A 56359-nucleotide genomic window follows, 5' to 3' on the forward strand; every position below is an offset into this window, starting at 1 on the left:
CGGCGCTCTACGGCGCATCCCTCTGTCATCAATCCGCGGTTCCGGGGAAGCCGGGGGCGGCAGTGTCATACAGGCCCTCGAAGGGCGACCACCACAGGCCGTCACCCCGGCTTCCGCCTAGTTCCTACCACAAGCCCCATCCAAGGGCTCGCACGGAAGAGGGTGCACTAGTGACCACCATCCTCGAGAAACCCCAGCAGGCCCAAGCAAAAACCGGGCCGCGGAAGATGCCCGCGGGCGCGTTCAGCCCGCGCCAGCTGTGGGCGTCGTTACCGGAAGCGCTGCGCAAGCTCAACCCCAAGCACCAGCTGGCCAACCCGGTCATGTTCGTGGTGTGGGCGGGCTCGGTGCTGACCACCGTGCTGGCCGTGACCGATCCGAACGTGTTCAGCATCGCGGTGGCCGCCTGGCTGTGGTTCACCGCACTGTTCGCCAACCTCGCCGAAGCGGTCGCCGAAGGCCGGGGGCGGGCGCAGGCGGAATCGTTGCGCCGCACCAAGACCGAAGCTGTCGCGCGGCGGCTGGTCGACGGCGTCGAGGAGCAGGTGCCGGGCACGGCGCTGCGTATCGGCGACTGTGTCTTGGTCGAGGCCGGCGAGGTCATCCCCGGCGACGGTGACGTGGTGGAAGGAATCGCAACCGTCGACGAGTCGGCGATCACCGGCGAATCCGCCCCGGTGATCCGGGAATCCGGCGGCGATCGCTCGGCGGTCACGGCCGGCACCACGGTGCTGTCCGACCGGATCGTCGTGCAAATCACCACAAGACCCGGCGAAACCTTCGTGGACCGGATGATCGCGCTGGTCGAGGGCGCGCAGCGGCAGAAGACACCGAACGAGATCGCGCTGACGATCCTGCTGTCCACGCTGACGATCATCTTCCTGCTCGCGGTGATCGCGCTGCAGCCGATGGCCGGCTACTCCGGCTCGCTTCTGTCGGTGATCACGTTGACCGCGCTGCTGGTCTGCTTGATCCCGACCACGATCGGCGCGTTGCTGTCGGCGATCGGCATCGCGGGCATGGACCGGTTGGTGCAGCGCAACGTGCTCGCCAAGTCCGGTCGTGCCGTGGAAGCCGCCGGGGACGTGGACACGCTGCTGCTGGACAAGACGGGCACCATCACCTTCGGCAACCGGCGCTGCACCGAACTGCTGCCCGTCGGCGAGGTGACGCTCGGCGAGCTGGCCGAGGTGGCGCGGCTGTCCAGCCTCGCCGACCAGACCCCCGAAGGCACCAGCATCGTGGCGTACTGCGCCGAGCAGTACGGGCTTGCGACGAAGCCGCAGGGCCCGGAACTGCACGCCGAAGAGGTCGCCTTCACCGCGCAGACCCGGATGAGTGGCATCGACATCGACGGCCGCGAGATCCGCAAGGGCGCCACCAGCGCGGTGCGCGGATGGGCTGGCGGCATCTCATCCGAGGTGGCGGAGCTGACCGACAACATCGCCTCGCAGGGCGGCACGCCGCTGGTTGTCGCCGAGCGCAGCGGCGGGACCACCCGCGTGGTCGGCGTGATCCGACTCTCCGATGTGGTCAAACCGGGCATGAAGGAGCGGTTCGCCGAGCTGCGCGCGATGGGCATCCGCACCGTGATGGTCACCGGTGACAACGAACTCACCGCCAAGGCCATCGCCACCGAGGCGGGCGTCGACGACTACCTCGCCGAGGCCAAGCCGGAAGACAAGATGGCGCTGATCAAGGCCGAGCAGGAAGGCGGCCGACTGGTCGCGATGACAGGTGACGGCACCAACGACGCGCCCGCGCTCGCGCAGGCCGACGTCGGCGTCGCGATGAACACCGGCACCGCGGCGGCCAAAGAGGCCGGCAACATGGTCGACCTCGACTCCGACCCGACGAAGCTGATCGAGATCGTCGAGATCGGCAAGCAGCTGCTGATCACCCGCGGCGCGCTGACCACCTTCAGCATCGCCAACGACCTGGCGAAGTACTTCGCCATCCTGCCCGCGATGTTCGTGACGATCTACCCGCAGCTAGACGCGCTGAACATCATGCGGCTGGCCACCCCGACCTCGGCGATCCTGGCGGCGGTGGTCTTCAACGCGCTGATCATCATCGCGCTGATCCCGCTGGCGCTGCGCGGGGTCCGCTACCGGCCGACCACGGCGATCGCGCTGCTGCGCCGCAATCTGCTGGTCTACGGCCTCGGCGGCATCGTCACTCCGTTCCTCGGCATCTGGCTGATCGACCTGGTCATCCGCTTCATCCCAGGTATCGGCTGAGGAGATCCCAGACGTGCCGAGATCCCATTGGTTCGCAAATTCAATGGAAGTTGCGGATCTCCTGACCGACTGAACCGGAGAGGCACTGATGAACAACACCCTGCTGCGCCAGACACTTGCGGGGCTGCGGCTGCTACTGGTGGCGACGGCAGTGCTCGGCATTGCCTATCCGCTGGCGATCTGGGGCATCAGCAGGATCCCCGGCCTGCAGGCCAACGCCGAGGGCTCGCAGATCGTGGTGGACGGCCGCGCCGTCGGCTCGTCGCTGATCGGCATCGACCCGGTCCCGGCCGACCCGGCCAACGATCCGTACTTCCACACCCGCCCGGCGGCTTCCGCCGAAGGCAACCTCGGCCCCGGCGACCCGGCCAGCACCGGCGGCTCCAACTACGGCGGAGACAGCGAGGACCTGCTGGCGGCCGTGCAGGAGCGGCGCGGTGCGATCGCCGCTCGCGAGGACGTCCGGCCGGAGCAGGTGCCCACCGACGCGGTCACGGCGTCGGCCAGCGGCGTCGACCCGGACATCAGCCCGGCCTACGCGGAGCTGCAGGCGCCCCGGGTCGCGCGCGTCACCGGCCTCTCGTTGGACGAGATCCGGAGACTGGTCGCCGAGCACACCAGCGGTGGGGTGGTTGCCGAGCGCGTGGTGAACGTGACAACCCTCAACGTCGCCGTCAACCGGGGCAGGGTGCGGCCGGCGGGGTAAATTTCCTGGCCAGGGCCCGTGAGCACGTTCGGGTGCGATAACGCCCGAAAGTGCTCACGGGTCGACGGCTGCCACTGGGCGGGGACAACCGCTAATAACAGCGGGTCGTAGGAGACTGGAAGCGTGGTGGAGAAGGGACGACGGCGCGGCGAGCTGCGGATCTACCTCGGTGCGGCACCGGGGGTCGGCAAGACCTACGCGATGCTCAACGAGGCGCACCGACGCCTGGAGCGCGGCACGGACGTCGTGGTCGGCTTCGTGGAGGACCACGGCCGTGCCAAGACCGCGGCGCTGCTCGACGGTTTGGAGGTCGTGCTGCGGCGGCGCGTCAGCCACCGCGGGGTCGAACTGACCGAGATGGACCTCGACGCGCTGCTGGTCCGGAAACCGGAGGTGGCCGTCGTCGACGAGCTCGCGCACACCAACGTCCCCGGTTCCCGCAACGAGAAGCGCTGGCAGGACATCGACGAGCTGCTCGACGCCGGGATCAACGTGCTGTCCACCGTGAACGTGCAGCACCTCGAGAGCCTCAACGACGTGGTGGAGACGATCACCGGTGTGCGGCAGCAGGAAACCGTGCCGGACGAGGTGGTGCGCCGCGCCGGGCAGATCGAACTCGCCGACATCACTCCGGAAGCACTGCGCCGCCGCATGGCGCACGGCAACGTCTACGCGGCGGACAAGGTCGACGCCGCGCTGGGCAACTATTTCCGCACCGGCAACCTGACGGCGCTGCGCGAGCTCGCGCTCCTGTGGTTGGCGGACCAGGTCGATGTGGCGTTGCGCCGCTACCGCGCGGAGAAGAAGATCACAGCCACCTGGGAAGCCCGTGAACGGGTCGTGGTCGCCGTCACCGGGGGCAGCGAGAGCGAGACGCTGATCCGCCGGGCCCGCCGGATCGCGGCCCGTGCGGGCGCGGAACTGCAGGTCGTGCACGTGTTGCGCGGCGATGGGCTCGTGGGGGCGTCGCCGAGCGGCATCGCCCGCGCCCGGAAGCTGGCCGACGCCGTCGGCGCCAGTTTCCACACCGTCGTCGGCGACGACGTGTCCGAGGCGCTGCTGGAGTTCGCGCGCGCCGCGGACGCCACGCAGCTGGTGATCGGCACCTCGCGGCGCTCCCGCTGGGCCCGGCTGTTCGCCGAGGGCATCGGGGCCGTCACGGTGCAGAAGTCCGACGCGATCGACGTGCACATGGTCACCCACCCCGAGGCCGGTGGGCGGCGTTTCCTCAAGACGATCCCGCGGAATCCGCTGTCGTCGGCGCGTCAGCTGTGGGGCTGGGTGCTGTCGGTGCTGCTGCCGAGCGCGGTCACTGCGGTGGCCTACTACTTCGGCGACGTCGCGCTGTCCACGGATGTCGTTGGCTATTTCCTGGTCACCGTCGTCGTCGCACTCGTCGGCGGGATGGCACCGGCGATCGTCGCCGCGCTGCTCTCCGGCGGGCTGCTGAACTTCTTCCTGACCCCGCCGTTTTACACGTTGACCGTGGCCGAGCCGCAGAACCTCGTGACGGTGATCACGATGATGATCGTCGGCATGCTGGTCGCGTTCATGGTCGACCGGGCGGCGAGGTTGGCAGAGCAGGCCACCAATGCGCGCACCGAAGCAGCGCTGCTGACCTCCTATGCCCGCACCGTGCTAACCCACCCCGATCCGCTGGCGCGGCTGCTGGAGAAGGTGGTGGAGAACTTCGGCCTGACCTCGGCGGCGCTGCTGGAGCGCACCATGGACGGCTGGCAGGTGGCGGCCTCCACGGGCACGCAACCCTGCACGAAACCCGAGCAGTCCGACGTGGATATCGAGGTCAACCCCGACGTGCACCTGGTGCTCAAACGGCCCGGCCGCAGACCTCTGCCGGCGGCCGATCGCACGGTCCTGGAAGGCGCGGCCGGGCAGGCGCTGGTCGCGCTGCGCCAGCAGCGGATGGCCGCGGACGCGCAGGATGCCCAGCGCCGCGCGGACGCGACCCAGCTGCGCACGGCTCTGCTGTCGGCGGTCGGCCACGACCTGCGCACCCCGCTGGCATCCATCAAGGCCTCGGTGAGCAGCCTGCGCGCCCCCGACCTACAGCTGTCCGAAGAGGACACCGCGGAGCTCCTCGGCGGGGTGGAGGAATCCGCGGACCGGCTGACCGAGCTGGTGGACAACCTGTTGGACTCCTCCCGGCTGGCGACCGGCGCGATCGCGCCGAGGCTGCGCCCGGTGAGCTATTACGAAGTGGTGGCGCGTGCGCTGGCCGGGCTGGACGGGCGAGCGCACATCGACGTCGACATCGACGAGAGCCTGCCGCCGGTACTCGCCGACACCGGGCTGCTGGAACGCGTGGTGGCCAACGTCGTGCAGAACGCGCTGAAGTACGGGCGGCCCGACGGGGCAAGGATCAGTGTGCGGGCCAGCGAGCATGCGGCGCGGGTCGAGCTGCGCGTGGTCGACCACGGACCGGGGCTGCCGAAGGACGCCGCCGACGCTGTGTTCGCGCCGTTCGAGCGGCTCGGCGAGCGCGGCGAGCGCGGTGACACCGGGGTCGCCGGCGTCGGGCTCGGGTTGAGCGTGGCACAAGGTTTCATGACGGCAATGCACGGCACGATACGCGCCGAGGACACCCCCGGTGGCGGGCTGACGATCGTGCTCTCACTATCGGCGGTCACCGCGAATGGGCAGGGGAAACGATGACGAGGGTGCTGGTTGTCGACGACGAGCCGCAGCTGCTGCGCGCATTGCGGATCAACCTGACGGCGCGCGGTAACGAGGTGCTGACGGCCGTGGATGGCTCGTCCGCACTGCGCGTGGCCATCGACGGCAAACCCGACGTGGTGGTGCTCGACCTCGGGCTGCCGGACATGGACGGCAGCGAGGTGATCGCGGGCCTGCGCGGCTGGACGACGGTGCCGATCATCGTGCTGTCGGCGCGCACTGACTCCGCCGACAAGGTGCAGGCCCTCGACGCGGGTGCGGACGACTACGTCACGAAACCGTTCGGCATGGACGAGCTGCTGGCCCGCCTGCGCGCGGCGGTCCGGCGCGCGAACACCAGCGAAGCCGCCGACCAACCGGTGGTTGAGACGGCGACGTTCACTGTGGACCTGTCGGCGAAGAAGGTCCTGCGCGAGGGGGTGGAGGTCCACCTGACGCCGACGGAGTGGGGAATGCTGGAGGTCCTGGCCCGCAACCAGGGCCGCCTGGTGGCGCAGAAGCAGCTCCTCAAGGAGGTCTGGGGCCCCCAGTACGCGAACGAAACCCACTACCTGCGCGTCTACCTGGCCCAACTCCGCCGCAAGCTGGAACTGGATCCCAGCCACCCCCGCCACCTGATCACGGAAGCAGGCATGGGCTACCGCTTCGAACCGTGAGCTTCGCGCTTGCACTTACTGCGTGGTCTGCGCCTGTGGCGTACGCGAGGTCGCTGTCCTTGCCGGATAAGCGCGGAATCGAGCCCCGAAGGGCTCGATCACCCGCTGTTCACCACTGGTTCAACGTCGGCCGATGGCGCTAGTGGCTGACGGCCTGGCTGTGGTGCCTCATCTGCTCGTCGGAGCGGACGACCTTGTAGGTGTCGTCCATCGCAGGCGCGAGAAGGTCCACGGTTTCGACGACGCCCCGCCCCGGAAGTTCGACCACTCCTCGATCTCCGGGGAAGTACCGGGGATCGAGGGCATTCGGGGACCAGACGTCGTAGCGGCATCCCTGGATGAGAAGCATGATCCAGTTCGGTTCCAGGTGGTTGAGCCGCACCATGAACAGCGCGTAGAAGAGGTTCGCGCTCGTTTCGGTGTAGGTGTTGGCACCTACGGTGACCCAGACCTGCACGTCATCGCCGATCACCTGCCAGGTCACCCGCGCCTCCAGCGCACCTGCCTCACCGGTCTCGGGATGCTTGGTCCACACCCGGACCATTCGTGATACCGGAGCTCCCCCCTGCGGTGTCGGTTGCATGCCTTCTCCTCTTGGACGTTCGATCGGTCAGAGCTTGCTGCGGAGCAGTTTTTCGCGTTCAACGAGCCCGGATATCTCGCTGCGGATCTCAGCGGCCCTCGCCGGCGGAGGACCCTGCTCCAGGGCTTGGGAGAGCTTCTCCTTGACGTCTTCGATGGATCGCAGTTCTTGCAGGAGGTCTGCCTCGGTGCGAGGTATCGGATCGTAGGGCGGTTCCGGATGTTGCGGAGCCTCCGGCTCGTGGGGATGGAGATCCGGGGCATCGCGCGGATCGGGCCGGTGCCCGTCGTCCATCCAGCTGTCGGGTGTGTCGTAGTCGTCCCAGTCGGGACTCGGGCGGCCTGGCGTGTCCGTGCCAGGGCGGTAGGACGGTTCCGGCGGGGGTTCGGGTTGGCTGCCCTGCGGGCCGAAGGGCTTGTCGGCGTCGGGGTCGAGCCTCGGGTCGTAGTTGTCGTACGGGTTCGACGGGGCGTCGTGGAAGGGCCGTTCCGGGGGCAGCGAGTCGTAGTCGCCCCACGGCGGGGTGTTGCTCGGAGATTCCGGGGCGTGGCGGCCGGCGTCGCCGAGGCGGTCCGCCGTCTTGGCCACGTCGTTGGCTTTGCCCAGGTCACCGAGGCCATCGGCGATCTTGCTGCCGATCTTGGTCGCCCTGGTGGCCACGCCCGCGCCGCCGAAGGCCGAGGCGACCGCGTCCGGGGCCATCGAGCCGAGGGCCTTCGCCGGGTTCTGCTTCCAGCCGTCCACGTCGACGACGGTCTTGACCGCTTGGTAGGGGTTTTCGGTGATGGACATGATCGTGGTCGAGGCTGCCTCGTCGAACGCCGCCTTGCCTTCGGGGTCTATGCCCCACATGCCGGGCTGGCTGTAGAGGGCGGCTTCTCCGAGTCCCCACAGGCCAGCTCCCACGCCTACGACGCCCTCGACGGCACCCGCGCCGAAGTCGTAGATGGCACCGCCGAACAGTTGGCCCACATCGGCGATGTTGGCGCCGAGCTGCGCGAGCTTGCTCGGCTTTGCGGGCGCGGATTGGGCCGCTTCCAGGACGATCTTCGTGGCCTGCTCGTCCGCCGCCTGCACGGCCGCTTTGGCCGCGGCGATCTGTGCCTCGGCGCGGGCCCGAACCTCGGCGTTGGGGTCTACGAACGCCCTCGGTGCGACGTCCGAACTCCCGGATTCGTACGCCTTGACCGCCGCGTTGTGCTGCTTCGCGGCCGCCAGGGACGCCTCGTTCGCGCGGTCGAGCTCTTCCTTGGCCCGCGCGGCCTTCTCCTTCTCCCCGGCGAGGACCCTCTGGTAGTCGAGTACGGCCTTGCCCGCGTCTGCGAACGCGTCGGCCGCCGCCAACCACTCGGCTGGGGCCTTGTCGAGGTAGTTCGCCCGGAAAGCGTCGCCGGCCTGGCCGGTCCAGCCGCCGGAGTCGATCGACTTTATGCCCTGACCAGCGCGTTCGAAGGCGCCGCCGAGCTTGGTCAGGTGCTCGCCGATCTCGCCGACGGTGACCGGATCGCCTGGGATGACCTCCTGCGGACCGATTCCGGTCAGCTGCCCGAGCTTGTGCAGTTCGTGCCGGGCCTCGGCGACGTCCTGCTCGAAGGTGGTGCTGTTGCTGACCATCAGCCCTCTCGCAAGGTTTCGACGAGCTTCTGCTGAGCCTCGGCATCCATCTGCTGGTAGGCGGCGCGTGCCTCGCCGAGCGCATCCACGGCGGCGTTTCCGTCCTCGACCAGGTATCGGATGCCGAACTCCCAGGCGTCGCCGAAGCTCATCAGTGCGGCACCGAGCGTGCCGGGCCCCACGTGCGGGAGCGAATCCAACATCTTCTGCTTCAGGCCCATGCCCTGTTCGCCTGCACCGGCGCCGCCGCAGCCGGCCATCTCGCCGAGTTCGTTCACGGCGTCCCGGATGCCCGATTCGGCGCTCTCAAGGGCACCCACGTCTACGGTGAAACCGTTGCGCGCCATCACTTTCCGCCTTCGCTGAGTGCGATTTCATCGGACACGAGTCCGCGGACCGGCGCGAGCGCCGTGCCGTGTTCGCTGCCCGGATCGAGGACCAGGCCAGTACCGCTGGGCAGGGCCGGAAGGCACTCGTCGATGAGTTCGGCACCGGTCAACTCGCCGTAGCGCACGGTGTCGGCGCCGCGACCGGCGGCGCGGTAGAACGTGGCCATCCGGCCAAGCGAGGTGAACACCCCGAGCCAGGACAGCTCGCCGTGGCGCCCGGTCGGCAGCGCGAAACCACCGTCCTCAACGGACACCGCGACGTGCACTGCGGTGCCGCGCAAGGCGGCGGCGAGCTGTTTGATGGTCGCCTGGTCGGCGCGGAACAGGCGCAGGGCATCGAGCAGTTCGGCGGCCGATTCCGGCTCGTCGAAGATCGAGCCGGTGAGCCGAATTACGCCCTGGCGCGGAAAACCCGCACCAGGACGACTTTGAACAAGCGTCATGGAGCCACGCCTCCCCAACGTGGATCATGGAATCAACGGGGCGGAACGGTACCAAGCGGACACGTCACCGTGGGACACATGATTATCACGTACTGTGTCGAGAAGGTCACACTCCGGGTTGCTTCCTTCGGCGGTAAGTGGTCGTGAGTGCCTGGTCGGCGGGCCGCGAGGTCGGCTTCGACCTGGGCGATGGCCTCGTCGAAGGCGCGCCGCAACGCAGCTACCTCCCACGGGTGCAGGCGGAAGGGCTCCAAGTCGTCCGGCCCGCACACCTCCAACTCGCCGCCCCGACGCCGATCGAGCACACCGCGAGATCGCCGTCGAATCCCGGCACCGCAACAACCACTCACGCTTCGGATGCGACTCCTGGACCGGAGACTCCCCAGCGCCAGCTGCCATCTCCACCTCGCGATGTCGGTGGCCTATGTGGACGGTTCTCGCAAACGCAGCATCGCTTTTTTGGGACAGTTACACGTTTTTGGATCGGCATTGCAATGAATCCGTGGCAATCTTCCAGCAAGATGACGAAAGGATTCTCTTGATGGCTCGATATGCTGGACCCTCCGCTCGCTCTCGGCGGTTGGCGCATACCTTGCGGAGGCTCAGAATCGACGGCGGCTTCGGCTCGATCGAGGTGGCCAAGGCCGTTGGCATGTCCGGGAGCAAGATCTGCCGGTTGGAAGCGGCGGGATCGGCGTCTACCAGGATGACCTGGAGAAGCTGCTTAACTTCTACCGGGTGCCGAAGAGGCGGCGTGGAGCTTCTCGGCATCGCCCGGAACGCGGAGCAGCGAAGCTGGTTGCGGACCAGGAACCCGCACTTCCCCGGAGACTGGCAGACCTGGCGCGACTTCGCAGATGAAGCCAGCGTACTGATGCAGTACCTATGACGCTGCCAGGGCTTTTGCACCGCATAGGCGCGTTGGGTTGGTGTGAAGTTTTCAAGAGTTGGTGCGTGGCGGGAAGGCGCGCTGCTAGGGTCGGCTTTCGACCGGGTGATCAGACGCCGCGACCTGGGGGTTTCCCGCGATGACGACGCCAGCACCACCTCCGCCTCCGGTTCCCGGCGGCGTCGGTCAAACCATCACTGTCAACAAGGACAACGTCCTTGGGGTGCGCAAAATCATCCTCTCGGCGGCTGAGGACGCGCAGTTCAAGCTGTTCAGCCTCGCACACAACTTGGCTGTAGGCGCTCCCGCCGACGATGAGATCAGCGCGACCGCTGCCGCTGTCTGGACGGCGAACCTGCTGGGAAACCCAGACTCTCACTACACGCGTCTCATGCAGTACGTGGACAACGTCTTTGAACTGGGAAGACAACTCGAAGAGGCAGCCAAGCAGTACGGCTTCACAGAAGATGAGATCGTTGCATCGTTCCAGCTGCAGCAGAACCAGGTGTGAGGGGAGTCTCGTGCGGTTGCGCTTCGCGCATGGCTTGATCGGGTTGGCTGCCGTCTTCACCCTTGCTGGTTGCACGGTGAACGGCCCGGACCCGGAACCGCCGAGTCCAGCTCCCGCTTCGGCGGCAGCGCCGTCTTCTTCGCTGGACCTTCCGCAGCGCCCCAAAGACCTAGCGATTGCGGGTAAGCAGGATGCGGAGATCTGCACTTGGCTGTCCCCTGAGCAGAAGGCGCCGCTCCAGGTGGGTGGTGGCCGCCCGGTGGTCAAAAACGGGAACAACTACAATGGATGTTCTTTCGCCGGTGCCGCAGGAAAGGCTCAGTTCGGGATCTCGTTTCGGGTTGTGCCCGAAGGCTTGGACGATTTCGCGAAGAAAATTGCGGCGGTGAAGGCGAAGACCGCGACGACCTATGAGGTCAACGGCTTCGGCGCCGTGCAAGGGCAGGTTCCGGGTGCCGAGAGCCTCGGCTGTGCGGTGTTCGTCGACGCCGCCGAAGGGCAGACGCTCTACGTGGACCTGAGCCTAACCACCCCCGGCGGCATGAACGGCGAGCAGATGTGCGAGCGGGCGAAGCAGGCCGCGGAGGCGGCCGTGACGACCTTGCAGGGTAGCTAGGGGGAAGTCGTGACCAGCATCGATCCGATCCGCGATATCCGGTTCGAGGGGATGGACATCCCCCAGCTCCAGGAATGGATCATGCAGATCAAGCAGGGGCGCGGCGCGGAGTCGATGCAGGGCGCGGTGCGGGCGCTGGACGAGTGCGTGCAGGTGGTCGTCGATCTCGACGAGACGCTGCGCCGCGAGCTCGGCAAGCTGCAGATCGCTTGGGAGGGCAACGCCGGGAGCCTCGCGGCGGCCGCGACGCAGCAGCAATCCGTCTTCATGGCCGACGCCCCGGATCCCCTGAAGGCTTCGGCGGAAAGCGTCGACGCGCAGGGGCGGGGTTACGAATCGGCGCGCAACGGGCTGCCGAACAACGACGAGCTCAAGCACAAGCAGTCGGAGAACGCGATCGAATGGGCCGGGGGCGCCTTCGGCTACGAGAGCGACTACGACAAAGAGGCCAAGCAGATCGAGGCCCAGAAGCAGGCCGCGCAGGCGGCTCTCAATTCCTACCGCAACACCTCCGTCAGCCAGGCCGATTCCTACCAGCCGTTGCCCGAGATGCCGCCGGCCACGGTGTCGGCGCAGTCGGCGTCCGGGACGGGCATGTCGGGCATTGGCGCGGGCGTGGGTTCGGTCAGCGGCTACTACGGCGGTGGCGCGAGCGATGCCGGCGTGCTGGGCGGGGTCGTGGGCGGTGGAAACGTCGGTGGTGGCAATGTCGGCGGCGGAACCCCGCGCGGCGACCGCATGGCTCCGCCGGTGCCCGGCGACCGCAGCGGCAGCGGACGGCACTCGGACGAGCGCGAACCCGGTGGTGAGGCGGACCAGACGCCGGAGGCCGCCGGGACGAGCGACGGCATCAACCCCGCCACGGTGCTGGGCATCGCTGGTGGTGGCGCGGTGGTCGCCGGTATCGGCGCCTACGCGGCGAGCCGGATGCTCGGTGGCCGTGCCCCGGCGGCGGCGGGCGCCGGCGGCGCAACCGTGCGCGGCGGCGCGGTCGAAGGGATGGGTCGAGGAGGTTCGTCCGGCATCGGCGGCGGTCCTGGTGACACGGTGGCCGGGCGGGCCGCGGGCAACACCCCGGGCAGCCGTCCGGCGGCCGGTTCGATGATGGGTCCGGCGGCGACCCGCGGCGAGAAGCGCAGCGAGGACGAGGAGCACGAGAACAAGTACGTCGCCGAGGAAACCCCGTTCGACGACGAGAGGCTGGTCGCCCCTCCGGTGCTGGGGCACTTCGAGTCCGACGCCGAAGCCGACGAGGAACCCGACGACGAATCGAAGAAGCGGGACTGACGTTGCGCCCTGGAGCTGAAGCCGATCCGATAGTGCTGTCCGCATTGGAATTCGATGTGGTCTGCGAGGCGGAGAAACTCACGGAGCGCCGGCACATCATCCTCAACGTGCCGAGCCCGGGAGCGACGTACGCGGAGCGCGCCCAGCTCGTCGCGGACGTGTGGGCCGGGCTTCGCCATCGCCGCCTCGCCGAGGGCAAGCGCGACCGCGTCGACGTCGACCTCGGCGACCTGCTCGGCCTGTTGGACCGGCCGCAGCGCAGCATCGACGTGCGGATCTGGGCCGACCGGCCCATCCGCGCCCTGGCCTCGGCTAACGGCGCGGCGGGCCTGCTGACCATTGTGGACGGTGACATCGTCGAGCTCACCCCGATCCGCGGGGGTTCGCTGCCGGAGGCGGCGGTGTCGGTGGCGGGCGACATGCCGCCCGGTCCGGGCCGCGCGGTGAGCCTGCCCAACGACATCCTCCGCGAGGCAAGCGACTACGCGGGCCCGAACAACCCGCTGCTGTTCACCGACGAGCTCCGAGCCCTGGGCATCGCCCCGGATGACGCCGCCGACGTCGCGAACATGGCGGACGGCATGGGGATCCGGGGCCAGTTCGGCGTTGAGGCCTGCCCCGACCGAGGCGGCAAACCCGAGCGGGCCAGCAGGGTCGTGGCGTTCCACGACACGGACAAGGGCCGCTACAGCCACGTGGTCCGCGCGAGCGGGGACGGTCGATGCTGGAGCACGATAGCCCCGGCGGACAACGCGAGGATCGCGGCGTACGCCAGGGAACTGCTCGCCGAACTGTGGTCGGACTGAACCTCTTTCCGCTGGTCAGCTGCGATGAGTACGGTTAGGGGCAGAGCGTCCTAAAGCACTCGCGGGCGTTTCGCGCGGAGGTGTGGGTTGGTCGGGTACGTGGAGTTGGTCAAGCGGGCTCGGGAGTTGACCCGTAGCGGGCAGCGGCGGATCTTGGGAATCTCCGGTGCTCCCGGGGCTGGCAAGGGGACCGTTGCTGAGCGGGTTCTGCAGGAGCTCGGCAGCTCGGCCGTCCTGGTGCCGATGGACGGGTTCCACCTGGCCGACGCCCAGTTGCGGCGGCTCCGGCGGGCAGATCGGAAAGGCGCTCCCGACACCTTCGACGCCGCCGGGTACGTCGCTTTGCTGCGGCGGATTCGGGAATGCGGGCCGGATACCGTTTACGCGCCCGAATTCCACCGGGAGATCGAGGAATCCTATGCCGGCGCCATTGCCGTCGAGCCCGATGTTCCACTGGTGATCACCGAAGGGAACTACCTGCTGCTGGACGCGCCGCCGTGGTCGGCGGTTCGGGAATTGCTCGACGAAGCCTGGTTCCTCGCGCCCGATGACGATGTTCGGGTGCAACGGCTCATTGCGCGGCACATCAGTTACGGGCGCACTCCCGACGAAGCCGCGAAATGGGTTTACCGCAGCGACGAGCGGAATGCCGCTGTTGTCGCGGCGAGTCGGGATCGTGCCGATCTCGTCGTCGTCGGCGACCCGCGTTGATTTCCCCACGCGAAACTGAATAGCCATTTCAAGAATGGGGTCCCCGTCGTAGGACGGATCGCCCGCGGCTACCTTCAGCTCGCACAACCGGACCGCGAACTCGGTGACCGGGCCGTCGCGGGATCGGGCCGTCGCGGGATCAGGGCGCTGCTGCTTCCGGCCGCGTTTACCGCCGACGCCTCGCCCATCGCTTGCCCTCGCCCGTGCGCTGGGGTTACGGCCAACACAGGACATTTACTAGCTCGGTACCGTCACGATGGGTGCGCGAGTGGGTGCGCGGCGTCAGCGCTCGGCGAGCTCCGCACGAACGTCGTCGGGGATCCGGCCGGTGTGGTCGATGGGCGTCCACGGCTCACTGCGGATCCACTGCGACCCGCAGCCGCGGCAGGCCAGCAGCGGAAACCCGTTGAGCTGCTTGGGAGTCTGGTGCCACGAGCACAGCGACTGGCAGGCATGCACGGCCAACGTCATCAGTCATCACCGCCGGAGGTCTCTGAGTCGGTCGGCTCCGTGGTCGTTGTGGTGGTCGTGGTCGTTTTGGTGGTGGTCGTCGTGGTCGTGAATGTCGTGGTGGTCGTCGTCGGCCGCGGCGGCGTGTGGGTCGGGGGCTGCTCCGGCGGCATCGGAGGCAGGATCTCCGTGAGCGTTTCGCTGCTCGTCGAGGCCGACGACGTCGACCTGCTGAAGGTCGTCGAGATATTCGGGGTTTCGCTGCTCATCGGCGGCGGAGGCAGCAACGACGACGGCGTGGAGAACGTCGAGGCCGGCCGGGACGTGGCGGTCGGCTTCAGCGTGAAGTCCGGCGTCGCCGCGTCGTGCTGCTGTGCGCCGGCGACCATCGCGGCGGTCGTCGCGACGTGGCCACGGCGATGCCCGATGCGGCCAGCATCACCAGGCGCTTCGGCCGGGCGTCCGGGTCTTCCGGCAACATCGGGTCCATTGGTCCCCACTCGTCGGCTCGTCGGGCGGTCTGCGCGGACGCCCAGGACACCCGGCCCCACCACGAATCGGGCGGATCATACCGGCGCCCGGAGCGGCCGTGGTGATCGGCGCAAGCCAAGGCCGCGCGCGCAGCGGCGGTGCGGCATCATGCCCGGCGTGACGTATTCGCAACAGGCACGACTGACCGCATGGGTGCACGGGCGGGTGCAGGGCGTCGGCTTCCGCTGGTGGACGCGTTCCCGGGCGCTGGAGCTCGGCCTGGTCGGCAGCGCCACGAACCGGCCCGCGAACCGCGTCGAGGTGGTCGCCGAAGGCCCTCGGGAGGCTTGCGAGAAGCTGTTGGCCGCGCTGCGTTCCGGCGAAACCCCGGGCCACGTCGACCACGTCGCGGAGCAGTGGTCGCAGCCCAAGGGCGGCTTGACCGGTTTCTTGGAGCGCTAATGGAAACGCGCCGAAAACCGGTTTGGCCTGGTCGGGACCCGTGAGTACGTCGCGCTGCCGCAGCAGCGCAACGTACTCGCGGCAGCTGGCCAGCTGAAACGGTAGCGATGCAGGTTGTTGATCTCCGGTTCGTCGTCGTGCGAGCGAAATCGCCCTTACCAGCGGTTCTGCGCAGTTGCGGACGGCCGCAGCGGTAGGCTCGCCGGATGTGACCGCCGGTCAACCAGAGGAACCACGGGAAGGTCGATCGCAGCCGTGCACCTGAAGAGTCTGACGCTGAAGGGGTTCAAGTCCTTCGCCTCGGCCACCACGCTGCGCTTCGAACCCGGCATCACCTGCGTCGTCGGCCCGAACGGCTCGGGCAAATCTAACGTGCTCGACGCGCTGACCTGGGTGATGGGCGAGCAGGGTGCGAAGGCGCTGCGCGGCGGCAAGATGGAGGACGTGATCTTCGCGGGCACCACGGGTCGCGCCCCGCTGGGGCGCGCCGAGGTCACGCTGACCATCGACAACTCCGATGGCGCGCTGCCCATCGAGTACACCGAGGTGTCCATTACCCGCCGGATGTTCCGCGACGGCGCTAGCGAGTACGAGATCAACGGCAACTCGTGCCGGCTGATGGACGTTCAGGAACTGCTGTCGGACTCCGGCATCGGCCGCGAGATGCACGTCATCGTCGGGCAGGGCCAGCTTTCCACGATCCTGCAGGCCAAGCCCGACGAGCACCGCAGGCTCATCGAAGAGGCCGCGGGCGTGCTGAAACACCGCAAGCGCAAAGAGAAAGCGCTGCGCAAGCTCGACGCGATGCAGGCCAACCTGACCCGGTTGACCGACCTGACCAGCGAGCTGCGCCGCCAGCTCAAGCCGCTCGGCAAGCAGGCCGAGATCGCGCGCAAGGCGCAGACAGTGCAGGCCGACCTGCGGGACGCCCGGCTGCGCCTCATAGCCGATGACCTGGTCACCGCCCGCGCCGACCTGGCCCGCGACGAGGCAGACCAGGAAGCCGCGCGGGCCAAGCGCACCGAGGTCGAGCGCGCGCTGCAGTTCGCGCAGTCCGAGGAGAAGAACCTCGAAGAGCACGTCGCCGCCGACGCGCCGCGGTTGTCCCGCGCGCAGGAGACCTGGTACCGGCTGTCCGCGCTGGAAGAACGCTTGCACGGCACGCTGCGGCTGGCCGCCGAACGCCACCGGCACCTCACCGCCCAGACCGAGGAGCATCGCCCGGGCCGCGACCCGGACCAGCTCGACGCCGAGGCCGAAGAGGCCGCCGAGCAGGAGATCGAACTTCGCGAGCAGGTCGAAGAGGCCCGCGAGGCGCTCCACGAGGTGGTTCAGCGCCGGTCGGAGCTGGAATCCGCGCTGAAGCAGGCCGAGCACGCGCACCTGGCCGCGGTGCGGGCGATCGCCGACCGCCGCGAAGGTGCCGCCCGGATGTCCGGGCAGGTCGAGTCGTTGCGCGGCAAGGTCAACGACACCGCGGAGGAGATCGAGCGGCTGTCGGACTCGCTGGAAGAAGCCACCGCGCGGGCCGAAGAAGCCGAGCGCGCGCTGGCCGACGCCGAAGAGGAGAGCGGCGGCTACGACTCCGACGACGCTGGCCTGCAGGAACGGCGCGAAGGCGCGGCCGAAGCGCGCGACGCCGCGCGGGCCCGCGTCGAGGAGTTAGTGAAGGCCGAGCGGACCGCGGAGCGGGAGATCGCGTCCTGGAAGGCGCGCGTCGAGGCGCTGTCGATGGGCTTGCAGCGCAAGGACGGCGCGGGCGCGCTCATGTCGGCTGGCGACCAGATACCGGGCCTGCTCGGCTCGGTAGCGGCGCTGCTCACCGTCGAACCTGGCGCGGAGGCCGCGCTCGCCGCGGCGCTGGGCGCCGTCGCCGACGCCGTCGCGGTTCGCGGCGTCACCGACGCTGTGACGGCCCTTGAACTGCTGAAGGCGAACGAAGCGGGCCGAGCGGGGCTGCTCATCGAATCCGCTGTGGACATGGATCGGTCGGGTTGGCCGCAGCTCGCCGGCTCGGCGCGCTGGGCTGCCGACCTGGTTAGCGCCCCTGACGGGTTGCGCGGCGCCATGGCGAAAGCGCTCGACAAGGTCGCGGTCGTGGACACGCTGGCCGACGCCCAGGAGCTCGTGCAGCGGCACCCCGAAATCCGTGCCGTCACCACCAGCGGCGATGTCCTCGGTGCGCACTGGGCCACCGGCGGCTCAGACGACCGGCAGAGCACCATCGAGGTGCAAGCCGCCGTCGACGAAGCCGAACGCGAACTCGTCGCCGCCGGGCGACGCCTGGAACAGCACTCCGCGGCGCTGGAAGGTGCGCGAGCCGAAGAAGAAGCGCGGCGCGCCGAAGTCCGCGCCGTGCAGGAGCAGATCAACGACGCCAAGGTGCGGCGGGCCCGCGGCACCGAACGGCTGTCCAGCCTGCAACGCGCGGCCCGCGCCGCCACCGCCGAGGTCGACCGGATCCGGCAGCAGCGGGTGAAGATCGAGCAGTCCCGCGAACAATCCCTCGTCAAGCTCGCGGAACTCGAAGAACGCCTGAGCATCGTCAAAACCGAACAAGACGAAGCGGCGGAACCCGAAACCGGTGAACGCGACCGGCTCGGCACCGAGCTGAACGCGGTGCGCCAACAGGAAATGGACGCCCGCCTCACCCAGCGCACCGCCGAAGAGCGGGCGCGCGCGGTGCAGGGACGTGCCGATCAACTGCGACGCGCAGCCCGCCACGAGCGCGAAGCGCGCGCCCGCGCGGAAGCGGCGCGCAAGGCGCGGGAACGCGCAGCGCGCGTGACGCAGGCCGTTGTCACCGGCTGCGAGACAGCGCTGGAGCGCATCGCGCTATCGCTGAGGGCCGCGACGGAGGAGCGGGACGTCGCACAGGCGAAGCAGAGCGAGCACGAGCAGGCGCTCGGTGCCGTGCGAGCGCGAGTGCGCGAGCTCAGCGGGGCGCTGGAGAAGCTGACCGATGCGGTGCACCGCGACGAAGTCGTGCGTGCGGAGCAGCGGTTGCGGATCGAGCAGCTGGAAACCAAGATCATCGAGGACTTCGGGATCGGGTTGGACGACCTGGTCGACGAATACGGCCCCACCGTGCCGATTCCGCCGGGACCCGCCGAGATCGCCGAGTACGAGGCGGCCAAGGAGAGCGGCGAGGAGGTCAGCGCCCCGCCGCCGGTGCCGTTCGACCGGGCCACCCAGCAGCGCCGCGCCAAGCGCGCCGAGAAGGACCTCTCCCTGCTGGGCAAGGTTAACCCGCTGGCGCTGGAGGAGTTCGCCGCGCTGGAGGAGCGCTACAAGTTCCTATCCACACAGCTCGAAGACCTCAAGGACAGCCGCCGCGACCTGCTCAGCGTCGTCAAGGAGGTCGACGACAAGATCCTTGAGGTCTTCACCTCGGCCTTCCACGACGTGGCGAGGGAATTCGAGACGGTCTTCAAGGTCCTGTTCCCCGGCGGTGACGGGCGGCTGATGCTCACCGACGAGAACGACCTGCTGACCACCGGAGTCGAGGTCGAGGCCCGGCCGCCGGGCAAGAAGGTCAAGCGCCTGTCGCTGCTGTCCGGCGGCGAGAAGTCGCTGACCGCGGTGGCCATGCTGGTGTCGATTTTCCGCGCCCGCCCGTCGCCGTTCTACGTGATGGACGAGGTCGAGGCGGCGCTGGACGATACCAACCTGCGGCGCCTGATCACGCTGCTCGACCAGCTGCGCACGACCTCCCAGCTGATCATCATCACGCACCAGAAGCCGACGATGGAGATCGCCGATGCCCTGTACGGCGTGACGATGCGCGGCGACGGCATCACGCAGGTGATTTCCCAACGCCTGCGCGGCAATTCCGACAAGCAGCGCAAGGGCGACAGCCCAGACGAGCCCGCCGAAGGAGATGTCGCGGCGGTGCTGGACTCCTGAGCGGAGGCTTCCCAGTTCCACGCGCAATCGGGATTCGTCTGCTCCGGTCTTGGGGTTCTACTTTCGGTTCGGCGCTGTCCTCCCAGCAGACAGCGACGGGTTCGCTACTCTCTAGCGCCGGTGTCTGGCCGACGCAGAGCTTCATCGCTACAGCGATCATCGCCGAGCTGCGGTACGAACGGGCTACCTGGGCATGGCCAACGACGGCACGGACACCAACAGCAGCGGGATCTTCATGGTCTTCGGAGAGGTGGAGCTGGCACCGAATTACACCGTGTTCGGCACGCTCCGGCGAAGAAGGCCTGAAGGTTATCGACGACAGTGCCCGCGCGCGCCAGGCCGTCGGCATCACCGGCGTCGACATCGAAGACTGACAAGCCCGACTAGGCCAAGCGGATCGGTGCTCGTTTAGGTCCGGCAACGGTCGGGACGAACCCAAGATCCCTCGCGGCGGTCAGCCAGCTGTGCCGAGTGCGTAGCCGACGCCGAAGGCGACGAGGGCCGCGACCAGTGCGAGGCCGAACGCCACCGACCAGCCCGGCTGCGCCTGCGGCCGACGGTCGCGCGACGGCTTCGACGGTGGAATCCGCTGCGGCGCGGCGCGATTCCACAACTCCGGCTCCCCCAGCTCGGCCCGGCAGGGCGCGCACTCCCACAGATGGGTGCGGACCATGAGCCACTCGACGTCGTCTAACGCGTCCGCCGAATACGCACCGAGCTTTGCCCTGAGATCCGCATGATCGATGTTCTGCACCGCAGCCCCCATCCGCAGCCACGCTGATCGTTTGGGTAGATCATCGACCTGGCGGGACTCCCGCTGAAGGCCGGGCCGGGCATTAGTGTGGTCGGCCACCTCGGTTTCAACGCCCGGATCCGGATGCGGGACCATGTTTCCGCGGTTCGGCATCGATCCTCGGAGGATGTCGACCGGACACCGGGCGCGGATGTTCCCGCATCACCCCGAGTGCGGGGTCCCACCAGGTACAGGAGGCTTTCCATGACCAACCCGTACGGCCCCCCGCAGGGGCAGCAGCCGTATCCGCCGCAGGGCCAGCCGATGCCACAACCCGGTGGTTACGGCCCGCCGTCCGGTCCGATGCCACAACCCGGTGGTTATGGTCCGCCGTCCGGTCCGATGCCGCAGCAGGGCGGCTACCCGCAGCAGCCCCAGATGCAGCCGGGCATGCAGCAGCCCATGCCGCCGCAGGGCGGGTACCCGCCGCAGCCGCCGAATCCGGCGGCGCCGCAGGGCCAGCCGATGGCGCCGCCCCCGCCCGGCATGGGGCGCATCATGATCGACTGCTCGTACTTCTGGCTCGCGTTCATGCTGATGTTCTTCAAGCCGCAGGTCACCATCAACGGGCAGCCGGGGCCGATCTTGACGTGGGGCAAAATGCCGGTCGACCTGCCCCCCGGCCAGTACCAGATCGGGATCCACGTCAACTACCTGTGGCGGGTCGGCGAGGCGACCGCGGTCATCCCGGTCAACGCCGGCCAGCAGGTCGACGTCCACTATGCGGCGCCGGTGATCGTCTTCATCAACGGTGCCATCGGCCCGACCCCGCAGAAGGCGCCGGGTGTGGGTCTGGCCCTGGGGATCATGGGCGGCAGCCTGGCGCTGTGCTTCCTGATCATCCTGCTGTCGATCATCTCGATCGCGGCCAGCTGAGCCGACGGCTGACTGGGCCAGTGTCGCCCGTGGGTCCGACTCGAAAAGACTCATGGGTACTCACGCGTTGTCGACCCGCTGCGCGGCGGCTTCGGGCGCCGGCTGGGGGTGGCGCAGCGACAGGAGCCCGCCCACCACGAGCGTCACGATGACGCCCAACGGCGTGTACCAAGGGAAGGCCAGCGCCTTCTCGCCGCCCTCGCCGTCAGGGAAGGTCACCCCGAACACGAAGAACAGCACCACCACGATCGTCGCCACGAACGCGATCAACGCATCCGACTGCCGGGCCCGTTTCACCAGCAGCCCCAGCAGGAAAGCGCCCAGCAGCGCGCCGTAGGTGTAGCTGGCGATGCTCAGGCCGACCTCGACCACCGGGTTGTCGGTGCTGCTGAACCTCGACGCGAACACCACGAACACCACCGCCCAGACGAGCGTCCAGCCCTTGCCCATCCGCAGGATCGTCGAGTCGTCGAGCTTGCGTTTCGAAATCCGCTGGTAGAGGTCGCTGACCGTGGACGTGGACAGCGAGTTCAACGAGGACGCCAGGGTGCTCATCGCGGCGGCCAGGATGCCCGCGATCATCAGCCCGGAAAGCCCGGGCGGGAGATCGTTGACGATGAACTGCGGGAACAGCTCGTCCTTGCTGGCCATTCCGAGCTCGGCGGGCTTGGCACCGTTGAACAACGACCACAGCATCGTGCCGATGAACAGGAACAGGGCGAACTGCAGGAACACCACGACGCCACTGGCGATCAGCGCTCGCTGGCTGTCCCGGAGGTTCCGGCAGGCGAGCAGCCGCTGCACCATCAGCTGGTCGGCGCCGTGCGAGGCCATCGCGAACACGGCCCCGCCGATCACGGCGGTGAAGAACGCGTACTGGTTCGTGATGATCGACGAGCCGAAGTTCAGGAGCTCGAACTTGCCCGAGGCGAACGCGGTCGACATCCAGTCCCCGGGCAACCGGCTGGCGAGCACCACTGCGGCGAGGACCGCGCCGCCGACGTAGACCGCCATCTGGATGGCGTCGACCCACACCACGGCCCTGATGCCGCCGAGGTAGGTGTAGATCACCGTCATCACGGACAGGATCAGCACGATCTGCCAGTACGCCATGTTCACGCCGAACACCGCAAGCATCACCTTCACCGGGATCGCGGTGGCGAACAGCCGCAGCCCGTCGGCCAGCAGCCGGGTCAGGAGGAACGTCACCGACGCGGTGCCCTGCAAACCGGAACCGAACCGCTGGCCGAGGAACTCGTAGGCGCTGACCAGGTTCCCGGCGTAGTACTTGGGCAGCAGCACGAACGCCACCACGATCCGGCCGATCAGGTACCCGATCGCGAGCTGCAGGTAGGTGAAGCTGCCGAGATACGCCAGCGTCGGCACACTGATCACCGTCAGCGTCGAGGTCTCGGTGGCGACCACCGAGAAGCACACCGCCCACCAGGGCAGTTGGCGGCTGCCGATGAAGTAGTCCTGCGAGCTGCGCTGCCGCCCGCTGAGCAGCAACCCGAGTACCGGCATCGCGACCAGGTACAACCCGATCACGACGAGGTCGACAGATCGCATTGGAGCCTCCTAGGCGGTGTGGCCGGGTTGCAGTCGCAGCCGCCTCGGCTGCTGGATGGCGGGTTCGGGCAACCGCAAGGGACCGGAGCCCGGGGTGATGCTCCCCAGCAGCCGCGGTCCGGCGGCGCCGGTGGTGCCCGGCGTGTTGCCGGTGATGCCGTGCCAGGTCAGGAATCCGAGCAGCGCCGTCAGGTGCGCTTCCTTGCTGTCGGCGGGCAACCCGAGGTCGTCGCTGGCGACCAGCGGAGCGTCCAGCCGACGGTGCAGGGCGGCCAGCAAGACGGGATTGCGCACCCCGCCGCCGGACGCCACGACCTTCGCCGCCTGCTCGGTGCGGCAGGCGTCGGCGATGGTGCGCGCGGTGAGCTCGGTCAGTGTCGCCAGCAGGTCGCCATCGTCGACCTCGTCGGGCAGCTCGTCCAGCGTCCGGGCCAGGTAATCGGCGTTGAAGTGCTCCTTGCCGGTGGACTTCGGGGCCGGTCGCCGGTAGTAGCCGTCGGAGAGCAGCAGTTTGAGCAGTTCGGGGTGGACGGTGCCGGTCGCCGCGATGCACCCGTCGGTGTCCTGCGGGGTACCGGTGATCTGCCCGGCCGCGAGGTCGATCAGCGCGTTGCCGGGGCCGGTGTCGTAGGCCAGCGGGCGTCGGCCGCCGACGACGGTGATGTTTGCGATGCCTCCGATGTTCAGGGCGATGGTCGTGCCGGGCTCGTCGGCCAGCCACAGCGAGTCGAACACGCCCGCCAGCGGGGCGCCCTGGCCGCCGGCGGCGACGTCCCGGGCGCGCAGGTCGGACACCACGGGCAGCCCGGTGGCCTCTGCGATCCACGCTGGCTGCCCTATCTGCAAGGTGCCGCGGACCCGCCCGCTGCCTTGGACCCAGTGGTAGATCGTCTGGCCCAGCGACGCGACGATGTCCGCGTGGCCTCCCGCGAGTTCAACCCCGAGGCGGGCCGCTGCCGCCAGCTGCTGGCCCACGTAGGTGTCGAGCCGGCACAGGTCTTCGGCGCTGCAAGCGGCCGGCGGAAGCACGGCGAGCAACTTCTCGCGCAGGACTTCCGGGTAGGGGACAACGGTGGCTCCCAGCGGGCGGAGCTCCACGGTGTCGCCGTCCAGCCGCAGCTCGGCAGCTGCCACGTCGACGCCGTCCATCGACGTGCCGGAGAGCAGTCCGAGCACCCGCCACCAAGCCACGTACGTGGTGTAAGCCACATCGGCCGGTAAATGCAAGCGTATCGCTGGCGTTGTTGGTGAATTGCTCACTTGGTGTGTCGGAATCTCCCGTTCCCGGTTCCGCGTCTGGCGCGGTGGGCGGTGGCTGCGACGCGCCTGGTGCGCCGGGCGCGTTCCGGGGCCGGTATGACCAGGTGGGAGGATGGGCCCGTGACCACCTCAACCCTGATTTTGATCATCGTCGCCGTCGTGGTGGTGCTGGCGATCGCCGTGGTCGCCGGTGTCCTGATCCGCCGCCGGCGGCGGATCAGCCTGAGCGAACGGGACGAAAACGCCGGCCCGACCGAGGCAGTCAAGGGCGGCGGATATCGCGCCGACGGCGGAATCAGCCTGTCCAGCGGCGGCACCACGACGGCGGCCCCGCCGGAGCATCCTGCGGGCGAGCGCACCGAGGTGGAGGGCCAGCCCGGGGTAGGCGACGACGCGGCGGTGCCCCGCGACAGCGAGCGCCGCGGCATCGTGGACGTGCAGCTGCCAGGCGGCTCGACGGCGACCGAAGAGGCACCGGTCGAGGAGCCTCCGGCGAAGGAACCGCAGGTCGAGGCCCCGCCTGCTGAGGTCCCGGAGCAGGAACGCGTCGAGCCGGCGCCGGAGCCGGCGCCCGCGGTGCCCGAGGAGATCGAGGAGATCGAGCCGACCTCGGGGCGCCTGGAGCGGCTGCGCGGCCGGCTCTCCCGCTCCCGGTCGACCTTCGGCCAGGGCCTGCTGGGCTTGCTCGGCGCGGGCGACCTCGACGAGGACTCCTGGGAGGAGGTCGAGGACACCCTCCTGCTGGCCGACCTGGGCGCGGCGACCACCACGGAGATCACCGAGCGGCTGCGCACCGAGATCGCCACGCGCGGCATCCGGACCCCGGACGAGGCGCGCGCACTATTGCGCGAGGTCCTGGTGGACGCGCTCGGCCCGGACATGGAGCGCGCGGTCCGGGCGCTGCCGCACGGCAACCCCGCCGACGGCGGGAAACCCGCCGTGGTGTTGGTCGTCGGGGTCAACGGCACCGGCAAGACCACCACCACCGGCAAGCTGGCGCGGGTGCTGGTCGCCGACGGGCGGACGGTGCTGCTCGGCGCGGCCGACACGTTCCGCGCCGCGGCCGTCGAGCAGCTCGCCACCTGGGGGCACCGGGTGGGTGCCGAGGTGGTGCGCGGAAAGGAAGGCGCCGACCCGGCGAGCGTGGCGTTCGAGGCGGTCAGCCGCGGCAGCGACACCGCGGTGGACGCGGTCCTAGTGGACACCGCGGGCCGGCTGCACACGAAAACGGGCCTGATGGACGAGCTGGGCAAGGTCAAGCGCGTCGTGGAGAAGAAGGCCCAGGTCGACGAGGTGCTTCTGGTGCTGGACGCGACGACGGGCCAGAACGGCCTGACGCAGGCGCGGGTGTTCTCCGACGTCGTCGACGTGACGGGCATCGTGCTGACCAAGCTCGACGGCACGGCCAAGGGCGGCATCGTCTTCCAGGTCCAGCGGGAGCTTGGTGTCCCGGTGAAGCTGGTGGGCCTTGGAGAAGGCCCGGACGACCTGGCGCCCTTCGAACCCGGAGCTTTCGTGGACGCCCTCCTGGACTGACCCACCGACACCGCGGCCCCCGCACCACCCCTTGGGTGCGGGGGCCGCAGCTGTGCAGGTGCCAGCCGATGTTGTACTGACCAGGCTGTGTCTGGAGAGTCAGACGTTGAATGCGGCGTGCTCGCCAACGAACGCGTCTCGCATCACCAGGTTCGCCCCGGTCAGCCTGGCCTTGACCTCGTCCTTGGTCGTGTTCAGCGCCGTGTCCGTGCCCTGCATGCTGAGTTCGGTGCCGGCGGCTTCCATATTCCGCAGCTTGCCGCTGACGTGGACCGGGTTCGCCGCGTACCGCGTGACGTCCGGGGTGACCAGCTCAAACCCCGTGGCGATGTGTAGCTCACTGGGGTACTTCACTCGGGACAGGCTGTCCTCGGTGCCTTCTCCGAAGGTGCCACCGAAACGGACGCGGCCAGCTGAGCCGCAGCATCACGCGGCTACCGAGCTCGGCTGGCCCTGGTGATCAGCCTCTTCGCGCTGCGGCGCAGCTCTGGCGCGTCGCCGCAGGGCAGCGGGTATCTCATCGCCGCCGCCGGCCCGCTCCTGATCGGGCTGCTGCACGGCGTGACCGGTGGCTGGATCGCGCCGCTGGTGCTGCTGCTGGCCTGCTCGGCGGTCTGGATCTGCATGGGCCTGCTGGCCGGGCGACCGGTCCAGGTACCTTCGGTGATCGGCGACGAAACACCGCGGTGATCTCACAACACGGCTGTAACGCGCGGTGAGCCGGAATTCACGACCGCGTTACAGCGAAACGGGTCTTCTGAAACAGGCAATCCGCAGGATGCGGGCCAACTCGGTCCGCATCGGGAGGCAATGTGAATTCAGGCGACACCGCATGGGTGCTCGTGAGCGCGGCGCTCGTCCTGCTCATGACCCCTGGTCTGGCGTTCTTCTACGGCGGCATGGTGCGTTCGCGCGGCGTGCTCAACATGCTGATGATGAGCCTCGGCAGCATCGGCGTGGTGGGCGTGCTGTGGGTGCTCATCGGCTACTCCACCGCGTTCGGCTCCGACATCGGCGGCGTCGGGCTGCTCGGCAACCCAGCGGAGTTCTTCGGGCTGAGCTCGCTGCTCGGCGAGGACCAGGTCTCCGGCACCATCCCGACGCTGGCGTTCGTCGGCTTCCAGGCGATGTTCGCGATCATCACCGTCGCCCTGATCTCCGGCGCGATCGCCGACCGGGCCCGCTTCGGCCCCTGGCTGCTGTTCGCCGGGCTGTGGGCCGTGGTCGTGTACTTCCCGGTCGCGCACTGGGTCTTCGCCTTCGACACGAAGGACGGTGCGGGCAACGTGACCGCCGTCGGCGGCTGGATCGCCAACCGGTTGGCCGCGATCGACTTCGCCGGTGGCACCGCGGTGCACATCAACTCGGGTGCCGCCGCATTGGCGCTGGCCCTGGTGCTCGGCAAGCGTCGGAGCTGGCCGAAGGACCCGGGCAAGCCGCACAACCTGCCGTTCGTGGTGCTCGGCGCGGGCCTGCTGTGGTTCGGCTGGTTCGGTTTCAACGCCGGATCGGCGCTGGCGGCCAACAACACCGCCGCGGTCACGCTGGTGAACACCCTGGTGGCGACCAGCGCCGGGATGCTCGGCTGGTTGCTCGTCGAGCGCATCCGCGACGGTCACGCCACCACGCTCGGCGCCGCCTCCGGCATCGTCGCGGGCCTCGTGGCGATCACCCCGGCCTGTTCCTCGGTGACCCCGCTGGGCGCGATCGCCGTCGGCGCGATCACCAGCGCAGTGTGCGCGCTGGCCGTCAGCCTTAAGTACAAGTTCGGCTACGACGACTCGCTGGACGTCGTCGGCGTCCACCTGGTAGGCGGCCTGATGGGCACCCTGCTGGTCGGTCTGTTCGCCTCGTCGGCCGCCCCGGCCGGGGTCGACGGGCTGTTCTACGGCGGCGGGTTCGACCAGCTCTGGCGGCAGGCCGTCGGCGCGGTCGCGGTGTTCGCCTACTCCTTCGTGCTCAGCCTGGTGCTGGCGCTGCTGGTCAAGGCGGTCGTCGGGTTCCGGGTGAGCGCCGAGGACGAGGCCGTGGGCATCGACGAGACTGAGCACGCCGAGACCGCGTACCACTTCGGCGCCGAGCGTTCCGCGCGGCGCTCCGCGGTGCCGGCCGACGAGGTCGAACGCAAGCTGGAGGGCAGCCGCGCATGAAACTGGTGACCGCGATCGTTCAACCGTCCAAACTGGACGACGTGAAGGACGCGCTGGAGCGGCTCGGGGTGCTGGGCATGACCGTCAGCCAGACGCAGGGCTACGGCCGTCAGAAGGGCCACACGGAGGTGTACCGGGGCGCCGAGTACGCGGTGGACTTCATCGAGAAACTGCGGGTAGAGGTCCTCGTCGACGAGTCCAACGTGGACAAAGTGGTCGACGGGATCGTTACCGCCGCGCGCACCGGCCAGGTCGGCGACGGCAAGGTCTGGGTGACCTCGGTGGACACCGTGGTCCGGGTGCGCACCGGAGAAACCGGGGTCGAGGCGATCTGACCCGTTCCGGGCCGAGTCGAGGGCACCTCCGATCCATCCAACGGGTGGTCGGCGGTGCCCTTCGCATTTCGCCTGTTCGCGGCCGGTGAGTAGCGACTGTTCCGCGCGTCTTGCGTGGCGGTGCGGGTAACGGAACCGCAGACGCCGCCTGACCTCCGGCGTCCCCGACTTGTGCATGTCCAACGTGGCTTCGCCGAACGGGGCCTCGCTACGAGCCCGACCGACGGGGCAGGCGCGGGCTGAGAACCCACAGCGGTGTCGGTTGTGGGGGTGGCCAAGCGCCGCCGGCGCTTCAAAGGCAACGACCGACCCGTGAGTGGTTTCCGGTGCTATGGCACTGCTATGGCACCCAGCAGCGCTCACGGGGCCCGAACAGGCCAAACGTCCGGGCCGTCGGTGTCGGGGTGAGTGGATTTCGCGGATCGGGCGATGGCGAGTGCGTAACACTACGCAGCCGCACTCAGGGGGCTTCACGGTCTCGCGAGGCCCCGCCAGACGGCACACTTCCAAGTGCGACGCGGTAGAGGAGAAAACCGGAGGGGCCCCGCCCGCACTGGGGGTCGGGCGGGAAAACCGGGCTTCGCGGTCGCGTTGGGGGAAGCCGCGTGGGTGGCCGGGGGACACGGTCGCCCACGCGGGCCGGGTGCGATATCCCGTAGCGCACCAGGGGATGGTGATGATGCGGGAGGCGGCTCGTCCGGGGGAGCGGCCGCCTCCCGCTTCTCCGCGTTCGGTGGCGTTGCGCACTCGGGCCGCCGCCCAAGATCGATCAACGCGTAACCTTGATTTCGTCGTGGACATATCGGACGTACTTCCTCCGCCCGCTAGCCCGCCGCCGACGGTGCGCGTCAGCCGCCGCTCGCTCGTCGTCCTGGCCGGTCTGCCGGGCGCGGGCAAGAGCACGGTGCTCCGAAAGCTGCACGGCGGCAACGACATCTCGACGCTGGACTCCGACCAGGTCCGCGCTCGGCTGCGCAAGGTCCTCCCGGTCCACCTGCCCTACCGCTACTACCGCCCGCTGGTGCACTTGGTGCACCGCAGTCGCATCGCCTGGAAGTGCCTGCGCACGTCGGGTCCGGTCGTCGCGCACGAACCGGCCACCCGCGCCACGACCCGCGTGCTGCTGCTGATGTTCGGTTGGCTCACCGCTCGGCAGCGGGTGCTGGTGTGGCTGCACGCGGATGCGCGCGAGGCGTTGGCCGGGCAGCGGGCACGCGGACGGCTGATCCGCTCCAGGTCGTTCCAACGGCACGTGCTGCGGGCCGACCGGATGGACCATCGGCTGCGCGGCGGCGCTGCGCCGCGCGGCTGGTCCCGGGTGCACCTGTTCACGCGAAATCAGGTCGTGGACGGCCTCCGGTTGGACGTCGTGGCGTGACCTACGTCCCGTTGGGTCGGGCCGCCGCCCCGCGCCCGGACCTCGATCGCTACCCTGGGCATCTGGCGCTGTGGCAGGAGGCCGCCGCGCCAGGCTGAGAATGATCGAGCTGCGGGTGACTGGCAACAGGGTGTGCGTCCAGCTGAGCGCGCGGTTCGAAATGCGCAAGCGGCGCCCCACGGCGATCTGGGCTTCCGAGCCGACGCCCAGCCGATCACCCCGGACCCCCCGGGTGGCAGTGCAGGGCCGTTTCCGCAATCCATCAGCCCTTGCCGAGTCCACCGAGGAGACCCGCGTTTAGCATGCCGACCTTCGAAGAACTTGATCTCGACCCGCGCGTCTGCCAGACGCTGACCGAGATCGGCTACGAGAACCCGTCGCCGATCCAGGAGAAGACCATCCCGCTGCTGCTGGAGGGCCGCGACGTGCTCGGCCTCGCCCAGACCGGCACCGGCAAGACCGCCGCGTTCGCGCTGCCCATCCTCTCGCGCCTGGACCTGGACGCCGCCGGCCCGCAGGCCCTGGTGCTCGCGCCCACCCGGGAGCTGGCCATCCAGGTCTCCGAGGCCTTCCAGCGCTACGCCGCGCACATCCCCGGCTTCCACGTGCTGCCGATCTACGGCGGTACCAGCTACGGCCCGCAGCTCGCCGGCTTGCGCCGCGGCGCGCACGTCATCGTCGGCACCCCCGGTCGGTTGATCGACCACCTCGAGAAGGGCTCGCTCGACCTGACCGGGCTCAAGAACCTGGTGCTCGACGAGGCCGACGAGATGCTGCGGATGGGCTTCATCGAGGACGTGGAGAAGATCCTGCAGTCCGTGCCGGCCAGCCGGCAGGTGGCGCTGTTCTCCGCGACCATGCCCGGCGCGATCCGCAAGATCAGCCAGAACTACCTCAACGAGCCGGTCGAGATCTCGGTCAAAACCAAGACCAGCACCGCGACCAACATCAACCAGCGGCACGTGCCGGTGCGCGCGGCGAACAAGCTGGACGCGTTGACCCGGATTCTCGAAGTCGAGTCCTTCGACGCGATGATCGTGTTCGTCCGCACCAAGCAGCTCACCGAGGAGCTCGCCGAGAAGCTGCAGGCCCGCGGGTTCAGCGCCGCCGCGATCAACGGCGACATCGCGCAGGCGCAGCGGGAGCGCACGATCGGCCACCTCCGCGAGGGCAAGATCGACATCCTGGTGGCCACCGACGTCGCCGCCCGCGGCCTCGACGTCGAGCGCATCTCCCACGTGCTCAACTACGACATCCCGCACGACACCGAGTCGTACGTGCACCGCGTCGGCCGCACCGGCCGGGCCGGGCGCAGCGGGGAGGCGATCCTGTTCGTCTCGCCACGCGAGCGCCACTTGCTGCGGTCCATCGAGCGGGCCACCCGGCAGCCAATCCAGCAGATGGAGCTGCCCACCATCGACGCGGTCAACGACCGGCGTCTGGCGAAGTTCGCCCAGAGCATCACCGACACCCTGACCAAGGGCGGCCTGGAAGTTTTCCAGGATCTGGTGGCGGAGTACGAGCGGACCCACGACGTGCCGGCCGCGGAGATCGCCGCGGCGCTGGCCGCCATGGCGCAGGGCGACCGGCCGCTGCTGCTGGACCCGGAGCCCGTCGAGCCGCCGGCCCGCCGCGGCGGCCCGTCCTTCGAGTCGACCAACTCGGACACCGAGACCTACCGGGTCGAGGTCGGCCGCCGCAACCGCGTCACCCCGCGGGCCCTGGTCGGGGCGCTGGCCAACGAGGGCGGCGTGCCCAGCAAGTACATCGGGCACATCGACATCCGCAACGAGCACACCCTGATCGAACTGCCCGCCGACCTGTCGGAGGAGCTGCTCAGCAAGCTGCGCAACACCCAGGTGGCCGGGCGGGGCCTGCGGATCAGCCGCGCCGACGGCGAGTTCATCAACCGCCGCCCGCGCCGCCCCGATCGCGACCGGGATCGGGACAAGCCGCGGCCGCACCGCAAGGGCCAGCGCTCGCCGCAGTCCCGCTCGACGGGCAAGCGGCGCGAGGACTACTCGCACAGCTGAAGTGTTGCGGGGGTTGGTCGGTTTCACACGTGAAATCGACCAACCCCCGGATCGCACCCGTTTGCTCGGAGCCCCGCGCTGCGGGGACGGTCACGCGATTCCTCGCGAAGTTGCGCTCCCGGGCCAAAGCCGGGTCACTGGTCCGGCCGGTTACCCTCGCATAGGTACCCAGGTACATCCATCGACTCTGGAGCCCGTGAACCCGTGTTCGACACTCTTTCCGACCGGCTCACCTCGGTCCTGACGAACCTGCGCGGCAAGGGGCGGCTGTCCGACGCGGACATTGACGCCACCGCGCGGGAGATCCGCATCGCCCTCCTCGAAGCCGACGTGGCGCTTCCCGTGGTGCGCAGCTTCATCAAGGGTGTCAAGGATCGCGCCAAGGGTGCCGAGGTCTCGCAGGCGCTGAACCCGGCGCAGCAGGTCATCAAGATCGTCAACGAGGAACTGGTTACCATCCTCGGCGGCGAGACCCGTCGGCTGGAGTTCGCCAAGACGCCGCCGACCGTGATCATGCTGGCCGGTCTGCAGGGTTCCGGTAAGACCACGCTGGCCGGCAAGCTCGCCAAGTGGCTCGCAGGGCAGGGCCACACCCCACTGCTCGTGGCCTGCGACCTGCAGCGCCCGAACGCGGTGAACCAGCTCCAGGTGGTCGGGGAGCGTGCCGGTGTACCGGTGTTCGCGCCGGAGCCCGGCAGCGGCGTCGGCGACCCCGTCGAGGTGTCCCGCCGCAGCATCGACGAGGCCCGCCGGGCGCAGCACGACATCGTCATCGTCGACACCGCCGGCCGGTTGGGCATCGACGAAGAGATGATGAAGCAGGCCGCCGACATCCGGGACGCGATCACCCCGGACGAGATCCTGTTCGTGCTGGACTCGATGATCGGCCAGGACGCGGTGAACACCGCCGAGGCCTTCCGCGACGGCGTCGGGTTCTCCGGCGTGGTGCTGACCAAGCTCGACGGCGACGCCCGCGGTGGTGCCGCGCTGTCGGTCCGCGAGGTCACCGGGCAGCCGATCATGTTCGCCTCCAGCGGCGAGCAGTTGGCGGACTTCGACGTCTTCCACCCGGACCGGATGGCCAACCGGATCCTGGGCATGGGCGACCTGCTCACCCTCATCGAGCAGGCCGAGCAGGCCTTCGACCAGGAGCAAGCCGAGCAGGCCGCGCAGAAGCTGGGCACCGGCCAGCTCACCCTGGAGGACTTCCTGGAGCAGATGCAGGCGGTCCGCCGGATGGGCCCGCTGCAGAACCTGCTGGGCATGCTGCCCGGCGCGGGCCAGATGAAGGAGCAGCTGGCCAACTTCGACGAGAAGAGCCTGGACCGCATCCAGGCGATCATCTGCGGCATGACGCCCGCCGAGCGGGCCGACCCGAAGATCATCAACGCTTCCCGCCGGCAGCGCATCGCGCGTGGCTCCGGAGTGGCCATCAGCGAGATCAACGACCTGGTCAACCGCTTCTTCGAAGCCCGCAAGATGATGCAGCAGATGGCGGGCGGCTTCGGCTTCGGCTTCGGCGGCGGTGGCGGTGGCGGGAGCAAGAACCGCAAGGGCAAGAAGGGGAAGAAGGGCAAGAAGGGGCGCGGTCCGACGCAGCCCAAGGGCATGCGCGGCTTGCCCGGTGGCTTCCCCGGCCTTCCCCCGGGTGGCATGGGTATGCCCGGCGCGGGCCCGGATTTGTCCAAGCTGGAAGGCGGCATGAACGACCTGCCGCCGGGCTTCGACCCGTCGAAGCTGAACTTCGGCAAGAAAAAGTGACCTCCCTACACCTGCGCGCCGTCGTGCTGCCCGACGGCGCGCACCGGGAGCTTTGGGTCCACAAGGGGCTGATCAGCCTGGATCCGGTCCCCGGTGCCGAGACCGTGTTCGACGGCGGTTTCGTGCTGCCTGGCCTGGTCGACGCGCACTGCCACGTCGGCATCGGCACCCACGGCCCGGTGGAGCTCGACGAGGCCGCGGCGCAGGCGGAAGCGGACCGGGACGCCGGGACGCTGCTGATCCGTGACTGCGGCGCGCCGATCGACACCCGATTGCTGCAGGAACGCGAGGACCTGCCCAGGATCATCCGCGCCGGCAAGCACCTGGCACGGCCCAAGCGCTACATCCCCTACCTGGCCGACCAGCTGGAGCACGAGGAGCAGCTGCCCGCCGCGGTCGCCGAGCAGGTCGCCTACGGTGACGGGTGGATCAAGCTCGTCGGCGACTGGATCGACCGGTCGGTGGGCGACCTCGCGCCGCTGTGGAGCGACGAGGTGCTGGCCGAGGCGATCTCGACGGCGCACCGGCTGGGTGCCCGGGTCACCGCGCATGTCTTCGGCGAGGCGGCGTTGCCCGGCCTGATCGAGGCCGGGATCGACTGCATCGAGCACGGCACCGGGCTGACCGACGAGTCGGTCGAGCTGATGGCCCGGCACGGCACGACGCTGGTGCCGACGCTGGTCAACGTCGAGAACTTCCCGTCCTTCGCGGCGGCCGCGACCAAGTACCCGGCATACGCGGCGCACATGACCGACCTCTACGAGCGGGCCGATCGAACGGTCGCGAAGGCGATCGAGGCGGGCATCCCGGTGTACGCGGGCACCGATGCCGGTGGCGGCATCGCGCACGGCCTGCTGGCTGACGAGGTGCTCGCGCTGCACCGGGTCGGGATGTCCACCGAGCAGGCGCTGGGTGCGGCGTCGTGGGCCGCCCGCGAATGGCTGGGCTGGTCCGGGCTGGAGCATGGCGCGCCGGCCGACCTGGTCTGCTACGACGAGGACCCACGCAAGGACCTGGCGGTCCTGCGCCACCCGAAGCGGATCGTCTTGCGCGGCAACGTCGTCGGCGCATGACCCCTGGCCCAACGGGCATCTTGGCCGAATGGAGGACACCTTCGACCGGCGTGGCCGGGTGTCGGCCGGGCGAGGGTGCCCTTCGTCCTTCACGCCGGCGGTTGCTTCCAGGTTCGATCTTCGATTTACCAGGTCATCGTGGGGTGCGCGGCGCAGCGCGTTCGTCGAGCACCTAGGGTGAAATCGTAGAGGGGAGCTAATGTGGGTGAGCTGCCCGAGCGAGAAGAGCCGGAGTTCCCGAAGTCACCCGAGGAACCGGCCACCCCGCCGTCGACGCCAGCCGCACGACCGATGCCCCCGGCTGAGGACACCACCGACGCGGACCTGCATCCGCGGTTCTGGGAGGCGCAGCTGGAGACCGCCCGCCGCGGTTCCCTGGCCTGGGGTTTCGCGGCGTTCTTCATCGGCTACGGCGGCTACTACCTGGTCGTGTTGATCCTCCACGCGATCCGGCCGGCGCGCGCCAACGGGTTCGACCCGACAGCGCCGCCCAACACCGGGCCGCTGCTGTTGCTGGCCTTCGCCCCGAACATCCTGCTTGGCCTGGTGCCCGCGGCGTTCTCCTGGTGGCGCGGCAACGGGCTGCGCTCGGACTTCGGCATCCTGCCGAAACGGCGCGATTTCAAGGTGGGTCTGGCTTGCGGGGCCATCGCGCTGCTCGGTTCCTGGGTGCTGACAGTGGTGATAATCGCCATCTCCGGGCCGCCTCCGGAGACCGATCTGACCCGGCTGATGCAGGGCGAGCGGACCGTTTGGCTGTTCCTATTCGCGCTGTTCGCCTTCCTCGGGGCTCCGCTGACCGAGGAGCTGCTCATGCGCGGTGTGCTCTGGGGCGCCCTGGAGCACTACCGCATCCCGAGGTACGCGATCCTGGTGCTGACCTCGTTGATCTTCGCGCTAATTCACCAGGAAGTGTGGCGAACGCCGGTGCTGTTCGTCGGCGGCCTGGCAATCGGGGCCGCGCGGATGATCACCGGTCGGGTGGCGACGAGCATGATCGCGCACGCCACGAACAACTTCCTGCCCGCCTTGCTGCTGTTCGCCGTCGCCGGCTGAATATCGCTGCCGTCGGTGGTACCGGCGGGTATAGCCTGGCGACTCCGCCTGCGTCCGCACGCCGACATGATCAGTCAAGCGGCCGCCGATCGGCACCACGGAGGCTCCCGTGAACACACCGAAGCAGCCAGAGCCCGCTGCGAGCGCGTCGCTGCCGCCCACCGCACCGGAGCCCGCGTCGGCTCGGACCCACCGGTGGGGGCTCGGCGCGTTCTTCTTCGCGCAGGCAATCTTCGTGCTGGTCTCGGTGACGCTCGCCGCCGCGCTGGGCAGCCCCGACAGCGTGACGTTGGTCGTGATGCTGGTGCTGCCGACGGTGCTGGCCGGGGCGGTGGCCGTGGTGATCACCGTGGTGCGCGGCAACGGTCCGCGACTCGACTTCGGCCTCGAATGGCACTGGTCGGACGTCACCACCGGCCTGGCCATCGGGGGCGTCGGCCTGGTCACGACGACCATCGCCTCGATGCTGTGGATGAAATGGATGGGCCCGGGCGAAGGGCAGTCCACGGTGAGCAGCCTGATCGACGGGGTGCAGCTGCCACCGGCGCTGGCGGTGGTGATTTTTCTGCACATCTGGCTGGTTGCGCCGCTGTGCGAGGAGCTGCTTTACCGCGGGCTGCTCTGGGGCGCGATGGAACGGCTGCGTTGGAGCCAGCTGAACGCGTTCGTGCTCAGCACCGCGGTCTTCGCGATCGGCCACCTGGAGCCGGAGCGCACCGTGCTGCTGCTGGTGATCGCCATCCCGATCGGCGTGGCCCGGCTGGTCACCGGGCGGTTGACGGCGAGTGTGGTCGCGCACCAGGTGAACAACTTCCTGCCCGCGCTCGGTTTGCTGCTGATCTCCCTCGGTCTGCTCCCGGCCTAGCGGTGCCTGCTGGCCCGGGTCCGCGGCAACGGCGGTCGCGGTATCTGGCACAATGAGATGCTGTTCGCCGCGAGGGGTCCCTCTCACCGCTTGTGGCCCATTGACGTACGAGCATTCCCTTCCGCTGCCCCACGCGGTTTGGGCATGCTCACCGGAGCACGAACGAGAGTCTGAGGAGCACCAGCACCCGTGGCTGTGAAGATCAAGCTCGCGCGGATCGGCAAGATTCGCGAGCCGCACTACCGCATCGTTGTCGCCGACGCCCGGACCCGCCGCAACGGCCGGGCCATCGAGACGATCGGGCAATACCACCCGAAGCAGAACCCGAGCGGCATCATCGTCAACTCGGAGCGGGTGCAGTACTGGCTGGGTGTCGGCGCGCAGCCGACTGAACCGGTGCAGAACATCCTGGAGATCACCGGCGACTGGCAGAAGTTCAAGGGCCTGCCGGGTGCCGAGGGTCGGCTGAAGGTCGCCGCGCCGAAGCCGAGCAAGCAGGAGCTGTTCGAGGCCGCACTCCTCGCCGCCGGCGAGGAGCCCACCACCGAGGCCACCACCCCGAAGAAGAAGGGGGCGAAGAAGGCCGAGGACAAGGCTGAGGACAAGGTCGAAGAGCAGAAGTCCGAGGAAGGTCAGGCGTGACGGTCCTCGCGGACGCGCTTGAACACCTGGTGCGTGGCATCGTCGACAACCCCGACGATGTCCGCGTCCAGCTGCTAACGACCCGACGCGGTCGCACCCTCGAGGTGCACGTGAACCCGGACGACCTGGGCAAGGTCATCGGTCGCGGTGGGCGCACCGCGACGGCGCTGCGGACCGTGATGTCCGGCATCGGCGGGCGCGGCATCCGGGTCGACGTGGTCGACACCGACCGCTGAGCACACCATGAACGAGCCCAAGCTGGAAACCCTGGCCGTCGGCCGCGTTGTGCGGCCGCACGGCATCCGGGGAGAACTCGTCGTCGAAGTGCTCACCGACAGCCCGGAGCTGCGGTTCGCTCCCGGTTCGGTGCTCGGGGTCCAGCGGCGCGGGGTGGTCCGCGCGCAGAACCTGACGGTGACAGCCGCCCGGCAGCACGCCGGGCGGCTACTTGTGCGCGCGGAGGGCGTCGAGGGCCGGGACGCCGCCGAGGACCTGCGCGGCATGCTGCTCACGGTCCGCTCCGACGTCCTCGAACCGACCGATGATCCGGACGAGTTCCACGACCACGAGCTGACCGGCCTGCGGGTCGAACTGGTCTCCGGCGACGAGTTGGGCGCGGTGAGCGACGTGCTGCACACGCCCGGTGGCGAGCTGCTGGCCGTGCGTACCACCGACGGGCGGGAGGTCCTGGTGCCGTTCGTGGCCGAGATCGTGCCCGAGGTCGATCTCGCCGCCGGTCGCCTCGTCATAGACCCGCCGGAAGGCCTGCTCGACGCGGAGTGACGCCGCACCGGCAACAGCAAGGCAAAACCGCCCTCGCCGCCCGGTGGGGGTGTTTCCTTTTCGAGGGCCCCATGCGCATCGACGTCATCACGATCTTCCCCGACTACCTGGCCCCGCTGCGGGAAGCGCTGCTGGGCAAGGCCATCGAACGCAAGCGGATCGCGGTCGGCGTGCACGACCTGCGGGACTGGACGCACGACGTGCATCGGGCCGTGGACGACAGCCCCTACGGCGGCGGCCCAGGCATGGTGATGAAGCCGGACGTCTGGGGCGAAGCGCTGGACGGTGTTTGTGGCGCTGGTGCGGCATCCGCCGATTCCCCCGCGCCGCGGCTGGTGGTGCCGACCCCGGCCGGGCGGCCGTTCGACCAGCGCACCGCCATCCGCTGGTCCGCCGAGCCCTGGCTGGTGTTCGCCTGCGGTCGCTACGAAGGCATCGACCAGCGGGTGATCGACGACGCCGCCACCAGGATGCCGGTGGAGGAGGTGTCCATCGGTGACTACGTGCTGGTCGGTGGCGAGGTCGCCACGCTGGTCATGATCGAGGCAGTGGCCCGGCTGCTGCCAGGCGTGCTGGGCAACCCCCTGTCGGCCGAGCAGGACTCGTTCTCCGACGGCCTGTTGGAAGGCCCCTGCTACACCCGCCCCGAGGTGTGGCGCGGGCACGCCGTGCCGGACGTGCTGCGTTCCGGCAACCATGCCGCGATCGCCCGCTGGCGGCGCGATCAGGCGCTGGCCCGGACCTACCGGCTGCGCCCGGATCTGTTGGCCGCGCTGCCGGTAGGGACCCTGGACGCAGCCGACCGCGAGCAACTCGATAAGCTGCGGGAGTCGGAGCATTCCGACGAGTCCCGGAATGCCGGAGACGCGCCGCGCTGACCCCGCGTCGGTGGGGTCGGTTCAGACGCCGAAATGCGGATCTGGCACACTGGAACGGTTGATGCAGCCGAACGTCAGGTTCGGCGGGCTCACAAGCAAGTTCACCCCGTGTCAGGCGGTGCCCGCCAGTAGGTCGGGTCATCGACATGCGAGAACACGGGTGCCTTCGACACGGATGAGGACGGACCACCGATGAACACCCTGGACGCGCTGGACGCCCAGTCGTTGCGTTCCGACATTCCGGCCTTCCGGCCTGGCGACACGCTGAAGGTCCACGTCCGCGTCATCGAGGGTTCGCGCGAGCGTATCCAGGTCTTCCAGGGCGTGGTCATCCGTCGGCACGGCGGTGGCATCCGGGAGACCTTCACCGTGCGCAAGATTTCCTTCGGTGTCGGTGTGGAGCGGACGTTCCCGGTGCACACCCCGAACATCGCGCAGATCGAGATCGTGGCGCGCGGTGACGTTCGGCGGGCGAAGCTGTACTACCTGCGCGAGCTGCGCGGCAAGAAGGCCAAGATCAAGGAGAAGCGCGAGACCGCGTCGGCTTCCTGATCGGCGTTCCACTCGGAACCACCGGACGGCCCAGGTGCACGCACCTGGGCCGTTTCGCATGCCGTGGATGGGCGTTTTGCCCGGTGGTGATCGGGCACCGGTGGCGGTCGGGTGTTCCACCTTCGAGTGATCACCGGCTGGTACGAGTGATGTCGGCCCGCTTCCTCGAATTGGATGTACCGGAAAAGGGCACGTCAAACCGGTTCCGCGGGGCGTTTGAATCAGATGCCTGCGGCGGGGGAGTGCGAGGGCGGCCGCCGTGGTTCCAGTAGCCTGGCCAGGTGGCCGACGTCATGCGCAGCGGATCAGCGGAAGACCCCAACGGTAAGGAGCACCCCAGCGGTGCCCCGGACGAGCCGGGGGATGGTTCCCGCCGTCGCAAGCCCAAGGGCAAGAAGAAGGGCTCGTTCTGGCGCGAGCTGCCGATCCTGATCGTCACGGCACTCGTCCTGACGGTGCTCATCCAGGCGTTCCTAGCCAGGGTGTACGTGATCCCGTCGCAGTCGATGGAGCAGACCCTGCACGGGTGCACCGGCTGCAACAACGACCGGGTGCTGGTGGACAAGGTCACCTACCGGTTCAGCGAGCCGGAACCGGGCGACGTGGTCGTCTTCCGCGGCCCGCAGCCTTGGGTGCAAAACGAGTTCGAGGTGGATGAGCCGTCCAACCCCGTCGCCGGCTTCTTCGAAGGCGCAGCGTCGCTGCTGGGCTTCGGCGCTCCGGACGAGAAGGACTTTGTCAAGCGGGTGATCGCCGTTGGCGGCCAGACGGTGGAGTGCTGCGACGCGCAGAACCGGGTGTTGGTCGACGGCAAGCCGCTCAACGAGCCGTACCTGTACTGGGAGCCCGGACGCGGCGTCGGTCAGGACGAGTTCAAGCCGGTGACGGTGCCGCCGGGGCACCTGTGGGTGATGGGCGACAACCGCAACGACTCGGCGGACTCGCGGGTGCAGGGCGGTGGCGGTATCAACGGTGCCGTGCCGGTCGAGAACGTGATCGGCAAGGCCCAGCTGATCGTGTTGCCGCCGACCCGCTGGCAGAGCATCCCGGAACCGAACCCGCAGACCACCGCGCTGGGTGCACCGGCCTGGCAGACCGGGGTGCCAATGGGCGTCGGGTTCGCCGCGGCGTTCCCGACGCTGTGGCTGGGTCGTAGGCTCGTCGGTGTGGTGAACAAGAGACGGTCGTCGGAGTGACGTCGACGTGACGGTGGCGGCGTTCCGGCCGCCGAGGTCGGTGATCCGGCGCAGCAGTGGTAACTGGGCCCTCCAGAGCGCGTTGGACCGCAGGGGCCTCGGGCCGGTGGCAGGAGTGGACGAGGCCGGGCGTGGCGCGTGCGCGGGTCCGCTCGTGGTGGCCGCGTGCGCGCTCCGCCCGGGGGACGCCCGGCGGTTCGACGGGCTGACGGACTCGAAGGTGCTCTCGGAGGCCGACCGAGAGCGCCTGTACGATCGGGTGGTTGAGCGGGCGCTGAGCTGGTCCACCATCGTGATCCCGGCCGAGGACGTCGATGCGCTCGGCATCCACGTGGCGAACCTGGAAGGCATGCGGCGCGCGGTCGCGCAGTTGGCCCCACATCCGGGTTACGTACTGACCGATGGCTTCCGCGTGTCGGGGCTGGCGACGCCCAGCGTGGCCGTGGTGAAGGGCGATCTGGTCGCGGCCTGCGTGGCCGCGGCGTCGGTGCTGGCGAAGGTGACCCGGGACCGGTTGATGATCGCGCAACTCCACGTCGACTTCCCCGACTACGGGTTCGACGAGCACAAGGGGTACAGCACGCCCGTGCACTCGGCCAGGCTGACGCGGTTCGGCCCCTGCACCGAGCACCGGTGGTCCTACGCGAACGTGGTGGCCGCGGCGCAGCGGCACGGGATGCGCTCGCCGCGCACCGTGACCAGCAAGCCCGGGTTGTTCGATGCTTCGGAGGGGGATGTGGTGGACAATGAGGCGTTGTAGTCCGAACGGCAATGCAGAAGGGCTCGCACAGCGATGAGCGCCGAGGATCTCGAGAAGTACGAGACCGAGATGGAGCTGCAGCTCTACAAGGAGTACCGCGACATCGTCGGGCAGTTCACCTACGTCGTGGAGACAGAACGGCGCTTCTACCTGGCCAACGCCGTGGACGTCCAGGTGCGCAACTCCGACTCGGAGGTCTACTTCGAGGTGGCGATGTCGGACGCGTGGGTTTGGGACATGTACCGGCCGGCGCGGTTCGTTAAGAACGTGCGGGTGATCACGTTCAAGGACGTCAATGTCGAGGAGCTGGACAAACCAGACCTCCGGCTGCCGGAGAGCGGCCCGTTCGGTTCCTGATCCCGGTCTCGCAGCCCGGGTGGTCTAATCCGACCGCCCGGGCTTCTTTTTTTGCATGCCGTTGTGCAAATGCTGCGTGACCCCAATTCCTGTATCGGGGGATTCTGCAAATTTCGCAGTATGCGAAGCGATTTTTGCTTGAATGACAATTGTTCCCACTCCTTCGAGTGAGGAGAGTTGTCCACAGCGGACGGATTAATCCACAGATTTCGAAAATAACTGGAGATCGGTTCCGAATGCAGGCACTTTGGACGCATCGACGTGCCCGAATCCCTTTGCGTACTTGGTGAAACTCGCTCACCTGCGCTTCCGGATACCGGCACGGAAACCCCGAACCCGTATCGAGGAGGAAGCCGTGCGCCGGAAGAAGGTCGTGGGTCAGCTGTCCGATGACGACACCAGGAGCCGAAGACATGCGTTGGGCACCGAGGGGGAGCGGCTGGCGGCAGTGCTCCTGGAACGCCGCGGCCTGACCGTGCTGGACCGGAATTGGCAATGCCCGCAAGGAGAAATCGACATCGTCGCCACCGACGGCGACACCGTGGTGTGCTGCGAGGTCAAGGCGCGCTCCGGCACGGACTACGGCGGACCGAGCTACGCGATCGCGCCGGAGAAGATCAACCGGATCCGGAGCGTCGCGCAGTCCTGGCTGGCCGCGCGTGGCCTGGTGGGTTGCCGGGTGCGGTTCGACGTCGTGGCGGTGTTGTGGCCGCCGGGCAAGCGGCCGCACGTCAAGCACTTGGAGGGGGTGTTCTAGATGGCGCTGCGACGGACCTGGGCGGTCGCGCTGTTCGGAGTGGACGGCGTGCTCGTCGAGGTAGAAGCCGACGTGCGCAAGGGCGGGTTGCCATCTGTTCAGCTCCTCGGCCTGCCAGACACGGCACTGCAGGAGTCGAAGAACCGGGTACGCGCGGCGATCCAGAACTGTAAGGAGGACTGGCCGGCGAGCTGCGTGACGTTGGCGATGTCGCCGGCCGCGCTGCCCAAGACCGGTACGTCGTACGACCTGGCGCTGGCCTGCGCGGTGCTGGCCGGGGCGGAACTGGTTCCGCCGCACCGGCTGGCGGGGACGGTGCTGTTCGGCGAGTTGGCCCTGGACGGGCGCATCCGGCCGGTCCGCGGCCTGCTGCCCGCGCTCCTGACCGCTCGCCGGGCGGGCATGCGCCACGCGGTGGTGCCCGCCGAGGGACTGGCCGAGGCGCACCTGGTGGAAGGCATCGAGGTGCTCGGCGCGGGGCACTTGCGGGACGTCGTCGCCTGGCTACGCGAACTCGGCGAGCTCGATCGCCGACCGCCGCGGGTCGACCAGCCGCCGACCGAGGACGTGCCGGACCTCTCCGACGTGCTGGGGCAACCCGAGGCGAGGTGGGCCCTGGAGGTCGCCGCGGCGGGCGGCCACCACCTGCTGATGGTCGGGCCGCCGGGCACCGGCAAGACGATGCTGGCCAAGCGGCTGTCCGGGCTGCTGCCGAGCCTGACCGTGCCCGAGGCGTTGGAGGTCACCGCGATCCGCTCGGTCGCCGGCGACCTGCCAGGGGCTGCGCTGATCCGGACCCCACCGTTCGTGGCGCCGCACCCCACGCTGTCGATCCCGGCACTGATCGGCGGCGGCACCGGACTGGCGCGACCGGGCGCGGTCAGCAGGGCGCATCGGGGGGTGCTCCTTCTGGATGAGGCCTGCGAGCTCGGGCCGAAACGGTTGGAGGCCTTGCGAACGGCGCTGGAGGAAGGCGAGGTCCGGCTGGCCCGGCGCGACGGCACGCTGCGCTACCCGGCACGGTTTCAGCTGGTCCTGGCCACGAATCCGTGCCCGTGCGCGCCGGCTCGCGACCTGGACTGCCAGTGCCCGCCGCAGGTTCGGCGGCGCTACCTCGGCAAGTTGTCCGGGCCGCTGCTGGATCGGGTCGACCTGCGGGTTCGGATGCGCCCGATCACCGCGATGACCGTGCACAGCGGCGCCGAGCCGGAGGGCACCGCGACAGTGCGCAAGCGGGTGGAGGACGCGCGGGCGGCAGCGCGCGAGCGGTGGTCCGCACACGGGTGGCAGACCAACACCGAGGTCCCTGGGCCGGTGCTGCGGCGGGAGTTCGCGTTGCCGGTCGAGGCGACTGGGCTGCTGAACCGGGGGCTGGAGGTCGGCGCGATCACGGCGCGGGGTGCCGACCGGTGCCTGCGGGTCGCGTGGACGCTGGCCGACCTCGACGGGAGTGATCAGCCGGATGCGGAGCACGTGGCCGCGGCCTTGGAGTTCCGGGACAGGAGGGCGGCGTGATGACGAGGTGGACCGTGATGGGGGAGAAGGCGAGGCGGGAGTTGCTGGCCGCCAGGGCTTTCCTGGCTGCCGTTGCCGAGCCGCCGGCCCCGGCGCTGGCCAGGTTCGTCGCGGAGCGCGGCCCGTGCCGGGCAGTCGGCCTGATCCAGCGGGAGAAGGCGCCGCCGGACGTCGCGGCGGAGGTCGAGGCGCGGCGATGGCACGTCTCGGGCGAACAGCTTCTGGCGGGCGCCGAGTCCGCCGGTGTCCGGCTGGTCGTGCCGGAGGACCCCGAATGGCCGCGCGAGGCATTCGACGGCTTGTCCGGGGCGAGATCGATCGACCTGCCGGGGATGGCCGAGCCGATCGCGTTGTGGGTCCGCGGCAAAGCGGTGCTGTCCGGAGCGGCGGAGCAGGCGGTGGCCGTGGTCGGTGCCAGAGCGGCATCCGGCTACGGCGAGCACGTGGCGGCGGAGTTCGGCCACGGGCTGGCGACTGCGGGGTTCACTGTGGTCTCCGGGGCTGCGTACGGCATCGACGGAGCCGCGCATCGAGGTGCGCTCGCAGCGGGAGGGTTGACGGTTGCGTTCCTCGCCTGCGGCGTCGACGTCGATTACCCGGCGGGGCATGGCAGGTTGCTGCGCGCCATCGCCGATCAAGGTGTCGTCGTGAGCGAATATCCGCTGGGTACTCCGCCTCGGAAGCACCGCTTTCTGGTCCGGAACAGGCTGATCGCGTCGGTGGGCCAAGCCACCGTCGTGGTCGAGGCCAGCGCCCGCAGCGGCGCGGCCAACACCGCGAACACCGCTGATGCGTTGGGACGGCCCGTGTTGGCCGTGCCCGGGCCCGTGACGTCGAAGAATTCCGTGGGCTGTCACGGGATGGTCCGGTCCGGTCAGGCCGTGCTGGTCACCTGCACCCAGGAGGTCCTGGAGTCGCTGAGCCCGCTCGGCGCGTTGCCGGCGGTCGAAATTCCTGCCCAGCACCGCCGCACTGACGGGCTGCATCCGGATGCGCGACGCCTGCACGATTCTCTGACCGGTACGGATTGCGCCAGCGCGGAGGAGCTGGCGCGGGACTCGGGGCTGCCGTTGGGCAAAGTCCGCGCGCTGCTGCCGGAGTTGGAACTGGCCGGGTTCGTGACCAGGTTCGAACGGGGGTGGTCCGCGACGGAGTGATCACGCGATCACGTATTGACAGCTGAACTTCCGTGGCGCAAGCCGAATCGCGCACCATTCAAGTGATCATGATTCGGCGTGGCGATGCTTGACCGACGCCCGTGCGAAGGCCAGCTTCGAGGTATGGCCCGCCCACGTTCCGCCGAACCGCGAAGACCGGATCTACGAGTGGCTCGGGCGAAACTGCCTGAGTCGCTCGGCGCCGCGGTCGACGTGTTCGAACGACACCTCGCTGCGCAACGCCGGTTGTCCGCGCACACCGTTCGCGGATACATCGGTGACGTCGTCTCGCTGCTGGCGCACCTGGCCCTCTCGGAGGACGGCGGAACCGTTGCTGCCCTGGACATTTCCATCCTGCGAGAATGGCTTTCGGCGCAGCACGCGCACGGCGCGAGCCGGGCGACGCTCGCCCGGCGGACCGCCTCGGCCCGCACCTTCACCGCCTGGGCGTTCCGTGGCGGGCTGCTGCCCGTCGACCCGGGGCCGCGACTGGCGGTGCCGTCGAAGCAGCGGAAGCTGCCCTCAGTGCTGCGCGTTGACCAAGCGGGTTCGGCGATGCAGGCTTCTGCGGCGGGCGCGGATCAGGGGGACCCGGTGGCATTGCGGGACCACGCGGTGCTCGAACTGCTGTATGCCACCGGGGTTCGCGTCGCCGAACTCTGCGGGCTGGACGTCGACGACGTCGACCGCGAGCGCCGGCTGATCCGCGTGATCGGTAAAGGAGACAAAGAACGCGTCGTGCCCTTCGGCGTACCAGCTGATCAGTCGATCGGGCGCTGGCTTTCCGACGGTCGGCCGAAACTGGCCCGAGAATCGTCCGGTGCCGCATTATTCCTGGGTGTCCGAGGTGGACGGCTCGACCCCCGTGCGGTGCGACGCACTGTGCACGACGCGGTCGGCGTGGTGTCCGGTGCGCCGGACGTCGGACCGCATGGGCTGCGTCACTCGGCTGCGACCCATTTGTTGGAGGGCGGTGCTGACCTCCGTAGCGTTCAGGAGTTGCTTGGTCACGCTACGCTCGCAACGACCCAGCTTTATACCCACGTGACCGTTGAACGGCTGAAGGCGATCCATGACCGAACTCACCCCCGTTCCTGACCACGCCGGGGGCGACGCCGACACGGTGGCCGCGAGATCGACCTCGGTATCGGTGACCGCCCGTGACCAAGGCGGCTCGACCAACGGCCATGTCGGCGACCGCGCATCGTGTCGGGGGCTGTCCGTGGCGACCGCTGAGCCCGCCGCATCCGCTGATTCCACCGAACCCACTGCGTCCGCCGGGCCTGCCACCGGCAGGGATCACCGCAGCGGCGACGAGGTCGAGGCCGGAATAGTCGCGTTGTGGCAGGCTTTCGGGCAGCGTCGCGACCAGGAACTACGGGACCGGCTGGTGCTGCACTACGCCCCATTGGTCAAGTACGTGGCCGGCCGAGTGGGCACCGGGCTGCCGTCGCACGTCGACGTCTCCGACCTGGTCCAGTCCGGGATCTTCGGGCTGGTCGACGCGATAGAGAAGTTCGAACCGGAACGCGGTCTGAAGTTCGAGACCTACGCGATGCAGCGCATCCGCGGCGCCATCCTCGACGACCTGCGCGCCCAGGACTGGGTTCCGAGGTCGGTGCGCAGCCGGGCCCGCGATGTGGAGCGGGCGCTCGAACGCCTCGAGGCGAAGCTGCAGCGCACCGCGACCGACGCCGAGCTGGCCAGCGAGTTGGAGTTGTCCCTCGATGAGCTGCGGGAGCTGTTCGCGCAGTTGCAGATGACCAGCGTGATCGCGCTCGACGACCTGATCGGTGCGGGTCCGGCGCAGGCTTCGCTGGCCGAGACGCTGCCCGACGACCGAGCCGAGGACCCGGTGGCGGCGCTGGTAGACCGGGACAGCCGGCGCCAGCTGGCCGAGGCCGTGGAGCGGCTCAGCGAGCGGGACCGCGTGGTGGTCACCCTCTACTACTTCGAGAACCTGACCTTGGCCGAGATCGGCAAGGTGCTCGGCGTGACCGAATCGCGGGTCTGCCAGCTGCACACCCGCGCGGTCCTCCGCCTCCGCACCAAGCTCACCGAACAGGCCTAACCTGCTGCCGAGGTCGTTTCCGGGCTTGTTCTGCGCGGCGGTGCGGGTGGCGGAACATCAGGGTCACTTCCCACCGCAGCGGCTCCCCGGGAGATACCAGGCGAAATCGACGTCCGTCCTCCCATGGAATCACCACGGATGCGATGTCATCGCCACGGTTTCAGCCGGACGTGGCCGAAGCCGAGCAGACGTAGCGGGTCGAGGTAGTCCAGGCGCTGCCGGGCGCCCCAGTGCAGGCAGGCCCGGGGCGGTTCGGCGTTGCACCCCAGGTGGCCTGGCTCCAGATGCCCGATGGGTTGTCCGCGGGTGACCTGGTCGCCAACCGCAACCACCGGTGCGACCGGCTCGTAGGTGGTGCGCAGGCCCCCGGCGTGCTCGATCGACACCAGGTTGCGATCCACCATCCAACCCGCGTAGACGACCATGCCGTCCCCAGCCGCCAACACCGGCTGGCCGACCTCTGCTGCGAGGTCGACACCCCGGTGACCTGGGCCGAAGGTGTGCTCCGGGGCCTCGAACGGTCGCGCGAGGGCAGGCGGCGGTGCCAGTGGCCAGCCGAACCGCGCGGCTACCGGCGGCGCTGGCTCCGGCGCAACACGCGGTCGGGCTGAAACCGTGGGTAGCGGCTCGACGGGCGTTGCGGTGAGGCAGAGGGGCCCGGCGGCACTGCAGCAGACGAGGACGTAGATCAACAGGCGCATGGTGCAACCGTGGCCGCAGACGGCCTGGACGAACAGGGGGAAACCAAGATCTGTGGACAAACCCGGCGACTGTGGACAACTCGCAGTCCACGATCGGGTCAGCTGGGGCGTCCAGTACACTGTCAGCGCGGTTTCGTGTCCGCACGGACCGACTTCGCGTGCCCGCACGCCCAGCTTGCGCAGGTAGACCGACTTCGCGGTCGGCCACCGGTTGGAACAGCATCGAGTTCGACGCTTCGGACGCTGCTGCTCCCGGCAGGGTACCGGCGCCCTCGCGGTCCCGAGCTCTTGGACGAGCCCGGGTGGGGGGAGGCCGGGCGGGTACCAGGGCGACGGGCCACCCGGTCCGCCGCAGCAACCGAATCGCGCGCCAACCGGCGCGCCCGACTCAAGAGGTGCGAATCAGGCCATGGCCGTCGTCACCATGAAGCAGCTGCTCGATAGCGGCGTGCACTTCGGGCACCAGACTCGGCGCTGGAACCCGAAGATGAAGCGCTACATCTTCACCGAGCGCAACGGCATCTACATCATCGACCTGCAGCAGACGCTGACCTACATCGACGGGGCCTTCGACTTCGTCAAGCAGACGGTCGCGCACGGCGGGACGATCCTGTTCGTCGGCACCAAGAAGCAGGCGCAGGAAGCGATCGCCGAGCAGGCCCAGCGGGTCGGCATGCCGTTCGTCAACCAGCGCTGGCTGGGTGGCATGCTCACCAACTTCCAGACCGTCCACAAGCGTCTGCAGCGTCTCAAGGAACTCGAGACCATGGAGCAGACCGGGGGCTTCGAGGGTCGCACCAAGAAGGAAATCTTGATGCTGACCCGCGAGAAGGACAAGCTCGAGAAGACCCTCGGCGGTATCCGCGACATGAGCAAGGTGCCCAGCGCCGTGTGGATCGTGGACACCAAGAAGGAGCACATCGCCGTCGGCGAGGCCCGGAAGCTGGGCATCCCGGTCGTCGCGATCCTGGACACCAACTGCGACCCGGACGAGGTCGACTACCCGATCCCGGGTAACGACGACGCGATCCGCTCCGCCGCCCTGCTGACCCGCGTGGTCGCCGAGGGTGTCGCCCAGGGCCTGATGGCCCGCAGCGGCCGCACCAATGGTGCCCCGGAGGGCGAGGAGAAGCCGGCCGGTGGTGAGCCGCTGGCCGAGTGGGAGAAGGAGCTGCTGGCCGGCTCCGGCCAGGCCGCCGAGGGCGGCGAGCAGGCCGCGCAGTCCTGAGTCCGCTTGCCGCGCGCCGGTCACGCGGTCGGCGCGCGGCGCGGTCCGGCTACCCGCCAGGCAACCTGGTGGGTGCCACCCGGGCCGGGTTCGCGTCCCCACTGAGCTGGTTGAACGCCACGGGACGCGGCCCGGCCGATGTCTGCAAGACCTTCGAAGCTGCGTACTAAGAGGGACGGATAACGCACGATGGCGAACTTCAGTGCGGCCGACGTCAAGCGTCTTCGCGAGCTGACCGGCGCCGGCATGATGGACTGCAAGAAGGCTCTTGAGCAGGCCGACGGCGACTTCGACAAGGCCGTTGAGAGCCTGCGCATCAAGGGAGCCAAGGACGTGGGCAAGCGCGCCGAGCGCGCCACCGCCGAGGGCCTGGTCGCCGCCGACGGCGGCGTGCTGATCGAGCTGAACAGCGAGACCGACTTCGTCGCCAAGAACGACGAGTTCATCGAGCTGGCCAGCAAGGTCGTCGCCGCGGTCAAGGCCGCCGGTGCCGCCGACCTGGAAGCCGCCCTGGCGGCCCCGTTGGACGGCAAGACCGTCTCCGAGGTCATCCAGGAGCTGTCCGCCAAGATCGGCGAGAAGCTGGAGCTGCGCCGCGTCGCCAAGTTCGACGGCGAGGTGGCCACTTACCTGCACCGCCGATCTGCGGACCTGCCCCCGGCGGTCGGCGTGCTGGTCGAGTACACCGGTGACAACGCCGACGCTGCGCGGGGTGCCGCGATGCAGGTCGCCGCGCTCAAGCCGAAGTACCTCAGCCGCGACGACGTCCCGGAGGACATCGTCGCCAACGAGCGGCGCATCGCCGAGGAGACCGCGAAGGCCGAGGGCAAGCCGGAGAAGGCGCTGCCGAAGATCGTCGAGGGTCGCCTGAACGGGTTCTTCAAGGAGAACGCCCTGCTGGACCAGCCGTCCGTGCAGGAGAGCAAGAAGACCGTCAAGGCCCTGCTCGACGAGGCCGGCGTGACCGTCACCGGATTCGCCCGGTTCGAGGTCGGCCAGGCCTGACCGGTCGCTGTTCGGCGGCACGCCGGGCGGCATCGCAGGTTTACCGGTTGAGGTGAACCGGTCACGGCCGCCAGCCACGGAACCAGCGCCCCGCCTTCGTTTGCAAGGCGGGGCGCTTTCGCAAGATCGCGGCGCCTAGCGCGGCGTCGTTATCGGCGAGCGGACCAATCCGCGCAAACTTCAAGCCACATCGAACCTCGCGGGAGGAACCAGTGACCGACGACGGCCCAGCGAAGCGCGGTTACGGCCGGGTGCTGCTCAAATTGGGTGGTGAGATGTTCGGCGGGGGCAGCGTCGGGATCGACCCGGACGTGGTCGGTACGGTCGCCCGGCAGATCGCCGAGATCGTCGCCGACGGGGTCGAGGTGGCCATCGTGATCGGCGGCGGAAACTTCTTCCGCGGCGCCGAACTGCAGCAGCGCGGCATGGAACGCGCGCGCGGTGACTATATGGCGATGCTGGGCACCGTGATGAACTGCCTGGCGTTGCAGGACTTCCTGGAGCGTGAGCACGGCATCGACACCCGGGTGATGACCGCGATCACCATGGGGCAGGTGGCCGAGCCTTACATCCCGCGGCGCGCGATGCGGCACATGGAGAAGGGCCGGGTGGTCATCTTCGGGGCCGGCACCGGCATGCCGTACTTCTCCACCGACACCACCGCGGCGCAGCGGGCGCTGGAGATCGGATGCGAGGTGGTGCTGATGGCCAAGGCGGTCGACGGCGTATACACCGCCGACCCGAAGACCACCCCGGACGCGAAGCTGTTCGACAGCATCACGCACCGCGAGGTGTTGGAACGCGGGCTGAAGGTCGCCGACGCGACCGCCTTCAGCCTGTGTATGGACAACCACATGCCGATCCTGGTGTTCAACCTGCTGGAAGAAGGCAACATCGCCCGCGCTGTCGGCGGTGAGAAGATCGGCACGCTGGTCAGCACCCCGGACGCTCCGTCGGCCTGAGGGTGCTGGATCCTGATCTGCGGCGGGCCCGCACTGGGGGCGCGCTGCGCAGCAGGCGACACTACGAATGTCCACCGGTCGGCAGACTTAAGGAGCAGCCGTGATCGACGAAGCTCTTCTCGAAGGCGAGGAGAAGATGCAAAAGGCGGTGGAGGTGGCCAAGGACGAGCTGGCCACAGTCCGCACCGGCCGCGCGAACCCCGCGATGTTCTCGGGCATCGTCGTCGACTACTACGGTTCGCCGACGCCGTTGAACCAGCTCGCCAGCGTCTCCGTGCCGGAGGCGCGGCTGGTGGTCATCAAGCCCTACGACAGCAGCCAGCTGGCGGCCATGGAGAAGGCCATCCGCGACTCCGACCTCGGCGTGAACCCGTCCAACGACGGCCAGCTCATCCGGGTGGCGATCCCGCAGATGACCGAGGAGCGCCGCAAGGAGATGGTTAAGCTCGCCAAGCACAAGGGCGAGGAAGGCAAGATCACCCTGCGGGGGATCCGCCGCAAGGTGAAGGAAGAGATCGACCGGATCGTCAAGGACGGCGAGGCCGGCGAGGACGAGGGCACCCGCGGTGAGAAGGAGTTGGAGAACCTCACGCACCGCTATGTCGCCCAGATCGACGAGCTGGTCAAGCACAAGGAAGCAGAGCTGCTAGAGGTCTGAGTGGTGACGGCCGGCCAATGCGAAGGTGAGTCCGGAATGTCCGCTGGCAGCCCGGGCCCGCCTTCGCGTCCTTCCCGGGCCGGACGCGATCTCCGTGCCGCCATCGGCGTCGGGGTAGTGCTCGGTGCCGCGATCATCCTTTCCCTGCTGATGGTGCGGTTCGTCTTCATCGGCATCGTGGCTGCCGCGGTGGCGGTGTCCACCGTCGAGCTGGCCAGCGCGCTCAAGCGCGGGGCCGACATCCGCGTCTCCCTAGCCCCCGTGCTAGTGGGTGGGCAGGCCATGTTGTGGCTGTCGTGGCCCTTCGGGCTGCGCGGGACGCTGGTGGCGTTCGTGATAACCGTGCTGGCATGCCTGGCGTGGCGGTTCCGGCACGGCGTGGACGGCTACGTGCGGGACGTGACCGCATCGGTGTTCACAACTGCCTACGTACCGCTTTTCGCCGCGTTCGCGGCGATGCTGGTGCGGCCGGAGGACGGCGCGTTCCGGGCGTTGTGCTTCATGATCGGTGTCGTCGCTTCGGACACCGGCGGCTACGCGTTCGGCGTGCTGTTCGGCAAGCACCCGATGGCACCGAAGATCAGCCCGAAGAAGTCCTGGGAGGGCTTCGGCGGGTCGATGCTGGTCGGTGTGGTGGCCGGCGTCCTCTCGGTGACGTTGATGCTCGACGGCCAGTGGTGGCAGGGCGCACTGTTCGGGGCTGCCCTGGTGTGCACCGCGACGCTGGGCGATCTGATGGAGTCGTTGATCAAGCGCGATCTCGGCATCAAGGACATGGGCAACCTCCTGCCCGGGCACGGCGGCCTGATGGACCGGATGGATTCCCTGCTGCCCTCGGCCGCGGTCGCCTGGATGATGCTCTTCTGGCTGATCCCGACCTGAGGAAAGTGCTGCTCGGATCCGGGTTGCGTCAACGCTCGGTGTCGGGTATTCGGGCGGTCGGTTGCGCCGCTTCGAAGGCGAAGGACTAACCGGTTCAAGGACAGTGATGCGAACCTGGCGGAAGCCGGCCCGGCCGCAGGTGACGCCGAGCCCGAACATCTGGCATTGGCCGGAGCTCTTCGAGATCGAGAACCGAGCCCAGGACTCCACCGGCGCGTTGTGGCGGGCGCTGCGGGAGCGCTGCGATTGGGCCGGTCGTGACGTGGTCGACATCGGCTGCGGCGACGGCTTTCACCTGCCGCTATTCGCGGGCACGGCCCGCACGGTGACCGGCGTTGAACCGCATCCGCCGCTGGCCGAACGGGCCCGCGGCCGGCTGGCTGGAACCCCTGGTGTCGATGTCAGGGTCGCGCCCGCCCAGCAGTTGCCGCTCGCCGACGCCAGCGTAGACCTGGTGCACGCCCGCACCGCGTACTTCTTCGGGCCCGGCTGCGAACCGGGCCTGGCGGAGGCGGAGCGGGTGCTCCGCCCGGGCGGGATGATCGCGATCGTCGACCTCGACGCCTCTCGCCCGCCGTACGGGGACTGGATGCGGGCGGATGCGCCGCAGATCGATCCGGATGCGATCGAGTCGTTCTTCGAACGCCACGACTTCGCCAGCGCCCCGGTGGACACCCTGTGGCGCTTCGACGACCGGGAAACCCTCGAAGCGGTGCTGGGCATCGAGTTCTCGGCGAAGGTCGCCGCCCGTGCGGCCCGCGAGACGCCCGGCCGAACGATCCCGGTCGGCTACCGCCTCCGCACCCGACGCAAGCCGACGGCCCTGTTGCGCGCCTGAGCGGTGAGCTCACGATCCGATCAGCGCCTAGCGGGCCGACGTGCTGCCGGTCGGTGAATCGGCAGCGGCGTTGATGGTGCTCCAGGGAAAACAACGCGAATCCGCTGCGTGATCCACTGCGCTCTCGGTGGGTCTTTGACCAGTTCGAGGTCGTGGTGTGCGTACCCGGGAGGAGAGCAGCAGGGCTGCGCCAACCCCCCGGGGCACGCTGGGATCAGTCGCCGGTGGTTCAGGTGATCGCGAGGGAAAGCGCTGTGGTTGCGGCGACGGCGGTTGCTGCGGCGTGGACGAGGGCTGGGCTCGTTGTGATCAACAGACCGCCGAGGAGGGGTCCGGCGCCGATTCCCAGGTAGATCGCCGAGGCGTTCAGCGACACGACCAGCGACGCTTCCGCTGGGGCTGCGCTAATGAGCTGGTCGGTGCTGTGGTGGCGTTTGGGTCCAGGTGCTCCCGCTCCAGACGAACCCCAGGACTGCGACCGCCGGCTGCGCGTTCGCTCCGGTCCAGGCGAGCCAGCACAGCAGTGCCTGCGCGAGCATCATGCTCAGGTAGCCGCTCGCCAGGATCTCAACGGCCCCCAGCAATCGGTCGCGTAGCCGGACAGGACGTTGCCCACAACCGCTCCGAGCCAGTACAAGAACACCATCAGCAGGTCAGCGGGTCACTCCCCGGTGCGCTGGGCGGTGTCCATGATGAAGAACGTGGCTCCCACGACGTCCTGGAGCAGGGCGAGTCGCCCGTACGGGGAATCGGACGGTTCGCGCAGCACCTTGCCGCCCAGCTCCACCGCTTTCGCCGCTGCGGCGTCGGTGTCGTTGTCGGGGTTGACCTGGAAGTACAGCTGCCAGTGCGCCGACACGTCCTCGGGCAGCGCCGAGCTGGTCTCGAACCGGCCCACTGTCGGCAGGTCGTCGACGTACCAGACCGTGTAGTCGAAGCCGTCGCCCGGCTCGCCGATCTGTTCCTGCCGGTAGCCCAGCAGTTCGGCGTAGAAGGGATCGGCGGAAGAACCGTCACGGGTGTGCAGTTCCGCCCAGCAGAGCATGCCCGCGTGGTCGCGGCCGAAGGTGCCGTTGGGCGGCGCTTCCCACAGTCCGATGGTCGCGCCGGATGGATCCTCGGCGACCAGGAACGTTTCGTCGGCGGGTGTTTCCGTCGGCGGGACCAGCACCTTTCCGCCGAGCGCGCGGATACGCTCCACCGCTCGGCGCGCCGAGCCGCATTCCAGGTACAGCGTCCATGCGGTCGGCGCATCGGTCTCCGGCAGCAGCAACCCGGCGACCGGCTTGTGCTCCTTCAGCGCGATGTTGTAGTCCGGGCGCTGGATCCAGTGCCAGCCGAGCAAACCGGTGTAGAAGTCCCTGACGTCGGCGACGTCGTGGGTGGCCAGATCCACCCAGGCAGGCGCACCCACTGCGATGGCCATCGCTGCTCCTTCGAAGCGCACGCCACAGAGGCGGTCAACGGTCGGTTACCTCAGGGTGACCGTTGGGCGGGTTCGGAAAACACGTGTGGCCGATCAAGCCCATTCGGCCGCGCGGGGGAGCTACTGTTCGGTGCCTTTTCCGCAATGGGAACACCCCCGAATGACGCCTTGATACTGGAGGGTTCGCGTGATCGACTAGTGGCGGTGACTCAGCGTGCGTAATCGCATGCTGACGAACCCGATCGAAGCACGCACCAGCGTCACAGGAGCAGCCATGGCCAACCGCGCGGCGAAGCCGGTCACCGCGGGCCTGAGCCGGCTTGCTCAAATCGACCGCCATGAGCGGGCCCGCATCATCGGGCAGCTCTGCCACCAGTACCCGGCGTTCCGGTCGATGCTGAAACAGGTGACCATCGCCCGCGGGGTGGCCTTCGCGTCCGGGCTGATGCTCGCCCTCGCGGTGATGTGCCTGGTCCAAGGCGCTTCCGTGTGGTGGGTGTCCGGTCTCGTGTTCGCCGGTCTCACCGGGTTCTGCTACGTCGCGGTGGCTCTCACCGACAGCCGGTTCGACCTGCTGCTGGCGGTGCTGGGCGCGCACCGCACCGACGAGCTGCACGGCCGCCTGGTGACCGAGCAGATCTACGGCGACGATCCGCCCGCGGATCCGCTGGAGCGGTCGGCGTCGCGAGTGGTCGCATCCCGCACGGTCGCCTCCCGGCTCAACACCGAGGGGTCACCGGCGCACGCTGATCGATAGCGCGGCCGCGATCTCGTTGCCCACGAAGTGGGTTTCGTCCAGCGGCGGCTCGCCGACGCGCACCACCAGCGGCCCGCCGAAGGGCTTGCGCTCCACGATCTCGATCCGCGAGCCCAGTGTCATGCCGTGCTCGGTGAGGTAGCGCAGCAGCTCCGAATCGGTGTCCCAAACCCGCGCGATGGTGCCGATGGTGCCGGGCTCGACATGGTCCAGCAGCAGCGTCGCGGGTTTCTCCACGGTGCCTTCGACAGTCGGGATCGGGTCGCCGTGCGGATCACGGGTGGGGTTGCCGAGCTTGGCGGCGATGTGTGCGACCAGTTCGTCGGACACCGCGTGCTCCAGCGCGTCGGCCTCCCGGTGCACCTCGTCCCAGCTGTAGTCGAGCTCCTCGACCAGGAACAGCTCGATCAGCCGGTGCCGCCGCAGCACATCGCAGGCCAGGCGACGGCCCTCCGGGGTCAGCTCGACGCTGCGGTAGCGGACATGGGTGACCAGGCCGAGCTGCGCCAGCTTGTTGATCATGCCGGACACCGACGAAGGGCTCAGGCCGAGCCGCTGGGTCAGGGTGGCGTTGGTGACGGGCATGCCCCGTTCGCTGAGCCCGTAGATCGCCCGGAGGTAGTCCTCGATGGACGGCGAGGGGCGCTCGGCCATGCTCGTCATACTTTCACGATACGGGCGACCGCCAGCCAGTGAACGAATCGTCTGCCCCGCGTGTTCGCCCGGCGTCGCCCGGCCGCCAAGGTCGTTGCGCGCCGTGGGACACTGGTGGGCGCTATGTCTGCGACTTCCCTTCCGCTCGTCTTCGACGCCCCGCGCCGTGGCATGCCGCCGCGACACCTCGCCGACCTCTCCGCCGACGAACGGCGCGCCGCGGTGACCGAGCTGGGGGAGAAGCCGTTCCGAGCCAAGCAGCTCGCGCACCACTACTTCGGTCGGCTCAACGCCGACGTGGAGTCGATGACCGACATCCCGGCGGCCAGCCGCGCGAAGCTCGCCGAGCACCTGCTGCCGCCGCTGCTGAGTCCGGTTCGGCACCTGAACACCGACGACGGCACCACCCGCAAGACGCTCTGGCGCGCGCACGACGGCACACTGCTGGAAAGCGTGCTGAT

At 69.0% G+C, this 56359-nt stretch carries 55 protein-coding genes (1 of these 55 cut by a window edge); 43 read left to right on the forward strand and 12 right to left on the reverse strand.

All coding sequences use genetic code 11. The features are described 5' to 3' along the window. The first annotated feature begins 227 nt into the window (after positions 1–227). The 4 genes from kdpB to ACWDKQ_RS12150 all read left to right on the forward strand — a co-directional run bounded on the left by kdpB (position 228) and on the right by ACWDKQ_RS12150 (position 6296). On the forward strand, positions 228–2240 hold the full coding sequence (gene kdpB, locus ACWDKQ_RS12135) for a potassium-transporting ATPase subunit KdpB (protein WP_450138836.1): 2013 nt from the start codon (positions 228–230) through the stop codon (positions 2238–2240). A gap of 88 nt (positions 2241–2328) precedes the next feature. Next, positions 2329–2946, forward strand: a complete 618-nt coding sequence (locus tag ACWDKQ_RS12140; protein WP_450138785.1) for a potassium-transporting ATPase subunit C — start codon at positions 2329–2331, stop codon at positions 2944–2946. Positions 2947–3072: 126 nt separating this feature from the next. Continuing rightward, positions 3073–5619 (forward strand): DUF4118 domain-containing protein, encoded by a 2547-nt coding sequence (locus ACWDKQ_RS12145; protein ID WP_450138837.1) that lies wholly within the window; start codon positions 3073–3075, stop codon positions 5617–5619. Then, positions 5616–6296: a response regulator gene (locus ACWDKQ_RS12150; RefSeq protein ID WP_450138786.1), complete on the forward strand. Its 681-nt coding sequence runs from the start codon at positions 5616–5618 to the stop codon at positions 6294–6296. Before ACWDKQ_RS12145 ends, ACWDKQ_RS12150 begins: the two co-directional genes overlap by 4 nt. Positions 6297–6435: 139 nt before the next feature. On the opposite strand, the gene ACWDKQ_RS12155 is transcribed toward ACWDKQ_RS12150, so the two are convergent. Genes ACWDKQ_RS12155 through ACWDKQ_RS12170 form a run of 4 tightly spaced genes read right to left on the reverse strand, consistent with a single transcriptional unit; the run spans position 6436 to position 9325 of the window. Continuing rightward, positions 6436–6879 carry a hypothetical protein gene (locus ACWDKQ_RS12155; protein WP_450138787.1) on the reverse strand — a complete coding sequence of 148 codons (444 nt, stop codon included), beginning with the start codon at positions 6877–6879 and terminating at the stop codon, positions 6436–6438. Positions 6880–6906: 27 nt separating this feature from the next. After that, entirely contained in the window at positions 6907–8493 is a 1587-nt protein-coding gene (locus tag ACWDKQ_RS12160) for a putative T7SS-secreted protein (protein WP_450138788.1), read from the reverse strand. After that, positions 8493–8840 (reverse strand): hypothetical protein, encoded by a 348-nt coding sequence (locus ACWDKQ_RS12165; protein ID WP_450138789.1) that lies wholly within the window; start codon positions 8838–8840, stop codon positions 8493–8495. Before ACWDKQ_RS12165 ends, ACWDKQ_RS12160 begins: the two co-directional genes overlap by 1 nt. Next, a complete protein-coding gene (locus ACWDKQ_RS12170; protein ID WP_450138790.1) occupies positions 8840–9325 on the reverse strand; it encodes an SseB family protein in 486 nt (161 codons plus the stop codon). The genes ACWDKQ_RS12165 and ACWDKQ_RS12170 overlap by 1 nt, the downstream gene beginning before the upstream one ends. Before the next feature lie 1028 nt (positions 9326–10353). Here ACWDKQ_RS12170 and ACWDKQ_RS12175 point away from each other — a divergent pair. The 5 genes from ACWDKQ_RS12175 (at position 10354) to ACWDKQ_RS12195 (ending at position 14145) form a co-directional block, all read left to right on the forward strand. Then, a complete protein-coding gene (locus ACWDKQ_RS12175; protein ID WP_450138791.1) occupies positions 10354–10725 on the forward strand; it encodes a hypothetical protein in 372 nt (123 codons plus the stop codon). Beyond that, the gene (locus tag ACWDKQ_RS12180) at positions 10682–11341 is read left to right on the forward strand and encodes a DUF3558 domain-containing protein (protein ID WP_450138838.1); all 660 of its coding nucleotides are present in this window, start codon (positions 10682–10684) and stop codon (positions 11339–11341) included. Before ACWDKQ_RS12175 ends, ACWDKQ_RS12180 begins: the two co-directional genes overlap by 44 nt. A gap of 9 nt (positions 11342–11350) precedes the next feature. Next, positions 11351–12628: a PPE domain-containing protein gene (locus ACWDKQ_RS12185; RefSeq protein ID WP_450138792.1), complete on the forward strand. Its 1278-nt coding sequence runs from the start codon at positions 11351–11353 to the stop codon at positions 12626–12628. 32 nt (positions 12629–12660) lie between these two features. After that, positions 12661–13434, forward strand: coding sequence for an ESX secretion-associated protein EspG (locus tag ACWDKQ_RS12190; protein ID WP_450138793.1), 774 nt, complete (start codon positions 12661–12663; stop codon positions 13432–13434). An 87-nt stretch (positions 13435–13521) separates the two neighbouring features. Further along, the gene (locus tag ACWDKQ_RS12195) at positions 13522–14145 is read left to right on the forward strand and encodes a nucleoside/nucleotide kinase family protein (protein ID WP_450138794.1); all 624 of its coding nucleotides are present in this window, start codon (positions 13522–13524) and stop codon (positions 14143–14145) included. 282 nt (positions 14146–14427) lie between these two features. Here the strand turns inward: ACWDKQ_RS12195 and ACWDKQ_RS12200 are convergent, their stop codons facing one another. Then, positions 14428–14616 (reverse strand): hypothetical protein, encoded by a 189-nt coding sequence (locus ACWDKQ_RS12200; RefSeq protein WP_450138795.1) that lies wholly within the window; start codon positions 14614–14616, stop codon positions 14428–14430. A 618-nt stretch (positions 14617–15234) separates the two neighbouring features. Here ACWDKQ_RS12200 and ACWDKQ_RS12205 point away from each other — a divergent pair. Together ACWDKQ_RS12205 and smc are read left to right on the forward strand one after the other, a co-directional pair. After that, positions 15235–15528, forward strand: coding sequence for an acylphosphatase (locus tag ACWDKQ_RS12205; RefSeq protein WP_450138839.1), 294 nt, complete (start codon positions 15235–15237; stop codon positions 15526–15528). Between the two features lie 255 nt (positions 15529–15783). Next, positions 15784–19434: a chromosome segregation protein SMC gene (gene smc, locus ACWDKQ_RS12210; protein ID WP_450138796.1), complete on the forward strand. Its 3651-nt coding sequence runs from the start codon at positions 15784–15786 to the stop codon at positions 19432–19434. Positions 19435–19888: 454 nt separating this feature from the next. Here smc and ACWDKQ_RS12215 read toward each other — a convergent pair whose 3' ends face one another. Then, complete coding sequence (locus tag ACWDKQ_RS12215; RefSeq protein ID WP_450138797.1) at positions 19889–20341, reverse strand: zf-HC2 domain-containing protein; 453 nt, start codon at positions 20339–20341, stop codon at positions 19889–19891. A gap of 90 nt (positions 20342–20431) precedes the next feature. On the opposite strand from ACWDKQ_RS12215, the gene ACWDKQ_RS12220 reads away from it, so the two are divergent. Next, on the forward strand, positions 20432–21103 hold the full coding sequence (locus tag ACWDKQ_RS12220; RefSeq protein ID WP_450138798.1) for a hypothetical protein: 672 nt from the start codon (positions 20432–20434) through the stop codon (positions 21101–21103). 60 nt (positions 21104–21163) lie between these two features. Here the strand turns inward: ACWDKQ_RS12220 and ACWDKQ_RS12225 are convergent, their stop codons facing one another. Both ACWDKQ_RS12225 and ACWDKQ_RS12230 read right to left on the reverse strand, forming a co-directional pair. Further along, positions 21164–22672 (reverse strand): sodium:solute symporter, encoded by a 1509-nt coding sequence (locus tag ACWDKQ_RS12225; protein ID WP_450138799.1) that lies wholly within the window; start codon positions 22670–22672, stop codon positions 21164–21166. Between the two features lie 9 nt (positions 22673–22681). After that, a complete protein-coding gene (locus ACWDKQ_RS12230) occupies positions 22682–23821 on the reverse strand; it encodes an anhydro-N-acetylmuramic acid kinase (protein WP_450138840.1) in 1140 nt (379 codons plus the stop codon). Positions 23822–24028: 207 nt separating this feature from the next. On the opposite strand from ACWDKQ_RS12230, the gene ftsY reads away from it, so the two are divergent. Then, positions 24029–25468, forward strand: coding sequence for a signal recognition particle-docking protein FtsY (gene ftsY / locus ACWDKQ_RS12235; RefSeq protein ID WP_450138841.1), 1440 nt, complete (start codon positions 24029–24031; stop codon positions 25466–25468). A 99-nt stretch (positions 25469–25567) separates the two neighbouring features. On the opposite strand, the gene ACWDKQ_RS12240 is transcribed toward ftsY, so the two are convergent. Beyond that, complete coding sequence (locus ACWDKQ_RS12240; RefSeq protein WP_450138800.1) at positions 25568–25822, reverse strand: DUF6004 family protein; 255 nt, start codon at positions 25820–25822, stop codon at positions 25568–25570. A 102-nt stretch (positions 25823–25924) separates the two neighbouring features. Between ACWDKQ_RS12240 and ACWDKQ_RS12245 the strand changes: the two genes are divergently transcribed. The 22 genes from ACWDKQ_RS12245 (at position 25925) to whiG (ending at position 46787) form a co-directional block, all read left to right on the forward strand. Beyond that, positions 25925–26158: a hypothetical protein gene (locus ACWDKQ_RS12245; RefSeq protein ID WP_450138801.1), complete on the forward strand. Its 234-nt coding sequence runs from the start codon at positions 25925–25927 to the stop codon at positions 26156–26158. Positions 26159–26280: 122 nt separating this feature from the next. Beyond that, positions 26281–27618: an ammonium transporter gene (locus ACWDKQ_RS12250; RefSeq protein ID WP_450138802.1), complete on the forward strand. Its 1338-nt coding sequence runs from the start codon at positions 26281–26283 to the stop codon at positions 27616–27618. Beyond that, complete coding sequence (locus tag ACWDKQ_RS12255) at positions 27615–27953, forward strand: P-II family nitrogen regulator (protein WP_450138803.1); 339 nt, start codon at positions 27615–27617, stop codon at positions 27951–27953. The genes ACWDKQ_RS12250 and ACWDKQ_RS12255 overlap by 4 nt, the downstream gene beginning before the upstream one ends. A gap of 793 nt (positions 27954–28746) precedes the next feature. Then, positions 28747–29331: an AAA family ATPase gene (locus ACWDKQ_RS12260; RefSeq protein ID WP_450138804.1), complete on the forward strand. Its 585-nt coding sequence runs from the start codon at positions 28747–28749 to the stop codon at positions 29329–29331. 302 nt (positions 29332–29633) lie between these two features. Beyond that, complete coding sequence (locus tag ACWDKQ_RS12265; RefSeq protein WP_450138805.1) at positions 29634–31364, forward strand: DEAD/DEAH box helicase; 1731 nt, start codon at positions 29634–29636, stop codon at positions 31362–31364. 204 nt (positions 31365–31568) lie between these two features. Further along, complete coding sequence (gene ffh, locus ACWDKQ_RS12270) at positions 31569–33125, forward strand: signal recognition particle protein (RefSeq protein ID WP_450138806.1); 1557 nt, start codon at positions 31569–31571, stop codon at positions 33123–33125. After that, positions 33122–34198 carry an amidohydrolase family protein gene (locus tag ACWDKQ_RS12275; protein WP_450138807.1) on the forward strand — a complete coding sequence of 359 codons (1077 nt, stop codon included), beginning with the start codon at positions 33122–33124 and terminating at the stop codon, positions 34196–34198. The genes ffh and ACWDKQ_RS12275 overlap by 4 nt, the downstream gene beginning before the upstream one ends. 201 nt (positions 34199–34399) lie before the next feature. Then, positions 34400–35254 carry a CPBP family intramembrane glutamic endopeptidase gene (locus ACWDKQ_RS12280; RefSeq protein ID WP_450138808.1) on the forward strand — a complete coding sequence of 285 codons (855 nt, stop codon included), beginning with the start codon at positions 34400–34402 and terminating at the stop codon, positions 35252–35254. Positions 35255–35363: 109 nt separating this feature from the next. Further along, positions 35364–36119 (forward strand): CPBP family intramembrane glutamic endopeptidase, encoded by a 756-nt coding sequence (locus tag ACWDKQ_RS12285; RefSeq protein ID WP_450138809.1) that lies wholly within the window; start codon positions 35364–35366, stop codon positions 36117–36119. A gap of 189 nt (positions 36120–36308) precedes the next feature. Continuing rightward, the gene (gene rpsP, locus ACWDKQ_RS12290) at positions 36309–36761 is read left to right on the forward strand and encodes a 30S ribosomal protein S16 (protein WP_450138810.1); all 453 of its coding nucleotides are present in this window, start codon (positions 36309–36311) and stop codon (positions 36759–36761) included. Further along, a complete protein-coding gene (locus ACWDKQ_RS12295) occupies positions 36758–36997 on the forward strand; it encodes an RNA-binding protein (protein ID WP_010305954.1) in 240 nt (79 codons plus the stop codon). The genes rpsP and ACWDKQ_RS12295 overlap by 4 nt, the downstream gene beginning before the upstream one ends. 7 nt (positions 36998–37004) lie before the next feature. Next, positions 37005–37544 carry a ribosome maturation factor RimM gene (rimM, locus tag ACWDKQ_RS12300; protein WP_450138811.1) on the forward strand — a complete coding sequence of 180 codons (540 nt, stop codon included), beginning with the start codon at positions 37005–37007 and terminating at the stop codon, positions 37542–37544. Positions 37545–37615: 71 nt separating this feature from the next. Further along, positions 37616–38422: a tRNA (guanosine(37)-N1)-methyltransferase TrmD gene (trmD, locus tag ACWDKQ_RS12305; RefSeq protein WP_450138812.1), complete on the forward strand. Its 807-nt coding sequence runs from the start codon at positions 37616–37618 to the stop codon at positions 38420–38422. A gap of 192 nt (positions 38423–38614) precedes the next feature. After that, a complete protein-coding gene (gene rplS / locus ACWDKQ_RS12310; protein ID WP_450138813.1) occupies positions 38615–38974 on the forward strand; it encodes a 50S ribosomal protein L19 in 360 nt (119 codons plus the stop codon). Positions 38975–39267: 293 nt separating this feature from the next. After that, positions 39268–40170, forward strand: coding sequence for a signal peptidase I (lepB, locus tag ACWDKQ_RS12315; protein ID WP_450138814.1), 903 nt, complete (start codon positions 39268–39270; stop codon positions 40168–40170). Positions 40171–40177: 7 nt separating this feature from the next. Continuing rightward, positions 40178–40930 carry a ribonuclease HII gene (locus ACWDKQ_RS12320; RefSeq protein WP_450138815.1) on the forward strand — a complete coding sequence of 251 codons (753 nt, stop codon included), beginning with the start codon at positions 40178–40180 and terminating at the stop codon, positions 40928–40930. A 33-nt stretch (positions 40931–40963) separates the two neighbouring features. After that, the gene (locus tag ACWDKQ_RS12325; protein ID WP_009943624.1) at positions 40964–41287 is read left to right on the forward strand and encodes a DUF2469 domain-containing protein; all 324 of its coding nucleotides are present in this window, start codon (positions 40964–40966) and stop codon (positions 41285–41287) included. A gap of 355 nt (positions 41288–41642) precedes the next feature. Further along, positions 41643–42044, forward strand: coding sequence for a YraN family protein (locus ACWDKQ_RS12330; protein ID WP_450138816.1), 402 nt, complete (start codon positions 41643–41645; stop codon positions 42042–42044). Then, on the forward strand, positions 42045–43559 hold the full coding sequence (locus tag ACWDKQ_RS12335; protein ID WP_450138817.1) for a YifB family Mg chelatase-like AAA ATPase: 1515 nt from the start codon (positions 42045–42047) through the stop codon (positions 43557–43559). Further along, positions 43559–44716 carry a DNA-processing protein DprA gene (gene dprA / locus ACWDKQ_RS12340; RefSeq protein WP_450138818.1) on the forward strand — a complete coding sequence of 386 codons (1158 nt, stop codon included), beginning with the start codon at positions 43559–43561 and terminating at the stop codon, positions 44714–44716. Before ACWDKQ_RS12335 ends, dprA begins: the two co-directional genes overlap by 1 nt. Positions 44717–44839: 123 nt before the next feature. After that, positions 44840–45814: a tyrosine recombinase XerC gene (locus tag ACWDKQ_RS12345; RefSeq protein WP_450138819.1), complete on the forward strand. Its 975-nt coding sequence runs from the start codon at positions 44840–44842 to the stop codon at positions 45812–45814. Next, positions 45789–46787 (forward strand): RNA polymerase sigma factor WhiG, encoded by a 999-nt coding sequence (whiG, locus tag ACWDKQ_RS12350; RefSeq protein ID WP_450138820.1) that lies wholly within the window; start codon positions 45789–45791, stop codon positions 46785–46787. Before ACWDKQ_RS12345 ends, whiG begins: the two co-directional genes overlap by 26 nt. A gap of 146 nt (positions 46788–46933) precedes the next feature. On the opposite strand, the gene ACWDKQ_RS12355 is transcribed toward whiG, so the two are convergent. Then, a complete protein-coding gene (locus ACWDKQ_RS12355) occupies positions 46934–47488 on the reverse strand; it encodes a M23 family metallopeptidase (RefSeq protein ID WP_450138821.1) in 555 nt (184 codons plus the stop codon). A gap of 409 nt (positions 47489–47897) precedes the next feature. On the opposite strand from ACWDKQ_RS12355, the gene rpsB reads away from it, so the two are divergent. The 6 genes from rpsB to ACWDKQ_RS12385 all read left to right on the forward strand — a co-directional run bounded on the left by rpsB (position 47898) and on the right by ACWDKQ_RS12385 (position 53061). After that, positions 47898–48716, forward strand: a complete 819-nt coding sequence (gene rpsB / locus ACWDKQ_RS12360) for a 30S ribosomal protein S2 (protein ID WP_450138822.1) — start codon at positions 47898–47900, stop codon at positions 48714–48716. Positions 48717–48905: 189 nt separating this feature from the next. After that, positions 48906–49721, forward strand: coding sequence for a translation elongation factor Ts (tsf, locus tag ACWDKQ_RS12365; RefSeq protein ID WP_450138823.1), 816 nt, complete (start codon positions 48906–48908; stop codon positions 49719–49721). 212 nt (positions 49722–49933) lie between these two features. Beyond that, positions 49934–50683, forward strand: coding sequence for a UMP kinase (gene pyrH, locus ACWDKQ_RS12370; protein WP_450138824.1), 750 nt, complete (start codon positions 49934–49936; stop codon positions 50681–50683). A 100-nt stretch (positions 50684–50783) separates the two neighbouring features. Continuing rightward, on the forward strand, positions 50784–51341 hold the full coding sequence (gene frr / locus ACWDKQ_RS12375) for a ribosome recycling factor (protein ID WP_450138825.1): 558 nt from the start codon (positions 50784–50786) through the stop codon (positions 51339–51341). 36 nt (positions 51342–51377) lie between these two features. After that, positions 51378–52223 (forward strand): phosphatidate cytidylyltransferase, encoded by an 846-nt coding sequence (locus ACWDKQ_RS12380; RefSeq protein ID WP_450138826.1) that lies wholly within the window; start codon positions 51378–51380, stop codon positions 52221–52223. 106 nt (positions 52224–52329) lie between these two features. Next, complete coding sequence (locus tag ACWDKQ_RS12385; RefSeq protein WP_450138827.1) at positions 52330–53061, forward strand: class I SAM-dependent methyltransferase; 732 nt, start codon at positions 52330–52332, stop codon at positions 53059–53061. Between the two features lie 661 nt (positions 53062–53722). Here ACWDKQ_RS12385 and ACWDKQ_RS12390 read toward each other — a convergent pair. Beyond that, a complete protein-coding gene (locus tag ACWDKQ_RS12390; protein WP_450138828.1) occupies positions 53723–54487 on the reverse strand; it encodes a VOC family protein in 765 nt (254 codons plus the stop codon). A 274-nt stretch (positions 54488–54761) separates the two neighbouring features. Between ACWDKQ_RS12390 and ACWDKQ_RS12395 the strand changes: the two genes are divergently transcribed. Continuing rightward, on the forward strand, positions 54762–55244 hold the full coding sequence (locus tag ACWDKQ_RS12395; protein ID WP_450138829.1) for a hypothetical protein: 483 nt from the start codon (positions 54762–54764) through the stop codon (positions 55242–55244). On the opposite strand, the gene ACWDKQ_RS12400 is transcribed toward ACWDKQ_RS12395, so the two are convergent. Then, positions 55221–55898 (reverse strand): metal-dependent transcriptional regulator, encoded by a 678-nt coding sequence (locus ACWDKQ_RS12400; protein WP_450138830.1) that lies wholly within the window; start codon positions 55896–55898, stop codon positions 55221–55223. The genes ACWDKQ_RS12395 and ACWDKQ_RS12400 overlap by 24 nt on opposite strands. Positions 55899–56021: 123 nt before the next feature. Here ACWDKQ_RS12400 and rlmN point away from each other — a divergent pair, with 123 nt between their 5' ends. Then, positions 56022–56359, forward strand: the beginning of a protein-coding gene (rlmN, locus tag ACWDKQ_RS12405; RefSeq protein ID WP_450138831.1) for a 23S rRNA (adenine(2503)-C(2))-methyltransferase RlmN. Its footprint extends 775 nt past the window's final position; 338 of the gene's 1113 nt are visible here — the first part of the coding sequence; it begins with the start codon at positions 56022–56024; its stop codon lies off the right edge, out of view.

It is taken from the genome of Saccharopolyspora sp. NPDC000995, from assembly GCF_053599315.1.

What these genes read in the sequence shown, in the direction of transcription:
- ACWDKQ_RS12140 (WP_450138785.1), top strand. Translation starts at nt 2,329, where the DNA reads ATGAACAACACCCTGCTGCGCCAGACACTTGCGGGGCTGCGGCTGCTA.
- kdpB (WP_450138836.1), top strand. Translation starts at nt 228, where the DNA reads ATGCCCGCGGGCGCGTTCAGCCCGCGCCAGCTGTGGGCGTCGTTACCG.
- ACWDKQ_RS12390 (WP_450138828.1), bottom strand. Translation starts at nt 54,487, where the DNA reads ATGGCCATCGCAGTGGGTGCGCCTGCCTGGGTGGATCTGGCCACCCAC.
- ACWDKQ_RS12180 (WP_450138838.1), top strand. Translation starts at nt 10,682, where the DNA reads ATGAGATCGTTGCATCGTTCCAGCTGCAGCAGAACCAGGTGTGAGGGG.
- ACWDKQ_RS12335 (WP_450138817.1), top strand. Translation starts at nt 42,045, where the DNA reads ATGGCGCTGCGACGGACCTGGGCGGTCGCGCTGTTCGGAGTGGACGGC.
- ACWDKQ_RS12165 (WP_450138789.1), bottom strand. Translation starts at nt 8,840, where the DNA reads ATGGCGCGCAACGGTTTCACCGTAGACGTGGGTGCCCTTGAGAGCGCC.
- ACWDKQ_RS12380 (WP_450138826.1), top strand. Translation starts at nt 51,378, where the DNA reads ATGTCCGCTGGCAGCCCGGGCCCGCCTTCGCGTCCTTCCCGGGCCGGA.
- ACWDKQ_RS12345 (WP_450138819.1), top strand. Translation starts at nt 44,840, where the DNA reads ATGGCCCGCCCACGTTCCGCCGAACCGCGAAGACCGGATCTACGAGTG.
- ACWDKQ_RS12400 (WP_450138830.1), bottom strand. Translation starts at nt 55,898, where the DNA reads ATGGCCGAGCGCCCCTCGCCGTCCATCGAGGACTACCTCCGGGCGATC.
- ACWDKQ_RS12160 (WP_450138788.1), bottom strand. Translation starts at nt 8,493, where the DNA reads ATGGTCAGCAACAGCACCACCTTCGAGCAGGACGTCGCCGAGGCCCGG.
- ACWDKQ_RS12170 (WP_450138790.1), bottom strand. Translation starts at nt 9,325, where the DNA reads ATGACGCTTGTTCAAAGTCGTCCTGGTGCGGGTTTTCCGCGCCAGGGC.
- rplS (WP_450138813.1), top strand. Translation starts at nt 38,615, where the DNA reads ATGAACACCCTGGACGCGCTGGACGCCCAGTCGTTGCGTTCCGACATT.
- trmD (WP_450138812.1), top strand. Translation starts at nt 37,616, where the DNA reads ATGCGCATCGACGTCATCACGATCTTCCCCGACTACCTGGCCCCGCTG.
- ACWDKQ_RS12220 (WP_450138798.1), top strand. Translation starts at nt 20,432, where the DNA reads ATGACCAACCCGTACGGCCCCCCGCAGGGGCAGCAGCCGTATCCGCCG.
- dprA (WP_450138818.1), top strand. Translation starts at nt 43,559, where the DNA reads ATGACGAGGTGGACCGTGATGGGGGAGAAGGCGAGGCGGGAGTTGCTG.
- rpsB (WP_450138822.1), top strand. Translation starts at nt 47,898, where the DNA reads ATGGCCGTCGTCACCATGAAGCAGCTGCTCGATAGCGGCGTGCACTTC.
- ACWDKQ_RS12200 (WP_450138795.1), bottom strand. Translation starts at nt 14,616, where the DNA reads ATGACGTTGGCCGTGCATGCCTGCCAGTCGCTGTGCTCGTGGCACCAG.
- ACWDKQ_RS12155 (WP_450138787.1), bottom strand. Translation starts at nt 6,879, where the DNA reads ATGCAACCGACACCGCAGGGGGGAGCTCCGGTATCACGAATGGTCCGG.
- ACWDKQ_RS12255 (WP_450138803.1), top strand. Translation starts at nt 27,615, where the DNA reads ATGAAACTGGTGACCGCGATCGTTCAACCGTCCAAACTGGACGACGTG.
- ACWDKQ_RS12150 (WP_450138786.1), top strand. Translation starts at nt 5,616, where the DNA reads ATGACGAGGGTGCTGGTTGTCGACGACGAGCCGCAGCTGCTGCGCGCA.
- ACWDKQ_RS12205 (WP_450138839.1), top strand. Translation starts at nt 15,235, where the DNA reads ATGCCCGGCGTGACGTATTCGCAACAGGCACGACTGACCGCATGGGTG.
- ACWDKQ_RS12230 (WP_450138840.1), bottom strand. Translation starts at nt 23,821, where the DNA reads ATGGACGGCGTCGACGTGGCAGCTGCCGAGCTGCGGCTGGACGGCGAC.
- whiG (WP_450138820.1), top strand. Translation starts at nt 45,789, where the DNA reads ATGACCGAACTCACCCCCGTTCCTGACCACGCCGGGGGCGACGCCGAC.
- ftsY (WP_450138841.1), top strand. Translation starts at nt 24,029, where the DNA reads ATGACCAGGTGGGAGGATGGGCCCGTGACCACCTCAACCCTGATTTTG.
- ACWDKQ_RS12395 (WP_450138829.1), top strand. Translation starts at nt 54,762, where the DNA reads ATGGCCAACCGCGCGGCGAAGCCGGTCACCGCGGGCCTGAGCCGGCTT.
- lepB (WP_450138814.1), top strand. Translation starts at nt 39,268, where the DNA reads ATGCGCAGCGGATCAGCGGAAGACCCCAACGGTAAGGAGCACCCCAGC.
- ACWDKQ_RS12325 (WP_009943624.1), top strand. Translation starts at nt 40,964, where the DNA reads ATGAGCGCCGAGGATCTCGAGAAGTACGAGACCGAGATGGAGCTGCAG.
- ACWDKQ_RS12265 (WP_450138805.1), top strand. Translation starts at nt 29,634, where the DNA reads ATGCCGACCTTCGAAGAACTTGATCTCGACCCGCGCGTCTGCCAGACG.
- tsf (WP_450138823.1), top strand. Translation starts at nt 48,906, where the DNA reads ATGGCGAACTTCAGTGCGGCCGACGTCAAGCGTCTTCGCGAGCTGACC.
- ACWDKQ_RS12225 (WP_450138799.1), bottom strand. Translation starts at nt 22,672, where the DNA reads ATGCGATCTGTCGACCTCGTCGTGATCGGGTTGTACCTGGTCGCGATG.
- ACWDKQ_RS12385 (WP_450138827.1), top strand. Translation starts at nt 52,330, where the DNA reads ATGCGAACCTGGCGGAAGCCGGCCCGGCCGCAGGTGACGCCGAGCCCG.
- ACWDKQ_RS12175 (WP_450138791.1), top strand. Translation starts at nt 10,354, where the DNA reads ATGACGACGCCAGCACCACCTCCGCCTCCGGTTCCCGGCGGCGTCGGT.
- ACWDKQ_RS12215 (WP_450138797.1), bottom strand. Translation starts at nt 20,341, where the DNA reads ATGCCGAACCGCGGAAACATGGTCCCGCATCCGGATCCGGGCGTTGAA.
- ACWDKQ_RS12355 (WP_450138821.1), bottom strand. Translation starts at nt 47,488, where the DNA reads ATGCGCCTGTTGATCTACGTCCTCGTCTGCTGCAGTGCCGCCGGGCCC.
- rimM (WP_450138811.1), top strand. Translation starts at nt 37,005, where the DNA reads ATGAACGAGCCCAAGCTGGAAACCCTGGCCGTCGGCCGCGTTGTGCGG.